56 protein-coding genes, 1 rRNA gene and 1 pseudogene (1 of these 58 cut by a window edge) are annotated in these 55,012 nt (G+C 72.0%); 31 read left to right on the top strand and 27 right to left on the bottom strand.

Annotation, left to right across the window (positions count from 1 at the left end):
* From ACZ3ZD_RS26610 to ACZ3ZD_RS26580, 7 genes are all read right to left on the bottom strand, one after another.
* On the bottom strand, positions 1-163 hold the 5' end (the start) of the coding sequence (locus ACZ3ZD_RS26610; RefSeq protein WP_467402132.1) for a HelD family protein. The gene continues 1,853 nt to the left of window position 1, outside the view; only the first 163 of its 2,016 coding nucleotides appear in the window; the start codon lies at positions 161-163; its stop codon lies beyond the left edge, outside the window.
* A 50-nt stretch (positions 164-213) separates the two neighbouring features.
* Positions 214-828 carry a TetR family transcriptional regulator gene (locus ACZ3ZD_RS26605; RefSeq protein ID WP_467402129.1) on the bottom strand — a complete coding sequence of 205 codons (615 nt, stop codon included), beginning with the start codon at positions 826-828 and terminating at the stop codon, positions 214-216.
* Positions 829-837: 9 nt separating this feature from the next.
* Entirely contained in the window at positions 838-3,078 is a 2,241-nt protein-coding gene (locus ACZ3ZD_RS26600; protein WP_467402126.1) for a phosphotransferase, read from the bottom strand.
* A gap of 191 nt (positions 3,079-3,269) precedes the next feature.
* Positions 3,270-4,031 (bottom strand): HAD family hydrolase, encoded by a 762-nt coding sequence (locus ACZ3ZD_RS26595; protein ID WP_467402124.1) that lies wholly within the window; start codon positions 4,029-4,031, stop codon positions 3,270-3,272.
* Positions 4,031-4,921, bottom strand: coding sequence for a GntR family transcriptional regulator (locus ACZ3ZD_RS26590; protein ID WP_467402122.1), 891 nt, complete (start codon positions 4,919-4,921; stop codon positions 4,031-4,033). Before ACZ3ZD_RS26590 ends, ACZ3ZD_RS26595 begins: the two co-directional genes overlap by 1 nt.
* A gap of 111 nt (positions 4,922-5,032) precedes the next feature.
* Complete coding sequence (locus ACZ3ZD_RS26585; RefSeq protein WP_467402119.1) at positions 5,033-5,947, bottom strand: winged helix-turn-helix domain-containing protein; 915 nt, start codon at positions 5,945-5,947, stop codon at positions 5,033-5,035.
* Positions 5,948-6,382: 435 nt separating this feature from the next.
* Positions 6,383-7,003, bottom strand: coding sequence for an RsiG family protein (locus ACZ3ZD_RS26580; protein WP_467402116.1), 621 nt, complete (start codon positions 7,001-7,003; stop codon positions 6,383-6,385).
* 159 nt (positions 7,004-7,162) lie between these two features.
* Here ACZ3ZD_RS26580 and dtd point away from each other — a divergent pair, with 159 nt between their 5' ends.
* Positions 7,163-7,588: a D-aminoacyl-tRNA deacylase gene (gene dtd / locus ACZ3ZD_RS26575; protein WP_467402113.1), complete on the top strand. Its 426-nt coding sequence runs from the start codon at positions 7,163-7,165 to the stop codon at positions 7,586-7,588.
* Positions 7,589-7,613: 25 nt separating this feature from the next.
* Here dtd and ygfZ read toward each other — a convergent pair whose 3' ends face one another.
* The 3 genes from ygfZ to ACZ3ZD_RS26560 form a co-directional block, all read right to left on the bottom strand.
* Positions 7,614-8,579 (bottom strand): CAF17-like 4Fe-4S cluster assembly/insertion protein YgfZ, encoded by a 966-nt coding sequence (gene ygfZ, locus ACZ3ZD_RS26570; protein WP_467402110.1) that lies wholly within the window; start codon positions 8,577-8,579, stop codon positions 7,614-7,616.
* 9 nt (positions 8,580-8,588) lie between these two features.
* A complete protein-coding gene (locus tag ACZ3ZD_RS26565) occupies positions 8,589-9,026 on the bottom strand; it encodes a Fur family transcriptional regulator (RefSeq protein ID WP_467402106.1) in 438 nt (145 codons plus the stop codon).
* Positions 9,027-9,091: 65 nt separating this feature from the next.
* A complete protein-coding gene (locus ACZ3ZD_RS26560) occupies positions 9,092-9,667 on the bottom strand; it encodes a heme-binding beta-barrel domain-containing protein (protein WP_467402104.1) in 576 nt (191 codons plus the stop codon).
* A gap of 290 nt (positions 9,668-9,957) precedes the next feature.
* Here ACZ3ZD_RS26560 and ACZ3ZD_RS26555 point away from each other — a divergent pair, with 290 nt between their 5' ends.
* On the top strand, positions 9,958-10,320 hold the full coding sequence (locus tag ACZ3ZD_RS26555) for a DsrE family protein (protein WP_467402101.1): 363 nt from the start codon (positions 9,958-9,960) through the stop codon (positions 10,318-10,320).
* Positions 10,321-10,476: 156 nt separating this feature from the next.
* Here the strand turns inward: ACZ3ZD_RS26555 and ACZ3ZD_RS26550 are convergent, their stop codons facing one another.
* Complete coding sequence (locus ACZ3ZD_RS26550) at positions 10,477-10,740, bottom strand: DUF3099 domain-containing protein (RefSeq protein WP_467402099.1); 264 nt, start codon at positions 10,738-10,740, stop codon at positions 10,477-10,479.
* A 132-nt stretch (positions 10,741-10,872) separates the two neighbouring features.
* Here ACZ3ZD_RS26550 and ACZ3ZD_RS26545 point away from each other — a divergent pair, with 132 nt between their 5' ends.
* From ACZ3ZD_RS26545 to ACZ3ZD_RS26530, 4 genes are all read left to right on the top strand, one after another.
* Positions 10,873-11,610, top strand: coding sequence for an LmeA family phospholipid-binding protein (locus tag ACZ3ZD_RS26545; protein ID WP_467402096.1), 738 nt, complete (start codon positions 10,873-10,875; stop codon positions 11,608-11,610).
* A gap of 197 nt (positions 11,611-11,807) precedes the next feature.
* On the top strand, positions 11,808-11,915 hold the full coding sequence (locus ACZ3ZD_RS26540; protein WP_351326910.1) for an Ms5788A family Cys-rich leader peptide: 108 nt from the start codon (positions 11,808-11,810) through the stop codon (positions 11,913-11,915).
* Positions 11,916-12,042: 127 nt separating this feature from the next.
* Positions 12,043-12,888, top strand: a complete 846-nt coding sequence (locus ACZ3ZD_RS26535; protein ID WP_467402093.1) for a sulfurtransferase — start codon at positions 12,043-12,045, stop codon at positions 12,886-12,888.
* A gap of 32 nt (positions 12,889-12,920) precedes the next feature.
* Entirely contained in the window at positions 12,921-13,208 is a 288-nt protein-coding gene (locus tag ACZ3ZD_RS26530) for a DUF1416 domain-containing protein (protein ID WP_004986406.1), read from the top strand.
* Between the two features lie 224 nt (positions 13,209-13,432).
* Here ACZ3ZD_RS26530 and ACZ3ZD_RS26525 read toward each other — a convergent pair whose 3' ends face one another.
* Genes ACZ3ZD_RS26525 through ACZ3ZD_RS26515 form a run of 3 tightly spaced genes read right to left on the bottom strand, consistent with a single transcriptional unit; the run spans position 13,433 to position 15,848 of the window.
* On the bottom strand, positions 13,433-14,704 hold the full coding sequence (locus tag ACZ3ZD_RS26525) for a hypothetical protein (RefSeq protein WP_467402090.1): 1,272 nt from the start codon (positions 14,702-14,704) through the stop codon (positions 13,433-13,435).
* A 3-nt stretch (positions 14,705-14,707) separates the two neighbouring features.
* Positions 14,708-14,962 carry a MoaD/ThiS family protein gene (locus ACZ3ZD_RS26520; protein WP_467402087.1) on the bottom strand — a complete coding sequence of 85 codons (255 nt, stop codon included), beginning with the start codon at positions 14,960-14,962 and terminating at the stop codon, positions 14,708-14,710.
* Between the two features lie 55 nt (positions 14,963-15,017).
* The gene (locus tag ACZ3ZD_RS26515; protein ID WP_467402085.1) at positions 15,018-15,848 is read right to left on the bottom strand and encodes an alpha/beta hydrolase; all 831 of its coding nucleotides are present in this window, start codon (positions 15,846-15,848) and stop codon (positions 15,018-15,020) included.
* A gap of 178 nt (positions 15,849-16,026) precedes the next feature.
* Between ACZ3ZD_RS26515 and ACZ3ZD_RS26510 the strand changes: the two genes are divergently transcribed.
* The 7 genes and pseudogenes from ACZ3ZD_RS26510 to ACZ3ZD_RS26480 form a co-directional block, all read left to right on the top strand.
* Positions 16,027-16,827, top strand: a complete 801-nt coding sequence (locus tag ACZ3ZD_RS26510; RefSeq protein WP_467402082.1) for a winged helix-turn-helix transcriptional regulator — start codon at positions 16,027-16,029, stop codon at positions 16,825-16,827.
* A gap of 106 nt (positions 16,828-16,933) precedes the next feature.
* Positions 16,934-17,956: a LacI family DNA-binding transcriptional regulator gene (locus ACZ3ZD_RS26505; RefSeq protein WP_467402079.1), complete on the top strand. Its 1,023-nt coding sequence runs from the start codon at positions 16,934-16,936 to the stop codon at positions 17,954-17,956.
* Positions 17,957-18,073: 117 nt separating this feature from the next.
* Positions 18,074-19,069 (top strand): S1C family serine protease, encoded by a 996-nt coding sequence (locus ACZ3ZD_RS26500; protein WP_467402077.1) that lies wholly within the window; start codon positions 18,074-18,076, stop codon positions 19,067-19,069.
* Between the two features lie 24 nt (positions 19,070-19,093).
* The gene (locus ACZ3ZD_RS26495; RefSeq protein WP_467402073.1) at positions 19,094-19,315 is read left to right on the top strand and encodes a hypothetical protein; all 222 of its coding nucleotides are present in this window, start codon (positions 19,094-19,096) and stop codon (positions 19,313-19,315) included.
* A 102-nt stretch (positions 19,316-19,417) separates the two neighbouring features.
* Complete coding sequence (locus tag ACZ3ZD_RS26490; protein ID WP_467402071.1) at positions 19,418-20,152, top strand: response regulator transcription factor; 735 nt, start codon at positions 19,418-19,420, stop codon at positions 20,150-20,152.
* Positions 20,149-21,618 carry a HAMP domain-containing sensor histidine kinase gene (locus ACZ3ZD_RS26485; RefSeq protein WP_467402069.1) on the top strand — a complete coding sequence of 490 codons (1,470 nt, stop codon included), beginning with the start codon at positions 20,149-20,151 and terminating at the stop codon, positions 21,616-21,618. Before ACZ3ZD_RS26490 ends, ACZ3ZD_RS26485 begins: the two co-directional genes overlap by 4 nt.
* Positions 21,619-21,808: 190 nt before the next feature.
* Positions 21,809-22,828: pseudogene (locus ACZ3ZD_RS26480) on the top strand (pectinesterase family protein); the annotation flags it as partial.
* 55 nt (positions 22,829-22,883) lie between these two features.
* Here ACZ3ZD_RS26480 and ACZ3ZD_RS26475 read toward each other — a convergent pair.
* Entirely contained in the window at positions 22,884-24,668 is a 1,785-nt protein-coding gene (locus ACZ3ZD_RS26475; protein ID WP_467402065.1) for a bifunctional metallophosphatase/5'-nucleotidase, read from the bottom strand.
* 181 nt (positions 24,669-24,849) lie between these two features.
* On the opposite strand from ACZ3ZD_RS26475, the gene mshD reads away from it, so the two are divergent.
* The 4 genes from mshD to ACZ3ZD_RS26455 all read left to right on the top strand — a co-directional run bounded on the left by mshD (position 24,850) and on the right by ACZ3ZD_RS26455 (position 29,992).
* The gene (gene mshD / locus ACZ3ZD_RS26470) at positions 24,850-25,776 is read left to right on the top strand and encodes a mycothiol synthase (RefSeq protein WP_467402063.1); all 927 of its coding nucleotides are present in this window, start codon (positions 24,850-24,852) and stop codon (positions 25,774-25,776) included.
* 340 nt (positions 25,777-26,116) lie between these two features.
* Positions 26,117-28,489, top strand: coding sequence for an RNA degradosome polyphosphate kinase (locus ACZ3ZD_RS26465; protein ID WP_467402060.1), 2,373 nt, complete (start codon positions 26,117-26,119; stop codon positions 28,487-28,489).
* Entirely contained in the window at positions 28,470-29,561 is a 1,092-nt protein-coding gene (locus ACZ3ZD_RS26460; protein ID WP_467402058.1) for a CHAD domain-containing protein, read from the top strand. Before ACZ3ZD_RS26465 ends, ACZ3ZD_RS26460 begins: the two co-directional genes overlap by 20 nt.
* A 17-nt stretch (positions 29,562-29,578) precedes the next feature.
* Positions 29,579-29,992, top strand: coding sequence for an NUDIX hydrolase (locus ACZ3ZD_RS26455; RefSeq protein ID WP_467402055.1), 414 nt, complete (start codon positions 29,579-29,581; stop codon positions 29,990-29,992).
* A 25-nt stretch (positions 29,993-30,017) separates the two neighbouring features.
* On the opposite strand, the gene ACZ3ZD_RS26450 is transcribed toward ACZ3ZD_RS26455, so the two are convergent.
* Positions 30,018-30,185, bottom strand: a complete 168-nt coding sequence (locus ACZ3ZD_RS26450) for a hypothetical protein (RefSeq protein WP_467402052.1) — start codon at positions 30,183-30,185, stop codon at positions 30,018-30,020.
* A gap of 113 nt (positions 30,186-30,298) precedes the next feature.
* On the opposite strand from ACZ3ZD_RS26450, the gene ACZ3ZD_RS26445 reads away from it, so the two are divergent.
* Entirely contained in the window at positions 30,299-31,159 is an 861-nt protein-coding gene (locus ACZ3ZD_RS26445) for an SCO4651 family lipoprotein (protein ID WP_467402049.1), read from the top strand.
* Positions 31,160-31,276: 117 nt separating this feature from the next.
* Positions 31,277-31,438, top strand: coding sequence for a hypothetical protein (locus tag ACZ3ZD_RS26440; RefSeq protein ID WP_199808307.1), 162 nt, complete (start codon positions 31,277-31,279; stop codon positions 31,436-31,438).
* A gap of 36 nt (positions 31,439-31,474) precedes the next feature.
* On the opposite strand, the gene ACZ3ZD_RS26435 is transcribed toward ACZ3ZD_RS26440, so the two are convergent.
* Positions 31,475-31,780: a metal-sensitive transcriptional regulator gene (locus ACZ3ZD_RS26435; protein ID WP_467402047.1), complete on the bottom strand. Its 306-nt coding sequence runs from the start codon at positions 31,778-31,780 to the stop codon at positions 31,475-31,477.
* Positions 31,781-31,998: 218 nt separating this feature from the next.
* Here ACZ3ZD_RS26435 and ACZ3ZD_RS26430 point away from each other — a divergent pair, with 218 nt between their 5' ends.
* Complete coding sequence (locus ACZ3ZD_RS26430; protein ID WP_397942455.1) at positions 31,999-32,619, top strand: DUF47 domain-containing protein; 621 nt, start codon at positions 31,999-32,001, stop codon at positions 32,617-32,619.
* Positions 32,620-32,626: 7 nt separating this feature from the next.
* A complete protein-coding gene (locus ACZ3ZD_RS26425; protein WP_467402043.1) occupies positions 32,627-33,625 on the top strand; it encodes an inorganic phosphate transporter in 999 nt (332 codons plus the stop codon).
* Between the two features lie 170 nt (positions 33,626-33,795).
* Here the strand turns inward: ACZ3ZD_RS26425 and pstB are convergent, their stop codons facing one another.
* From pstB to pstS, 4 genes are all read right to left on the bottom strand, one after another.
* A complete protein-coding gene (gene pstB, locus ACZ3ZD_RS26420; protein ID WP_467402040.1) occupies positions 33,796-34,572 on the bottom strand; it encodes a phosphate ABC transporter ATP-binding protein PstB in 777 nt (258 codons plus the stop codon).
* A gap of 48 nt (positions 34,573-34,620) precedes the next feature.
* The gene (pstA, locus tag ACZ3ZD_RS26415) at positions 34,621-35,682 is read right to left on the bottom strand and encodes a phosphate ABC transporter permease PstA (RefSeq protein ID WP_467402038.1); all 1,062 of its coding nucleotides are present in this window, start codon (positions 35,680-35,682) and stop codon (positions 34,621-34,623) included.
* On the bottom strand, positions 35,679-36,683 hold the full coding sequence (gene pstC / locus ACZ3ZD_RS26410) for a phosphate ABC transporter permease subunit PstC (RefSeq protein WP_467402035.1): 1,005 nt from the start codon (positions 36,681-36,683) through the stop codon (positions 35,679-35,681). The genes pstA and pstC overlap by 4 nt, the downstream gene beginning before the upstream one ends.
* A 115-nt stretch (positions 36,684-36,798) precedes the next feature.
* A complete protein-coding gene (gene pstS, locus ACZ3ZD_RS26405; protein WP_467402032.1) occupies positions 36,799-37,980 on the bottom strand; it encodes a phosphate ABC transporter substrate-binding protein PstS in 1,182 nt (393 codons plus the stop codon).
* 271 nt (positions 37,981-38,251) lie between these two features.
* On the opposite strand from pstS, the gene ACZ3ZD_RS26400 reads away from it, so the two are divergent.
* Positions 38,252-39,817, top strand: a complete 1,566-nt coding sequence (locus tag ACZ3ZD_RS26400; RefSeq protein ID WP_467402029.1) for an FAD-binding oxidoreductase — start codon at positions 38,252-38,254, stop codon at positions 39,815-39,817.
* 21 nt (positions 39,818-39,838) lie between these two features.
* On the opposite strand, the gene ACZ3ZD_RS26395 is transcribed toward ACZ3ZD_RS26400, so the two are convergent.
* The 4 genes from ACZ3ZD_RS26395 to ACZ3ZD_RS26380 all read right to left on the bottom strand — a co-directional run bounded on the left by ACZ3ZD_RS26395 (position 39,839) and on the right by ACZ3ZD_RS26380 (position 43,770).
* Positions 39,839-40,543 (bottom strand): phosphatase PAP2 family protein, encoded by a 705-nt coding sequence (locus tag ACZ3ZD_RS26395; protein ID WP_467402027.1) that lies wholly within the window; start codon positions 40,541-40,543, stop codon positions 39,839-39,841.
* Between the two features lie 228 nt (positions 40,544-40,771).
* Positions 40,772-41,773, bottom strand: coding sequence for a C40 family peptidase (locus ACZ3ZD_RS26390; RefSeq protein ID WP_467402024.1), 1,002 nt, complete (start codon positions 41,771-41,773; stop codon positions 40,772-40,774).
* Between the two features lie 92 nt (positions 41,774-41,865).
* Positions 41,866-42,624, bottom strand: coding sequence for a trypsin-like serine peptidase (locus tag ACZ3ZD_RS26385; protein WP_467402022.1), 759 nt, complete (start codon positions 42,622-42,624; stop codon positions 41,866-41,868).
* A gap of 228 nt (positions 42,625-42,852) precedes the next feature.
* Complete coding sequence (locus ACZ3ZD_RS26380) at positions 42,853-43,770, bottom strand: oxidoreductase (protein WP_467402019.1); 918 nt, start codon at positions 43,768-43,770, stop codon at positions 42,853-42,855.
* 53 nt (positions 43,771-43,823) lie between these two features.
* On the opposite strand from ACZ3ZD_RS26380, the gene ACZ3ZD_RS26375 reads away from it, so the two are divergent.
* From ACZ3ZD_RS26375 to ACZ3ZD_RS26340, 8 genes are all read left to right on the top strand, one after another.
* On the top strand, positions 43,824-44,429 hold the full coding sequence (locus ACZ3ZD_RS26375) for a TetR/AcrR family transcriptional regulator (RefSeq protein WP_467402017.1): 606 nt from the start codon (positions 43,824-43,826) through the stop codon (positions 44,427-44,429).
* A 428-nt stretch (positions 44,430-44,857) separates the two neighbouring features.
* On the top strand, positions 44,858-46,186 hold the full coding sequence (locus ACZ3ZD_RS26370; RefSeq protein WP_467402015.1) for a S53 family peptidase: 1,329 nt from the start codon (positions 44,858-44,860) through the stop codon (positions 46,184-46,186).
* Positions 46,187-46,488: 302 nt separating this feature from the next.
* Positions 46,489-46,797 carry a hypothetical protein gene (locus ACZ3ZD_RS26365; RefSeq protein ID WP_014673544.1) on the top strand — a complete coding sequence of 103 codons (309 nt, stop codon included), beginning with the start codon at positions 46,489-46,491 and terminating at the stop codon, positions 46,795-46,797.
* A 109-nt stretch (positions 46,798-46,906) separates the two neighbouring features.
* Positions 46,907-47,743, top strand: coding sequence for a DUF8175 domain-containg protein (locus tag ACZ3ZD_RS26360; protein ID WP_467402011.1), 837 nt, complete (start codon positions 46,907-46,909; stop codon positions 47,741-47,743).
* Positions 47,733-49,046: a hypothetical protein gene (locus ACZ3ZD_RS26355; protein WP_467402008.1), complete on the top strand. Its 1,314-nt coding sequence runs from the start codon at positions 47,733-47,735 to the stop codon at positions 49,044-49,046. The genes ACZ3ZD_RS26360 and ACZ3ZD_RS26355 overlap by 11 nt, the downstream gene beginning before the upstream one ends.
* The gene (locus ACZ3ZD_RS26350; RefSeq protein WP_467402006.1) at positions 49,043-50,599 is read left to right on the top strand and encodes an SCO6880 family protein; all 1,557 of its coding nucleotides are present in this window, start codon (positions 49,043-49,045) and stop codon (positions 50,597-50,599) included. The genes ACZ3ZD_RS26355 and ACZ3ZD_RS26350 overlap by 4 nt, the downstream gene beginning before the upstream one ends.
* 12 nt (positions 50,600-50,611) lie before the next feature.
* On the top strand, positions 50,612-52,024 hold the full coding sequence (locus ACZ3ZD_RS26345) for an ATP-binding protein (RefSeq protein ID WP_467402003.1): 1,413 nt from the start codon (positions 50,612-50,614) through the stop codon (positions 52,022-52,024).
* 40 nt (positions 52,025-52,064) lie between these two features.
* Positions 52,065-53,699 carry a type VI secretion protein gene (locus ACZ3ZD_RS26340; RefSeq protein WP_467402001.1) on the top strand — a complete coding sequence of 545 codons (1,635 nt, stop codon included), beginning with the start codon at positions 52,065-52,067 and terminating at the stop codon, positions 53,697-53,699.
* Here ACZ3ZD_RS26340 and ACZ3ZD_RS26335 read toward each other — a convergent pair.
* Entirely contained in the window at positions 53,696-54,262 is a 567-nt protein-coding gene (locus ACZ3ZD_RS26335; protein WP_467401998.1) for a GNAT family N-acetyltransferase, read from the bottom strand. The genes ACZ3ZD_RS26340 and ACZ3ZD_RS26335 overlap by 4 nt on opposite strands.
* 52 nt (positions 54,263-54,314) lie before the next feature.
* Between ACZ3ZD_RS26335 and ACZ3ZD_RS26330 the strand changes: the two genes are divergently transcribed.
* Complete coding sequence (locus tag ACZ3ZD_RS26330) at positions 54,315-54,866, top strand: cysteine hydrolase family protein (RefSeq protein ID WP_467401996.1); 552 nt, start codon at positions 54,315-54,317, stop codon at positions 54,864-54,866.
* Positions 54,867-54,928: 62 nt separating this feature from the next.
* Here ACZ3ZD_RS26330 and rrf read toward each other — a convergent pair.
* A 5S ribosomal RNA gene (rrf, locus tag ACZ3ZD_RS26325) occupies positions 54,929-55,012 on the bottom strand; the annotation flags it as partial.

The raw sequence follows: 55,012 nt of genomic DNA, 5'->3' as shown, positions 1-55,012 counted from the left end.
AGCCGAGGACTTCGGCGTCGGCTCCGGAGGCGGAGACGTCCTCGCCGATGACGACCTGTTCGGCGGCGCCCTCGACCATGGCGGTGAGGGCCGTACGGCAGGTGTCGTGGTAGGCGCGCTCGGCGTGGAGGGCGTCCCTGAGGGCGGAGTCGGGTGACGTCATGGCGTCAGCCTACCGTCGTAACGTTACCGAGTTACATTTTTAACCGAGTCTCATGACGTGCGGCGGAGCTCCGGCAGCCCCTCGGCCAGCCGCCGGAACGCCCGCTCTGCCGCCCCTACCGCGTCCGGCGCAACGGCCTCCAGGGGCTCGCCCGCCGCGATCCGCCGCCAGTTGTCCTGGGCGAGGATCCGCTGGACGGCGATGATCTGCCCGGCGGCCAGCCGCGCGTCGAGCCCGCCGCCGAGCGCCTCGGCGAGCGCCGCCTCCGACCGCTCGACGTGGGCGTACGCGCGCGCCACCAGGGACGGGGTGCCGTAGAGCAGCCGGTGGAAGGAGAGCACCTCGGGGTGGTCGTTCAGGCCGGTGACCGGGTCGCGCCGGTCCAGGCCGGCGAGGAAGTTCCGGCGCAGCGCGTCCACCGGGTCGGCCGTCCCGGCCACCACCCGGGCGGCCTCCGCCTCGTGGTCCGCGATCCGGTGCAGGACCAGGTCCTCCTTGGCCGGGAAGTACCGGAAGAGGGTCGGCTTGGAGATCCCGGCCGCGGCGGCGACCTCCGCCACGGACACCGCGTCGAAGCCGCGCTCCAGGAACAGCCGCACGGCGATGTCCGACACGTCCTGGTACATCCGCTGCTTCTTCCGCTCCCGCAGCCCCATCTCACCCATGGGACGAGCCTACGCAGCCCCTCCCCCGCGCCCGCCCCGCACCGGCGGCCAGGCCGGGACCCGGTGCGGGTGCGGGCCGGCGTGGCGGCGGGCCGACAGGCCCAGGGAGGCGGTCGCCGCGGCCAGGGTCATCGCGTACGACTCCACCGCGCGCCGCACGTTGGGCGCGTCCAGGGCGGCGCCGGTGACCAGGCGGTCGAGGTCGACGTAGGCGGAGCGGACCAGTTCGGTCCAGCGGTAGACCCGCCAGTCCCGCTGCCAGCCCTCGGTGAAGCGCGGGGCCAGCCGGGTCTCCCAGCGGCGGAACATGCGGTCCCGGATCTCCGGGCGGGTCGGGGTGAGGTGCATGTGCCGGACCAGGTCGTACAGCGGGTCGCCGACCAGCGCCATCTCCCAGTCGATCAGCGTGAGCGGCGGGCCGTCGTCGCGGCGCACCAGGTTCCACGGGTTGAGGTCGCCGTGCAGCAGGGCGGGGTCGCGGCGGGTGACCCGGTGCCGGGCGAGGATCTCGCGCAGCCGGGGCGCGTCGGGCAGCCCGAAGAGCCGGGCCAGCTGCTGGGACTCCTTGGGCAGGCCGGCGACCAGCGCCACCAGCTGGTCGCTCAGCCAGTCGTAGAAGCCGGGCGGTCCGCCGAGCGGGTCGAGCGGGGCGTGGTCGACCAGGGTCAGCGCGGCCAACTGGTCGACCAGGCAGTCGGCCTCGTGCGGCCGGAGCCCGTCGACCGGGTGCTCGGGGCGGCGGCCGAGGTCGGCGGCGCCCTCGTAGGTGTGGACGGCGAAGCGGTCCCCGCGGCGGCGCAGGCCGGGGTCGGCCGCGTGGCTCTCCCCCAGCGCCAGCACCCGGGGCGCGGCCACCGGCACCCCCGACCGCTCGATCGCCCGCAGTACGGCGTGCTCGCTGAGGAAGCCGGTCTCGCGCCGCAGGACCACGGCCGTCTCGCGGCGGACCACGACCGGGAACGCGGTGCCGGGCACCCGCAGCACCGTGTTCAGGTGCGCCGCCCCCTTGAACACCCGGCCGGCCGGCGCGGCGCCCTCCAGGAACAGCGCGTCGGCGACGGCGGAGCGGGGGAAGTCGGGGTGCTCGGGGACGCGCCGGTCCGGCCGCCAGCCGATGACCCGTTTGCGCGGGCTGCCCGACGCCCCGCGCCGGAACAGGATCCGCTCGATCTCGTCCGCCTCGGGCACCCGGCCCAGCCGCAGCGGCCCGGCGGCGGCACGCAGGGCGTCACGGACGACGGCCGTGGCCCCCACAAGCCCCTCCCGCCTCTCGGCCCCCTCCAGGCGCCCCCGCCCGAAACACCTCTCCAGCGACCGCGCCGCCCGGATCACGTCCGTGTACAACGCGTGGGCGTGGGCGAAGGCGAGGTAGTGCCGGAGGTCGCGGTGCAGGCCGGCGCAGGTGGCGGGCCGTAGGCGCTGGACGGCCGTGGCCCACGCCTCGACGACCTCGCGCCGCTGGTGTTCGGGGTAGCGCATGCGCACCAGGTGGACGGCGAGGTCGTACAACGGGTCGCCGTACCCGGCCAGTTCCCAGCCGACGCAGTGCGGCGGAGCGGTGCCGACGGCCGGCAGGACCAGGTTGCCGCGGTGCAGGTCGCCGTGGAGCAGCCCGTACGGCCGCCGGGTCATCGCCGGGACCCGGTCGGCGAACCGCACCAGGGCGTCCTCGGGTACGCCGAGGGCGGTGAACAGGCCGCCGTAGCGGAGCGGGCCGGGCCGCCGGAGCCGCTGGTCGGCGAGGTGGGCCAGGGTGCGCAGGAAGCCCTGGGAGTCGGTGTGGTTGCGGGGCCGGTGCGCGGGCAGGGGCGGCAGGGCGCCGCCGCGCACCTGGGCGATGGCGGCGAGCAGCTCCGCCAGGTCCTTCAGCAGGGGCCCGTCGACCGGTTTGCCGGGACCGCAGACGTCGGCGAGGACGGCGCCGTCCACATGGCTGTGGACGGCGTACCCCGGGCCCTCGGCCAGGCACTCCGGCACCTGCGGCAGCACCCTGCGCACCGCCCGCAGGATCTCCGGCTCGCCGGACCAGGTCCGGATCGCCACCGACACCGCGTCCGGGCGGGCCACCCGCACGGTGACCAGGGTGCCGGGCTCCCGGCCCAGCAGCCCGGCCAGCGGTTCGGTGAGCGGCACGACGGGGTCGCGCCGGCGGGAACCCCCGTTCGCCCGGCCCGCGGCGACGGCGCGGGCCACGAACTCCCGGACGACGGCGTCCGTCCGGGCGGCACGGGGAACAGGCGGTGCGCCCACTGGCCGCTCCGGGGTCGATCGCGCGAAAAGGACGGTCGGGAGGCCAGTCGAGCAGCCGCGCGGGTGGTCCGCCACTCGTCTGTGCCGGGCGGGCGCCGGGGCACGGCTCGTCGCCGCTCCCCGCGCACGGGGACGCGCACGCGTCACAGAGGCCCGCGTGCGTCCGAGCGGTGACTCGGACGAGCGGAATGCTAGCCGACCGGACGCCCCCTCCGGAGCAGCCGCAACAGCGGCTCCAGGGACCGTACGACGAGTTCGGCGCCGGCCGCGCGCAGGTGTTTCTCCCTGCCCTCGCCCCGCGCGAAGCCCAGGAAGGGCACCCCGGCCTCCCGGGCCGCCGTCAGGTCCGCGAGGGAGTCGCCGATCATCAGTGCGGCGGCGGGGGCGGCGCCCATGGCGCTCAGGGCCCGGTTGAGGCAGTGCGGGTGCGGCTTGAGGTGGTGCAGCTGCTCGGTACGGCCGTACAGGTGGGGGGCGAAGCAGCCGGCGATGTCACGGGATTCGAGGTAGCTGCGGGCGGCGCGGGGCGAGTTGTTGGTGGTGACGGCCAGGCGGGCGCCGAGGGCGGTCCAGGTGCGGATGACCGGGTCGGCGTAGGCGGTGGGCAGCGCGGAGGCGGCGGCCCGCAGCTCCTCCTGGGTGAGCCGTTCCTCCAGGCCGGCGACGAGGTCGCTGCCCGGCCGCCGACGGCCCACGGCGCGCAGGACGACCTGCGGGTCGAGCGTCTCGCGTTCGGTGTCGGTGAGCAGCCCGTGCAGGCCCTGCCGTTCCAGCCAGGCCACCAGGTCGGCGGCCACCCGCTCGGCCCGGTGCCGGGCGAACAGCCGGCAGATCGGCCCGTCGAAGTCCCACAGCACGAACCGGGCGGATGTGATCAGTTCCCGAAGCTTCTCGTTCTCGTCCGCATCAGGAAACGCATCCGGAATCGCGTCAGAAGTCGCATCAGAAGTCACTAGGAGAGTGTCAGGTCCGTCGTGATGGTTTCCCAGAGGGCGTCGAACCACATCTGCGACTGCTCCACGAACGCCGCGTCCCGCTGCCCGGCCCGCTTCTCGAAGGAGAAGAGCAGGGACTCGGAGCCGAGCGTGTCGTACATCTCCAGCGTCCCGCTCTCGGTGGGCTCCGCGCGACGCGTGACCATGTAGTACGCGTACAGCGCCTCCGCGCCGTTGAGCAGGTACAGCTTGGCCGGAGGGGTGAACGGCAGAGCCCTGAAGGTGACGTGGACGTCGATGTCGTGGGTGCCGCGCAGCGCCTGGAGGTTGTACTGGAGCACCTGCCCCTGGGCGTTGCGCATCGCCAGCCAGCGCTGGTGAACGGCGTCGTCGTCGCTGCCCGCGTCCACCGAGACCGGGAAGGCGAGGTGGATGTCCCGGGACGGCAGCAGGATCCGGACGTCGATCCGCTCGGGCCGCAGCCGGCCGTCGTGGATCAGGCGCAGCGGCTCACCGAGCGCCGGGATCAGGCTCTGCGCGGTCAGGCAGACGGCGTCGATGCGCACGTGCGGCACGGCGAAGGCCCGGGTCAGCCGGGGGGCGAGGGCCACCATGGTGGGCTGCGGCTCCCCGCGCGCGGGGGTCGGCTCGGCGACCCGGGGCGGGCTGCCCTTGCTGACGTTGCTGAGCAGACCGTCCTCCTGGAGCGCCCGCAGGGCCTGGCGCACGGCGCCCCGCTCCACGCCGAACTCCTCGGCCAGCTCGGCCTGGGTGGGCAGCCGCGCGCCGACGCGCAGGACACCGGTCCGGATGCGGTGGCGCAGGGTGTCGGCGATCTGCTGGGGCGTGAGCCGTCCGCTGCCGTTCACGGCCACGGGCTCCGCCACGTTCTCCTGGGTCACGACCAAACGCTACAACCGTGATCCATCTACGGGGAGTTGTCGAGAAGTTGTTTGTACGTGTGAACCAAGTGTGGACAACTCAAGGGAGTTGGTCGATGGGTCCCCACGCCACGCTGTCTAGGGCGTCAGCACCAGGTCCGAACTGATCGTCCCCCACAGCGCGTCGAACCACAGGCGGGACTGCTCCACGAACGCCGCGTCCCGCCGCCCGGCCCGCCCGTCGAAGGCGAACAGCATCGACCGGGTGCCGTCGGCGTCGTACAGCTCCATGTGCTCGTGCCCGATCTCCCGCTCACGGCGGCCCAGCGTGTAGTACGCGAACAGCGCCTCGGAGCCGTTGAGCAGGTACAGCTTCACCGGCGGGGTGAAGGGCAGCGCCCGGAAGGAGACCCGCACGTCGATGCCGTGCGTGGTGCGCAGCGCCAGCAGGTTCTGCTGGAGCACCAGGCCCTGGGCGTTGCGCTGGGCCAGCCAGCGCCGGTGCAGCAGACCGCCGTCGTCGGCGTCCACCGGGGTCGGGAAGGCGAGGTCGATGTCCCGGCTGGGCAACAGCAGCCGGACGTCGATCTTGGCCGGTTCCAGCCGGCCCGCGTGGATCTGCCGCAGCGGCTCGCCGACCGCCAGGGTGAGCGAGACGGAGGTCAGGCAGAGCGCGTCGACGCGCACGTGCGGGGCGGCGAAGGCGGCGGCGACGCGCGGGGCGAGGCCCACCATGGTGGGCTGCGGCGGCGCCGCGGGCCCGGCCGGGGGACGCGCGGACCCCGGTACGGCGGCCACGGTGGCGGGGCTGCCCTTGGAAACGTCGGTGAGCAGGTGCTCCGACTGCAGGATGCGCAAGGCCTGCCGCACCGCGCCGCGTTCGACCCCGAACTCGCGGGCCAGCTGGGCCTGGGTGGGCATGCGCTCGCCCGAGCGCAGCACACCGGACCTGATCCGGCTGCGCAGTACGTCGGCGATCTCGCGGTGGGACGAACGGTGCCGCTGGGGCTTCGTCCGCCCACTGGCGGAGGCGTGCTCCGGGTCCACGAACAAACCCTACAACTTCCCGCCAACTTCGGGCAGTTACTCGGCAGCTGGTTATAAGCCGCATCCCGACGGAGATAAGTACAGTGAAGTTGGCAGCCAACTTGGCCGACATGGTCGAGCTTCCCAGTGGTTGGCCGAACGGGTTCCCTTCCGGAGGGGAGCCGGGAGCCCGGACAGGGGGCGGCCACCGGAGCGCACAGTCACAACTGAACAGCGACATCTGAATACGGACATGGCACAGCCACAACTGAACAGCAGCGAAGCAAGCACGCTACGGATGCACAGCACGCGGAAGGGAACCACCAGGCGCCGCCTCCGAAGAGGCGGCGCTCTTTCGCGTGCCCGGGCCCGCGCCCCCACGCGTCACGTCAGCAGGTCGCCCCCCTGCGTCACGTCAGCAGGTCGCCCCCCTGCGTCACGTCAGCAGGTCGCCCCCCTGCGTCACGTCAGCAGGTCGTCCACCTGCGCCTCGCCCTCCCGGTACCGGCGCGCGATCTCCCCGCTGCAGTCGTCGGCCGTCCGCTGCAGGCGCTGGCGGCAGCGCGAGACCTGCTGCTCGTAGCGCACCAGCCGGCCCATGGCGGCGTTCAGTTCCAGGTCCGTACGGGCCGAGAGGTCGGACAGCTCCACCTCGCCGAGCATCTCGGCGGCCAGCCGCCGGTACTCCTCGTTGTGCGGGGTGCCGAGCGTGACGTGGCGGGCCGAGGAACGCTGCCGGGCCGGCGGGTCCTTCAGGATCTCCGGGAGCAGGTCGACGACGGAGCCGTCCGCCGGCGCCGGCACGGACGCCCGGCCGCGCCGGCCCAGCTCCGCGCGCAGGATGTCGATCCGCCCCTGGAGCAGCCGCCGCACATAGCTGAGGTCCGCCTCGTCCCGCTGGGCGTCGCGGCGCAGCACGCGCAGCTCGGGCAGGCTCATCCGGCCCAGTTCGTGCTCGGCGGGCTCGGTGGGCTCGATAGGTTCGGCGGGCGGCGCCGGGTCCGGGAAGTCGTCGGCGCGCTGGGCGGGCGGCCGGTACGTCCCCTGGGTCCCCACCCGCCCGCTGGTACTCGGTGTGCTCATCTGCTGGTGACCGTCCCCTCGACCGGCGTGTGCAAGCATCGTGCCACCCCAACCGGCCGCAATGTGACCGAGTGCCCCCGAACGGCCGTAGATCGGAGACAACAGATCCATAGTGGACCTGCTGCGGGGCGGTGCGGGGCACCGGGCATGATGGTCCGCATGCGTGCGGTGGTGCAGAGAGTGGACGGCGCGAGCGTCGTCGTGGACGGCGAGACGGTGGGCGCGATCGAGGGCGAGGGCCTGTGCGTCCTGGTCGGAGTCACCCACGAGGACACCAAGGAGAAGGCGGCCCAGCTCGCCCGCAAGCTGTGGACGATCCGCATGCTGCACGACGAGAAGTCGTGCAGCGACATCGCGGCCCCGCTCCTGGTGATCAGCCAGTTCACCCTTTACGGCGACGCCCGCAAGGGCCGCCGCCCCACGTGGAACGCGGCGGCCCCCGGCGACATCGCCGAACCCCTGGTCGAGGAGGTCGTGGCCCGGCTGCGCGCCCTGGGGGCGACGGTGGCGACGGGCCGCTTCGGCGCGCACATGAGGGTGTCGCTGACGAACGACGGCCCGTTCACCGTGCTGCTGGAGATCTGAAGGCTCCCGGCCGCGGGGCCGACGGCTACGGCTCCACCACGGTCTCCTGGGCCGCCGCCGTCTCCCCGGCCAGGAGCCGCGCGTCGACCGGGACGTTCCGCTTCACCAGGGCCAGGGCGACCGGGCCCAGCTCGTGGTGGCGTACCGACGTCGTCACGAAGCCGATCCTGCGGCCCTCGGGCCCCTCGTCGGCGAGCCGGATGTCGGTGCCCGGCACCGGCAGGTGCACCTCGCTGCCGTCCAGATGCAGGAAGACCAGCCGGCGCGGCGGCTTGCCCAGGTTCTGCACCCGGGCCACGGTCTCCTGTCCCCGGTAGCAGCCCTTCTGGAGGTGTACGGCCGTGCCGATCCAGCCCAGCTCGTGCGGGATGGTGCGGTGGTCGGTCTCGAAGCCGAGCCGGGGCCGGTGCTGTTCGACGCGCAGCGCCTCGTAGGCGAGGAGCCCGGCGGCGGGCCCGTGCCCGGCGGCGAACTCCTCCAGCCGCTCGCGCGGCAGGAACAGGTCACGGCCGTACGCCGTCTCGCGTACGACGGCCCCGTCCGGGACGTCGGCGATGGAGCCGGCGGGCAGGTGCACCACGGCGACGTCACCGGTGCGGTCGGCGACCTCGACCCGGTAGAAGAACTTCATCGACTCCAGGTACGCGATCAGCGCGTCCTGGGTGCCGGGCTCCACGTGTGCCCAGACGGTCGTACCGTCGTCCACCAGGTACAGCGCGTGCTCGATGTGTCCGTGCGCGGAGAGGATCAGGGCCTCGGTGGCCTCGCCCGGGGGCAGTTCGCTGACGTGCTGGGTGAGCAGGAGATGCAGCCAGCTCAGCCGGTCGTCACCGGTGACGGTGAGGACACCGCGGTGGGACAGGTCGACGAAACCGGTGCCGTCGGCGAGGGCGCGCTGCTCGCGGAACAGGTCGCCGTAGTGGGCGGCGACGCCTTCGTCCACACCCTCGGCGGGGACGGCGCCGGGCAGGGACAGCAGGGGGCTCTTCATACCGTAAGCCTACGACGTGGTAGTTGGCCCCTTCGGCGAACAGTCCCCGCACCGGCCGAAGATCGCGAAATGCTTCATGTCGGTGTCGAAGCCGAACTGCCGGCGCAGCTTGGCCGTGAACTCCGCGGCCACCTCGACGTCCGCCTCGATCACGTTCTCGCAGTCCCGGCACACCAGGTGCAGATGGTGGTGGCGGTCGGCGAGGTGGTAGGTCGGGGCGCCGTGCCCGAGGTGGGCGTGGCTGACCAGGCCCAGCTCCTCCAGCAGCTCCAGCGTCCGGTAGACGGTGGAGATGTTGACCCCCGACGCCGTCTTCCTCACTTCCACGAGGATGTCGTCGGGGGTCGCGTGCTCAAGGGTGTCGACGGCTTCGAGGACAAGCTGCCGCTGCGGCGTCAGCCGGTAGCCGCGCTGCCTGAGGTCGCTCTTCCAGTCGGTGCTCACCACACCGGAAAGTCTAGGGCCACCGGGCGTCGAACCCATGGGGAGAACGGGCGAGGACGGGTGCGGACCTACTTGAAGAAGGCGATCCCGTCGTCCGGCATGTCGTCCGGCAGGGCCTTCGCCCAGCGCTCGACGTCCTCCGGGGTGACGACCTTCTTCAGCTGGGCCGACATGTAGGGGCGCAGCGCGACCTCGGGGGTCTGCTTCTCGCCGACCCACATCAGGTCGCTCTTGACGTAGCCGTACAGCCGCTTGCCGCCGCTGTAGGGCCGCGCGCCCGGGATGCGGGCCACGGCGTCCGTCACCAGGTCGATCTGCGGCTTCTGGTCGGCCATCTCGCCGTACCAGATCTCGATGACGCCGTCGTCGCGGGTCAGCGTCACCTCGACCTTGCGGTCGGCGTGGATCCGCCAGAAGCCGGACTCCGACTCCAGGGGGCGGACCTTGTTGCCGTCCTTGTCCAGCACCCAGGTGCGGGAGTGGTACTCCAGGAAGTCCCGGCCGTCGTGGGTGAAGCTGACCTCCTGCCCGAAGTTGCACTTCTCCGCGCCAGGGAAGTCGTGCACGCCCGCGCCGGCCCAGTTGCCGAGCAGAAAGGCGAGCGGGACGAGGTCCTTGTGGAGGTCGGACGGGATCTCGATCATGAGCGACAGCTTTCCTGAGGGGTGGGTCAGCGCTGGCCCTGGTACAGCTTCTTCACGGTCAGGTACGCGAAGGCGAGCACGCCGACGCAGACCAGGACCAGCAGGGTTTCGAAGAAGATCTCCACGGGTGCTCCTTGAGCGAGGGTGAGCGAACGACAGAGCCGCAGCCCAGCTTACGCGGCCGGGACCGGCCACTCCTGACGAGGTCCGCTCGGTTGAGCAGCTGCCCGTTGCCGCACTGTTTCATGTCATGTGCATGGAGTTGTGGGCCGGCGGATTACGATGCGGGCATGGCGAAGAAGCTCGTGATCAAGGTGACGGCCGGGGCGGACGCCCCCGAGCGGTGTTCGCAGGCGTTCACGGTGGCCGCGGTCGCCGTGGCCAGCGGGGTCGAGGTCTCGCTGTGGCTGACCGGGGAGTCGTCCTGGTTCGCGCTGCCGGGGCGGGCCGCCGAGTTCGAGCTGCCGCACGCCGCGCCGATGCCCGGCCTCATCGAGTCCGTCCTGGCCGGCGGGCGCATCACGCTGTGCACCCAGTGCGCCGCCCGCCGGGAGATCACGGAGAAGGACGTCATCGAGGGCGTACGGATCGCGGGCGCGCAGGTCTTCGTACAGGAGGCGATGGCGGACGGGGCGCAGGCCCTCGTCTACTGAGCCGGGCCGCTCCCGGTCGGTGACGAGGGGGCTCGAACAGCCCTTCCGCCTTGCCCGGCGCGGGGGAGTCGACGCCCGGACGGAGTACGGCGGGGGGTCCATGGCTCCGTCGCAACCGACCCGCCCCCTCCCCAGCCGTGACCGGACACCGTCGTCCTACGGCCGCGGGCGTTTCCTGCCGTCCAGCTCGTCCCACCACTCGTCGGACTTCGGGTCGCCGGAGGGGTCGTCCCACCAGCGGTCCTCCGGGCCCCGGCGGTTGGCGATCATCGCGGCGACCGGCGGGATGACCATGGCCACCACGCACATGCCGACGGCCGCCGGCACGGACCACAGGCGCACGACTCCCCACGCCAGGACGAAGAGTCCGATGCAGGTCCCCATCATGGTGAAGTAGACGTGCCGACGCCGGGCGTACATGAGTCCAGGGTAGAACGGCGGCCCCTGTCACAAGTGATCCACAGATCCGTACCGGCCGGCCCCGCCGGGGTTACCGTGGCGTATCCGTAACCGACTTCCGAACACCGTCGCCGACCCGGGGGAACCAACCACATGCGCGCCCTGCGAATACTCCTGATCATCGTCGTGATCCTGGGCGGCCTCTTCGTGATCGCGGACCGGGTCGCCGTGCACTTCGCCGAGGGCGAGGCCGCGGACAAGCTGAAGGCCAACGAGAACCTGGCCTCGACCCCCGACGTCAACATCAAGGGCTTCCCGTTCCTCACCCAGGTCGCGGGCGGCTCGCTGGACGACGTCGAGGTGAGCATCAAGGACTACCAGGCGGCCACCGGCAAGGCCGGCCGGACGATCCGGATCGACGACCTGAAGGCCGACATGAAGGGCGTCGCCTTCTCCGGCGACTACAGCTCCGCCACCGCGGCGACCGCGACCGGCACGGCGCGGGTCTCCTACGCCGAGCTGCTGAAGACGGCCGGATCCGAGCCGACCGAGGTGGCCCCCGGCGTCACCGCCCGGATCGTCGGCCTCTCCGACGGCGGCAACGGGAAGATCAAGGTCGCGGTGGAGGGCACCGTCTCGTCCCTCGGACTGAAGCAGACCGTGTCCGTGCTCAGCTCGGTGAGCGTGGTGAACAACAAGGTCGAGGTGCACGCGGACTCGCTGCCCAAGCTGGGCGCCGCCGCGATCGCCGAGGACCGCATCCGCAGCATCACCGACTTCGACCAGGCCATCGACCAGCTGCCGGGCGGCATCAAGCTGGACAGGGTGCAGGCCGCGAAGGACGGCGTGGACATCAGCGTGAAGGGTTCGGACGTCAGGCTGGCGGGGTAGGAGCACGACCGACGGGCACCGATCGTCCGACTGGCGAGACGATCACGTCCGTACCGTAGATGCAAGGACCGGAGCGAGCGCCCGGAGGCCGTCACCAGGCCTCCGGGCGCTCTGTTCGTTCCGCCATTCGGACGATCGCGTCTCGCCATATGACACACCGGTGACATGTCCGCCCGTACGTCCCTACGATCGACCGCATGCGGTACTCGACGAGCGTCCTCCGACCGCGAGGACAGGCGGATCTCACGAAGCGGCGGGCAGTGGACCTGTGCCGCGTTGCCGCCATGCTCTGTCGCCCCTTCTGAGCGGAAGCCCCGACTCCCGCGTCTCTCCCCGCCCTGCTGCCAGGGCATCCGTGCGCCGCTCGGGTCCCGAGCGCGCGCCCCTGTCTACTCGCACGCCCCGCCGTAACTGCCCCGGAGGAGAAACAGCATGAGCCGCAGCGACGTCCTGGTCGACGCCGACTGGCTCCAGGAGCACCTGGACGACCCGACCATCGCCATCGTCGAGGTGGACGAGGACACGTCCGCCTACGAGAAGAACCACATCCGGAACGCGATCCGCATCGACTGGACCAAGGACCTCCAGGACCCGGTCCGCCGGGACTTCGTCGACCAGGAGGGCTTCGAGAAGCTCCTGTCGGAGAAGGGCATCGCCAACGACCACACGGTGATCCTCTACGGCGGCAACAACAACTGGTTCGCGTCGTACGCCTACTGGTACTTCAAGCTGTACGGCCACGAGAGCGTCAAGCTCCTCGACGGCGGCCGCAAGAAGTGGGAGCTGGACGCCCGCGAGCTGGTCGCCGGCGACGAGGTGCCGGAGCGCCCGAAGACCGACTACACGGCCAAGCCGCAGGACACCTCGATCCGTGCCTTCCGCGACGACGTCGTCAAGGCCATCGGCTCGCAGAACCTGGTCGACGTCCGCTCCCCCGACGAGTTCTCCGGCAAGCTGCTCGCCCCGGCCCACCTGCCGCAGGAGCAGTCCCAGCGCCCGGGCCACGTGCCCTCCGCGCGGAACATCCCGTGGTCGAAGAACGCCAACGACGACGGCACCTTCAAGTCGGATGACGAGCTGAAGGAGCTGTACGCCGAGGAGAACGTCGACCTCGCCAAGGACACGATCGCCTACTGCCGCATCGGTGAGCGCTCGGCCCTGACCTGGTTCGTGCTGCACGAGCTGCTCGGCGTGGAGAACGTCAGGAACTACGACGGCTCCTGGACCGAGTACGGCTCCCTCGTCGGCGTGCCGATCGAGCTCGGCGCCAACAAGTAAGTCCCGACCGACCCTTCCTGGAGGAGTTGCACATGTGCGGAGCGAAGGCCGGTGGCCCCGACGCCTCGACGATCAAGCCCGGTGAGACCACGATCCAGGGCCAGGTGACCCGCGACGGCGAGCCGGTGACGGGCTACGTCCGTCTGCTCGACTCGACCGGCGAGTTCACCGCGGAGGTCCCCACCTCCGCGACCGGCCAGTTCCGCTTCTACGCGGCCGAGGGCACGTGGACGGTACGCGCGCTGGTCCCCGGCGGTACCGCCGACCGCACGGTCGTCGCGCAGCAGGGCGGCCTGGCCGAGGTCGCCATCGCGGTCTGAGCGAGGCCTCGACGCGGGCCCGCCGACGCGGGTTCTGCGACGCGGGCTCCGTGACGGCTGAGGGCCGCATCCCCTGGGTTGGACGCCAGTGGGGGTGCGGCCCTTCGGCTTGCCCCGCGCGGGCCCCTTCGGCACCGCGTCCGTACGGCCGCCGGGGCGATCGCCGCGAGCGGCGAAGCCACGCGGAGAACGGCGACGGGTCCCCGCGGTGGTCGGCGGACCGCTCAGCCCAGTGCCCGCCCCAACACCCACACCACCGGTGCCGCCGCCGACAGGGGGAGTGCCACGCCCGCCGTGAAGTGGACGAAGCGGGAGGGGTAGTCGTAAGCGGCGACCCGGTGGCCGATCAGGGCGCAGGCGCCCGCCGCGGCGCCGAGCAGGGCGCCCTGGGTGCCGAAGTCGGTCACGTTGCCCGCCGCGATGCCCGCGCCCGCCGCCGCCAGCAGGGCGACGACGACCGAGGCCGGGGTGGGCAGGGGCAGGGCGCGGGCCAGGACGGCGACCGCCACCGCTGCCGCGCCCACCGAGACGGCGTGCGGGCCGGCGGCCAGGTAGCCCGTGGCCAGGACCGCGAGCGCCGCCGAGGTGACCGTGGCCATCAGGCCGTACATCCGCTCGTCCGGCGAGGCGTGGGAGCGCAGTTGCAGGACGAGGGAGAGCAGGACCCACAGGCCGAGCGGGCCGAGGATGGCGACCAGGGCGTGGTCGCGGCCGGCCGCGAGGACCGCCACGTCGGCCGTCAGCGCGCCCGCGAAGGCCAGCGCGATGCCCTGCCGGGCGGGCCACATGCCGTTCAGCCGGAACCAGCCCGCGGCCGTCACCGCCTGGAGCAGCACCAGCGGGACGACGAGGGCGTACGAGGCGAGGGGGGCCGTCACGGCCAGCAGCAGGCCCAGGACGGCCGTGAGCAGCGCCGGCTGCATGCCGGGCTCGATGATCGGGGAACGGCCCTCCAGGCGAGCCCGCTGGGCGTCGGTGACACGCGCGTTGCCGGCGAGGGTGGCGGGGCCGTAGGAGGGGCCGCCCTCGCCGCCCTCCCCGTCCTCCACCGGTTCGGCGGCGGGGGTGGGAACGGCAGCGGGGGTGGCAGCGGGCGCGGGGGCCGGCGGGTGCGGTTCCGCGTAGGGGGCCGCCGCGTACTGCCGGTACGGCTCCTCGTACGACTGGTGCGGCTGCTGCTGCGGCTGCTCGTACTGCGGGTACGGCTGCTGATGCGGCTGCTCGTACGGCTGGTTCGGCCGCTGGTGCGGCTGCTCGTACGACTGGTTCGGCCGCTCGTAGCGCTGGTACAGCGGGTATCCCTGCTGCTGCCCCGGCAGGTACGGCGGCTCCGCCCGCACCGGTGCGTGCGTCTGCGTCTCCCAGGTCTGGCCCTGCCACTGCTGGGTCGGCTCCGGGTCGTGGCCGGGCTGCCCGGGGTGCGGGTCCTGGGCGGGCCACTGCTGCTGGTAGGGGTCGTAGCCCTCGTAGGGGCCGCCCTGGTAGTGGTCGGTCATCGCTCACCCTCCTGCGAACGGCGGGAGCACCTCGACCGTGCCGCCCTCGGCCAGCCGTACCGTCTCATGTGCGCGGGTCCCGACCGGATCGCCGTCGACGAGGAACGAGCAGCGCAGGAGCACGCGCGTCAGCTCACCCGGATGCAGCGCGCGCACGGCGGCCAGCGCGTCGGCCAGCGTGTCCGCCTCGTGCGGCTCCTCGGCGACCCCGGCCGCGGCCTTGGCGGCGGCCCAGTAGCGCACCGTGACCTTGGGCATCTCGATCCTCAATCGACGGCAGACAACAAAAACGTCAAAGACAGTGTGAGGCAGGCTAGCCCGCCGCCGACACCGCCCACCGACCGATCCGGGCCATCAGGGCGTCGTCGGCCGCGTGCTCGGCGTGCCCCATGCCCGGTTCGACCCAGAGTTCCGCGTGGCCGCCGGCCGCCTCGGCGAGCATCCGGGGGTGGTCGAGCGGGAAGTAGCCGTCGCGGTCGCCGTGCACGACGAGCAGCGGCGTCGGGGCGATCCGGGGGACGGCCTGCACCGGGGAGAGCGGGACGGGGTCCCAGTCGCGGTGGTGGATGCGGGTGCGCAGGCCGTAGCGGCCGACCAGGCGGCCCTCGGGGCGGGTGACCAGCCAGTGCAGCCGGCGCATGGGGGCCGTGCCCCGGTAGTACCAGCGGGCGGGCGCGCTGACCGAGACGACGGCGTCCGTGCCGCCGTGGAGCGCCGCGTGCCGCAGGACCACCGAACCGCCCATGGAGAAGCCGACGGTGACCACGCGCGGGTGCCCGAGGCGGCGGGCCCATGCGACGGCGGCGGCCAGGTCCAGCACCTCCTTGTCGCCGACCGTGGAGCGGCCGCCGGAGCGTCCGTGGCCGCGGAAGGAGAAGGTGACGACCGCGCCCCGGCCGCGCAGGACGGCCGCCACCCGGCGCACGTGCGGGCGGTCCACGTCCCCGGTGAAGCCGTGCGCGACCACGAACACCAGGTCGGGAGCAGCGCGTGTGTCGTATACGGCGGGCCCGGGATCGTATACGGAATCGATCGCGATTCCGTCGGCTGTGCGCAGGAACGTCCGCATAGGACCCCGTCTGGCCGTCTCGTCATGCGGACGAACGGTGGAACGTGCCGCATGACCCGCCGAACCGTTGCTCATGTGGGCTATTCTGCTGGGCAGAGGACTCGGGCAGCGTAGCCCCCGGGTCCTTTTGTGCTTTCGGAAGCGTTGTATACGAAGCGGGAAGCCTCTGGTGACCGCGGTGTACGGGCCTTCGGGATCGCAGGGCAGTACCCGTCCGCACAGTCCTCGCAGGGACCGAGGAGGAACCAGACGTATGAGTTCTCTGCTGCTCCTGACCAACGCCCTCCAGCCGTCGACGGAGGTGCTCCCGGCACTCGGCCTGCTCCTGCACAACGTGCGGGTGGCCCCGGCGGAGGGGCCCGCCCTGGTCGACACGCCGGGCGCCGACGTCATCCTCATCGACGGCCGTCGCGACCTGCCGCAGGTCCGCAGCCTGTGCCAGCTGCTGCGCTCCACCGGCCCCGGCTGTCCGCTGCTCCTCGTCGTCACCGAGGGCGGCCTCGCCGCCGTCACCGCCGACTGGGGCGTGGACGACGTCCTGCTGGACACCGCCGGCCCCGCGGAGGTCGAGGCGCGGCTGCGGCTCGCCATGGGCCGCCAGCAGATCGTCAACGACGACTCGCCGATGGAGATCCGCAACGGCGACCTCTCCGTGGACGAGGCGACGTACAGCGCGAAGCTCAAGGGACGGGTCCTGGACCTGACCTTCAAGGAGTTCGAGCTGCTCAAATACCTCGCCCAGCACCCGGGCCGGGTCTTCACCCGCGCCCAGCTGCTCCAGGAGGTGTGGGGGTACGACTACTTCGGCGGCACCCGCACGGTCGACGTGCACGTACGACGGCTGCGCGCCAAGCTCGGCCCGGAGCACGAGTCGCTGATCGGCACCGTCCGGAACGTCGGTTATCGATTCGTGACGCCCGAGAAGCCCGACCGCTCCGCCGAGAAGGCCGACCGCTCCGCCGAGGCGGCCGGTGCCACGGCGGGCCGGGCAAAGCCGGAGGATGCGGACGCGACCGCCGTCCTGGACGGTGTCGAGGTGCACGCCGAGGCGTGACCGGCCCGGCCGACGCGCAGGCGGCGCCCGGACAAGGCGTCGTCCGCGCGCGGCCGCCATGTGATACGCCCTGCCCGGAGCGGATCAATCCGCGTAGACTCCGCGCGTGGCGAAGGTGACTCGGGATGACGTGGCACGGCTGGCTGGAACCTCCACCGCCGTCGTCAGTTATGTCATCAACAACGGACCCCGGCCGGTCGCCCCGGCCACGCGCGAGCGTGTCCTCGCGGCGATCAAGGAGCTGGGGTACCGGCCCGACCGGGTCGCCCAGGCGATGGCCTCCCGGCGCACCGACCTCATAGGCCTCATCATCCCCGACGCCCGGCAGCCCTTCTTCGGCGAGATGGCGCACGCGGTCGAACAGGCCGCCTCCGAGCGCGGGAAGATGGTCCTGGTCGGCAACACCGACTACATCGGCGAGCGCGAGGTCCACTATCTGCGCGCCTTCCTCGGCATGCGCGTCTCGGGCCTGATCCTCGTCTCCCACGCCCTGAACGACCTCGCCGCCGCCGAGATCGACGCCTGGGACGCCCGGGTGGTGCTGCTGCACGAGCGTCCGGAGGCCATCGACGACGTCGCCGTGGTGACGGACGACCTCGGCGGCGCCCAGCTCGCCGTGCGCCACCTGCTGGAGCACGGCCACGCGTACGTGGCCTGTCTGGGCGGTACGGCCGAGACTCCGGCCGTCGGCGACCCGGTCTCCGACCACGTCGAGGGCTGGAGGCGGGCCATGGCCGAGGCGGGCCTGTCCACCGAGGGCCGGCTGTTCGAGGCGCCGTACAACCGGTACGACGCCTACCGCGTGGCCCTGGAGGTGCTGTCCGGCCCCAGCCGGCCGCCCGCGATCTTCTGCTCCACCGACGACCAGGCCATCGGCGTGCTGCGGGCCGCGCGCGAGCTGCGCATCGACGTGCCCGGGCAGCTCGCGGTGGCCGGGTTCGACGACATCAAGGAGGCCGCGCTCGCCGACCCGCCGCTGACCACGGTCGCCTCCGACCGCTCGGCGATGGCCCGGGCGGCGGTCGACCTGGTGCTGGACGACGGGCTGCGGGTCGCCGGGTCCCGGCGCGAGCGGCTGAAGACGTTCCCGTCCCGGCTGGTGGTGCGCACCAGCTGCGGCTGCACCTGACCCGCCGGCCCGAGGCGCGCCCCGGCGGGCGCGCCTTTATATCGGGCAAACGAGGTTCTGCCGGGCTTCTCAGGGAGCACTCAGGAAGCTCTCATGGTCGCGGGGGACTCTCTACTCATGACCGAGAGCCAGGGCACCTACGAGCAGCCGTACTCCTCCTCCGCCCCCGTGCACCCCGAGTGGCCGCCCCCGCCGCCGTACCGGCCGGTCACCGAGCCCGCTCCGCACGAGCCGCACCGCAAGAAGCGGACCCGGGGCCCGGTGGGCCTGCTCGCGGCGGTCGCGATCGTCGCGGCGGCGGTCGGCGGCGGCACCGCCTACGCCTTCCAGGAGCTGACCGGCAAGGGCACGGTCGCCACCGCCGGCAGCAGCACCACCGTGGTGCCGTCGAGCAAGCGGGGCGACGTCGCGGCCATCGCCGCCGCCGTCAGCCCCAGCGTGGTCGAGATCAACGCGACCCTCTCGGACGGCTCCTCCACCGGCTCCGGCGTGATCATCACGTCGGGCGGCGAGATCGTCACCAACAACCACGTCGTCTCCGGCGCCTCCGCCATCAAGGTGCGCACCAGCGACGGCAAGAGCTACACCGCCGACGTCGTCGGCACCGACAGCTCCAAGGACCTGGCGCTGATCAGGCTGCGGGGCGCCTCCGGCCTGAAGCCGGCCGCGCTCGGCGACTCCAGCGGTGTGCAGGTCGGGGACACGGTCGTCGCGATCGGCTCCCCGGAGGGCCTGACCGGCACGGTCACCAGCGGCATCGTCTCCGCCCTCGACCGGGACGTCACCGTCTCCACCGACGAGAACCAGGGCCAGGGCCAGGGCGGCGGCGGACAGTGGCCGTTCCAGTTCGGCGGCCGCGAGTTCAACGGCGACACCGGCTCGTCCACCACCACCTACAAGGCCATCCAGACCGACGCGTCCCTCAACCCCGGCAACTCCGGCGGCGCGCTGATCGACGCCGGCGGTCATGTCATCGGCATCAACTCCGCGATGTACGCCGGGTCACAGGCCTCCTCGTCCTCGGACGCGGGCAGCATCGGCCTCGGCTTCGCGATCCCCGTCGACACCGTCAAGTCCGACCTCGCCAAACTGCGGGCGGGCTCCGGAAGTTAGCAGTACGAGTGCAAGGAGCAGGTCATGATCAAGCACGTTCCCCACCGGTTCGCCGAACGTGGTCCGGCCGGCCTCACCCTGGCCCTGTCCATCGTGTCCGAACTGCACGTACCCGTTCCCGCCCCCCGCGTCCCCGAGGTGGCGACCGTGACGCCGGTGCCCCAGCTGATGGGCCTGCGCACCTCCGCCGCCCGCCCGCACCGCCGCAAGGTCCCGCTGCGGCGCCTGACCACGGTCGCCGCCTGAACACGGCCGACGCCGGCCGGCGGACGTGTCCCCGGCCCCCGGGCATGGGAGGCTGAGGGACACCGACCACCCCGTCCACCGCACCCCGAGGAACCGCCAGCGATGAGTCCCACCGAAGGCGACCGCGACCCCCAGCGCATCCTGATCGTCGACGACGAGCCGGCCGTACGCGAGGCCCTCCAGCGCAGCCTCGCCTTCGAGGGGTACGACACCGAGGTCGCCGTCGACGGCGCGGACGCCCTGGAGAAGGCCACGGCCTACCAGCCCGACCTGGTCGTGCTGGACATCCAGATGCCGCGCATGGACGGCCTGACGGCGGCCCGCCGCATCCGCGGTGCGGGCAGCACCACCCCGATACTGATGCTCACCGCCCGCGACACGGTCGGCGACCGGGTCACCGGCCTGGACGCGGGAGCGGACGACTACCTCGTCAAGCCCTTCGAACTGGACGAGCTGTTCGCCCGCATCCGGGCCCTGCTGCGCCGCAGTTCGTACGCGGTGGCGGTGTCCGCCGAGGCCCAGGACGACGAGGCGCTCACCTTCGGGGACCTGCGCATGGACCTGGCGACCCGGGAGGTCACGCGGGGCGGGCGGCCGGTCGAGCTGACCCGCACCGAGTTCACCCTGCTGGAGATGTTCATGGCCCACCCGCGCCAGGTGCTCACCCGCGAGCAGATCCTGAAGGCCGTGTGGGGCTTCGACTTCGAGCCGTCCTCCAACTCGCTCGACGTGTACGTGATGTACCTGCGCCGCAAGACCGAGGCCGGCGGGGAGCCGCGCCTGGTGCACACCGTGCGCGGGGTGGGCTACGTCCTGCGGCAGGGCGGCGCCGAGTGAACCCGCTGACCCGCCGGTACCGGGCGCTGCCGCTGCGGGCACGGCTGGCCATGCTGGTGGCCGCGGCGGTGGCGTTCGCGGTGGCGGCGGTCTCGGTGACGTGCTGGTTCATCGTGGAGCGCAAGCTGTACGACCAGCTCGACCAGGACCTCCAGAAGTCCCTGCGGAACAGCACGCAGGCGGACCAGTTGCAGTTCACCCTGGACCACTGCACGGACACACCGCCGGCGAACGGCTTCTTCCGCGACCGGTACTCGCAGTTGGTCACGGAGGACGGCAAGGTCTGCCTCTTCGGTGGCGCCTCCGGGAAGATCCGGGTGTTCCAGGCCGACAGGTCGGAGATCAAGGAGCTCGCCCCGAACACGCTGTACTTCCGCAACGGGACGGACGACGAGGGCAACGTGCTGCGGGTGCTCACCAAGCCCATCGGTCCCACGGCGACCGTGACGGGCGGGCGGGGGCCCAATGTCGGCGTGCTCGTCGCGCTCCCGCTGAGGACCACCCAGAAGACCCTCAACGACCTCGCCCTGATCCTGCTCCTGGTGTCCGCCGTCGGGGTGGTCGGCGCGGGGGCCGCGGGCCTCGCGGTCGCCCGGGCCGGGCTGCGGCCCGTGGACAAGCTGACCGAGGCCGTGGAGCACGTGGCCCGCACCGAGGACCTGGCCGTCCGCATCCCGGTCGAGGACTTCAGCGAGGACGAGGTGGCGCGGCTGTCGCGGTCGTTCAACTCGATGACCGCGTCGCTGGCCAGCTCCCGTGACCTCCAGCAGCAGCTGATCGCGGACGCCGGCCATGAACTGCGTACGCCGCTGACCTCGCTGCGGACGAACATCGAACTACTCACCCGCAGCGAGGAGACCGGTCGGCCGATCCCGGCGGAGGACCGCAAGGCGCTGCTGTCCTCGGTGAAGGCGCAGATGACCGAGCTGGCCGCGCTGATCGGCGACCTCCAGGAGCTGTCCCGCTCGGAGGGGGAGCGCGGTGAGCGGGTCCAGGTGATCTCCCTGCAGGACACCGTCGAGGCGGCCCTGCGGCGGGCGCGGCTGCGCGGTCCGGAGCTGTCGATCACCGCGGACCTGGAGCCGTGGTTCGTCCGGGCGGAGCCGTCCGCGCTGGAGCGGGCGGTCGTCAACATCCTCGACAACGCGGTGAAGTTCAGCCCCGACGGCGGCACGGTCGAGGTGCGGCTGAGCGACGGTGTGCTGACGGTACGCGACCACGGGCCCGGCATCGCCGAGGACGAACTCCCGCACGTCTTCGACCGCTTCTGGCGCTCCCCCAGCGCCCGCGCCCTGCCGGGCTCCGGCCTCGGCCTCTCCATCGTGGCCCGCACGATCCAGCAGGCCGGCGGCACGGTGGAACTCACCCGCGCGACGGACACCGGCACGGTGGCGACGGTCCGCCTCCCAGGAGCCCCGACACCCCCGCCGGAAACCCCGGGACCGACGGAACCGACGTCCGGCTGAGGCGGGCGGGGGCGGCAACCTTTCCTCTGTTCGTGGCGACCTGCGGGCGTACCTCTTCCGCAGACCGACTGGAGTTGCCATGAATGGCCTTGTTCCGCGTGGTTCCCGTGCCCGGCATCGCAGGAGGCGGGCCGTGTTCGCGGTGGGGTTGCCGCTGGTGCTGGTCGCCGGTGGCGGCCTCGGGTACGGCCTGCTCGGGCCCGGTGCCCAGTCGCGGGCCTCGGCCGCCACCGCCGTACCGGCCCGGGCCGCGGCCACCCTCACCGTCGCCAAGGACGGCTCCGGCCAGTACACGACCGTGCAGGCCGCCGTGAACGCCGTACCCGCGGACAACCCCTCCCGGGTCGTCATCGCCGTGAAGCCCGGCACGTACCGGGAGACGGTGAAGGTCCCGGCGAACAAGCCGCACGTCACCCTCCAGGGCACCGGCTCCAGCCGCAGGGACACGGTGATCGTCTACGACAACGCGGCCGGCACGAAGAAGCCCGACGGTTCGGGCACCTACGGCACCGGCGGCAGCGCCACCGTCGCCGTGGAGGCCGACGACTTCCAGGCCCGCAACCTGAGCATCTCCAACGACTTCGACGAGGGCGCCCACCGGGACATCGCCGCCCAGCAGGCGGTGGCCCTGCGCACGGCCGCCGACAGGGTGTTCCTCGACGGGATCATCGTCAGCGGCGACCAGGACACGCTGCTCCTGGACACCGCCGCCAAGGAGCGGCTCGGCCGGGTCTACATGACCGGCTCCTACGTCACCGGGAACGTCGACTTCGTCTTCGGGCGGGCCACCGCCGTCCTCGACAAGTCGGTCATCACCCTGAAGAAGCGCTGGGACGGCAGCTCCGCCGGCTTCGTCACGGCCCCCAGCACCGCGGCCGGCCGCAAGGGCATCCTGATCGCCAACTCGTCGGTGACCGGCGCCGTCTCCGACCGCAGCTTCTTCCTGGGCCGGCCCTGGCACGCCGGCGGCGACGCCACCCTCGACCCGCAGACCACCGTCCGCAACACCAGCCTGAGCGCCGCGATCAAGCCGGCCCCCTGGACCGACATGAGCGGCTTCTCCTGGAAGGACGACCGGTTCGCCGAGTACCGGAACACCGGCGCGGGCGCCGGTGCCGCGAGCACCGACCGCCCCCAGCTGACCGACGCCCAGGCCGCGGACCAGGAGGTCGCCGACTGGCTGGGCGGCTGGAAGCCCACCGCCTCCTGAGGCGCTCCCCGGGTACGACCCGCCGGCCACGCCGTACCCGGGGCCCCTTCGCGCGCTACCGCACGACCGTGATCCGGTCGGTCTTCGGCGGCGCGATCGGCGACGCGGCCGACGAGTGCGCCGTCAGGTACCTCTCCAGGGCGGTCAGGTCGTCCGTGCCGACCAGGTCGCCCGTGCCCTGGCCGAGGGTCGGGAAGCCGTCCCCGCCGCCCGCGAGGAAGCTGTTGGTGGCGACCCGGTAGGTGGCCGCGAGGTCGATCGGGGCGCCGTTCAGGCGGATCGAGTCGGTGACCACGCGGTCCGCGCCGGACCTGGTGAGGTCCAGCGTGTAGGTGAGCCCGGCGGACGGCTGGAGGATCTTCGGGGCCGCCGCGTTGGCGCCGCTCACCTGCTCCCTGAGCACCTGCACCAGCTGCGCGCCGGTGAAGTCCTGGAGGTTCACGGTGTTGGCGAACGGCTGCACCGTGAAGCCCTCGGCGTAGGTGACCACGCCGTCGCCCTCGGCGCCCTGGGCCGCGTAGGTGAGGCCCGCGCGGACCCCGCCGGGGTTCATCAGGGCCAGGCTGGTCCGCGGATCGAGTTCGCGGCCGTAGGCGAGCTGCGCGTCGGCGATGAGGTCGCCCATCGGGGACTCGGTGCCGGTGTTGCCGATGTCGGCGGAGATGTAGCCGATGGCGCGGTCGCCGATCGGGGCGGCCAGGGTGTGCCAGCGCGCGATCAGGTCGGTCATGTCCGGCGCCCTGGGGACGTCCCGGGTGACCACGTGGTTCGCGGACCTCACCGCCGTGCGCGCGATGTCGCCGGTGCGGCGGTCGTACGTCAGCGTGGTGTCGGTGTACAGGCGGCCGAAGGACGCGGCCGAGGTGACCATGCGGGGGCGGCCCGAGGGGTCGGGGACCGTGCAGACGTACGCCTGGTGGGTGTGGCCGGTGACCAGGGCGTCCACCGCCGGGGTCACGTTCCTGGCGATGTCCACGATCGGGCCGGAGATGCCGCTGCCGGCGCCCGGGGAGTCGCAGTCGTAGTTGTAGGAGCCGGAGGCCGGGTAGCCGCCCTCGTGGATCAGGGCCACGATCGACTGCACGCCCTGGCGCTGGAGCACCTTGGCGTACTTGTTGATGGTCTCGGCCTCGCCCTTGAAGCTCAGGCCCTTGACGCCGTCGGCGGAGACGATGTCCGGGGTGCCCTTGAGCGTGACCCCGATGAAGCCGATCCGGACGTCCTTCTTCCTCCAGATCCAGTACGGCTTCAGGATCGGCCTGCCGGTCCTGTCGTCCAGGACGTTCGCGGCCAGGTACGGGAAGTCGGCGCCCTTGAACCTCTTGCCGGTGTAGCAGCCGTCCGTCGGGTGGCAGCCGCCGTTCTGCAGGCGGCCCAGTTCCCTCGCGCCCTCGTCGAACTCGTGGTTGCCGACCGAGGTGACGTCCAGGTCCAGCTTGTTCAGCGCCTCGATGGTGGGCTCGTCGTGGAACAGGCCGGACAGCAGCGGGGAGGCGCCGACCATGTCGCCCGCGGCGGCGGTGATCGAGTACGGGTGGCCCTCGCGGGCCCGGCGCAGATGGGTGGCGAGGTACTCGGCCCCGCCCGCGTCGATCGTCTTCGTCGTGCCGCCCGGCTGGAGTTCGGTGACCCGGCCGGAGGAGCCGGACGGGGGCTCCAGGTTGCCGTGCAGGTCGTTGAAGGAGAGCAGCTGGACGTCCTGGTAGCGGCCCGGCCGGTGGTGGGCCTCGTGCGCGCCCGCCGGGAGCGCGGCGGTCAGCGCGGCGGCGGTGGCGAGAACGGCCACGCTCGCGAGGAGGGCGTGGGTACGACGTCTGGTGCGCCGGGGCGCGGCTGGCATGGGACCCTCCTGTGGGTCGGCTGTGCTGGCTCGGCGCAGCCTAGGGTCAACGCGCGTAGCGCGACAGGGGGTTCGGGGTCACATCCTGGTTTCCCTCCGCCGGCCCTCCGGTGTTCCCGCGCCGGTCGCCGGGGGCCGGTGTGCCGGGACTTCGCCCCGGCCGCCCCGTACTCTCGTACGCATGAGCAGCGACGACACCGTACGGGGCTTTCCGGCCCGTTCCATCGAGACCACCTCGGCGCTCACCCCGGACCGGGCCGAGGCCGTCCTGAGCCTGATCGGCGAGGCCGCCGGGGTCGACGGGCAGCAGCCGGTGTCCGAGCAGGGCCGGCTGCAGCTGCGCGGCGGGGCCCGCGAGGGCGTCTCGCACCTGCTGCTGTCCGTCGACGGCGAACTCGTGGGCTACGCCCAGCTGGAGGACACCGACCCGGTGGAGGCGCCCGCCGCCGAGCTGGTCGTGCACCCCGGGCACCGTGGGCACGGGCACGGGCGGGCGCTCGGCGCGGCCCTGCTCGCCGCCTCCGGCAAGCGGCTGCGGGTGTGGGCGCACGGCGGGCACCCGGCCGCCCGGCACCTCGCCCAGGTGCTCGGTCTCACCCTCTTCCGCGAACTGCGCCAGATGCGGCGCTCGTTGGCCGACCTGGAGCTGCCCGAGCCGGTGCTGCCGGAGGGTGTGACGGTACGTACGTTCGTGCCCGGCAAGGACGACGCGGCCTGGCTCGCGGTGAACGCCGCCGCCTTCGCCCACCACCCCGAGCAGGGCTCGCTGACCCAGCGCGACCTGGACGACCGCAAGGCCGAGCCGTGGTTCGACCCGGCCGGGTTCTTCCTCGCCGAGCGGCGCGGGGAACTGATCGGCTTCCACTGGACCAAGGTGCACGCCGAGGAGGGGCTCGGCGAGGTGTACGTCCTCGGGGTGCGCCCGGGCGAGCAGGGCGGCGGCCTCGGCAAGGCGCTCACCACGGTCGGCCTGCGCCACCTGGCCGCCCAGCAGCTGCCGGCCGCGATGCTGTACGTCGACGCCGACAACACGGCGGCGGTGTCGGTCTACGCGCGCCTGGGCTTCACCGTCCACGAGACGGACCTGATGTACCGCACCGAAACCTGACATCCGCGCCCGCGCCGCCCTCCTGGCCCCGCGGCTGGCTCCGCGCGAGCCGTGGCGGCCGCTGCGGGGCCCGCTGACCGGATTCCGGCCGCCGCACCTGGCCGCCACCGGCATGGTCCCGCCGTCACCGCGGCCGCCACCGCCGCGGCGTACCCGGGCCTGCGCCGCCGCGCCCGCCGAGGGCCCGCACCCGCGCCGGTCCGGTACGTCCCGCCACGGGCGCGCGGACGTACCGGACCGGCGTCTTTCCGGCCGGGAGACCCCGTGGGGCCGCTCCCCGCTATCCCGCACGTCATGTCGCCGTAACCATTGATTCAGCCGGGCTTGCGACGCTCGGCCAATGAAGCCCGCCGTGCCAGAGCCTTCGCCGCCCCCCGAGGGGCCCGCGGGGAACGGGGCCGTGACGCTCCCGCCCGCACGATCCGACGCGCCTGTGTCGCCCGTCGCGCGGAAGAATGGGTTCATGAGGCAGCGAGACACCCAGGCAGATGTCCAGGCAGACGTCCAGCACCCCCAGCCCTCCGTGGGCTCCCTCGCCGCGCACCGCCAGCGCGCCGTGGCCGCCGCCGTATCCGACCTGGAACCCGACATCGACGCGGATCTCGACGCGTACGAGGAGGCCCAGGCCGACGGCGCCCCCTTGCCCCAGGGCCGCTTCCTCGACCGGGAACGCAGCTGGCTGGCCTTCAACGAGCGCGTCCTGGAACTCGCCGAGGACCCCGACACACCGCTGCTGGAGCGCGCGAACTTCCTCGCGATCTTCGCCAGCAACCTGGACGAGTTCTTCATGGTCCGCGTCGCCGGCCTGAAGCGCCGCATCGCCACCGGCGTGGCCACCCGCTCCGCCTCCGGGCTCCAGCCGCGCGAGGTGCTGGAGATGATCTGGGCCCGCTCCCGCGAGCTGATGGCCCGGCACGCCGCCTGCTACCACGAGGACGTCGCCCCCGCCCTCGCCGACGAGGGCATCCACCTGGTCCGGTGGTCGGAGCTGACCGACAAGGAGCAGGCCCGCCTCTTCACCCTGTTCCGGCACCAGATCTTCCCGGTCCTCACCCCGCTGGCCGTCGACCCCGCGCACCCCTTCCCGTACATCTCCGGCCTGTCCCTGAACCTGGCCGTCGTCGTACGGAACCCGGTCAGCGGCCACAAGCACTTCGCGCGCGTGAAGGTGCCGCCGCTGCTGACCCGCTTCCTGGAGGCCTCCCCGGGCCGCTACGTCCCCATCGAGGACGTCATCGCGGCCCCCAACCACCTCGAAGAGCTGTTCCCGGGCATGGAGATCCTGGAGCACCACGCCTTCCGGATCACCCGCAACGAGGACCTCGAGGTCGAGGAGGACGACGCCGAGAACCTCCTCCAGGCCCTGGAGAAGGAGCTCATGCGGCGCCGCTTCGGCCCGCCCGTGCGCCTGGAGGTCGAGGAGTCCATCGACCGCGAGGTGCTGGACCTGCTGGTCCGCGAGCTGAAGATCTCCGAGGCCGAGGTCTACCCGCTGCCCGGCCCGCTCGACCTCACCGGCCTCTTCCGCATCCACGGCCTCGACCGGCCGGAGCTGAAGTACCCGAAGTTCGTCGCCGGCACCCACCGCGACCTCGCCGAGGTCGAGTCGGCCTCCCCGCCCGACATCTTCGCGGCCCTGCGCGCCCGGGACGTCCTCCTGCACCACCCGTACGACAGCTTCTCCACCTCCGTGCAGGCCTTCCTGGAGCAGGCGGCGGCCGACCCGGACGTCCTCGCCATCAAGCAGACCCTGTACCGCACCTCCGGCGACTCCCCCATAGTCGACGCGCTCATCGACGCCGCCGAGTCCGGCAAGCAGGTCCTCGTCCTGGTCGAGATCAAGGCCCGCTTCGACGAGCACGCCAACATCAAGTGGGCGCGCAAGCTGGAGGAGTCCGGCTGTCACGTCGTCTACGGCCTGGTCGGCCTGAAGACGCACTGCAAGCTGTCCCTGGTGGTCCGCCAGGAGGGCGAGACCCTGCGCCGCTACAGCCACGTCGGCACCGGCAACTACCACCCGAAGACGGCCCGGCTGTACGAGGACCTCGGCCTGCTCACCGCCGACCCGCAGGTCGGCGCGGACCTCTCCGACCTGTTCAACCGGCTGTCCGGCTACTCGCGCCGCGAGACCTACCGCCGCCTGCTGGTCGCCCCCAAGTCCCTGCGCGACGGCCTGGTCGCGCGGATCGACAAGGAGATCCAGCACCACCGCGCGGGCCGCCCGGCCTTCGTCCGCATCAAGGTCAACTCGATGGTGGACGAGGCGGTCGTCGACGCGCTCTACCGGGCCTCCCAGGCGGGCGTGCCCGTCGACATCTGGGTGCGCGGCATCTGCGCCGTCCGCCCCGGGGTCGCGGGCCTGTCGGAGAACATCCGGGTCCGCTCCATACTCGGCCGCTTCCTCGAACACTCCCGGGTCTTCGCCTTCGGCAACGGCGGCGAACCCGAGGTGTGGATCGGCAGCGCCGACATGATGCACCGCAACCTCGACCGCCGGATCGAGGCCCTGGTCCGGGTCGTCGACCCCGGGCACCGCGCGGCCCTCAACCGGCTGCTGGACACCGGCATGTCCGACAGCACCGCGTCCTGGCACCTCGGGCCGGACGGCGAGTGGACACGGCACGCGACCGACACGGACGGCCAGCCCCTGCGCAACGTCCAGGAGATGCTCATAGACGCCCGGAGGCGCCGGCGTGGCACAGCAACACCTTGACCCGACGGACCCCACGGCCCGGGCGGTGACCGGTGACGCCCTCGCGGGCTATCTGCGCGCCCAGGCCACGGAGTTCCTCCGCGCGCTGCGCCTGCACCGGGAGGGCGGCGCGGAGGGGCCCGTCGACGCGGCCCGGGCGCTGCGCCGCTCCGCCCGCCGCATCAGCGGCAGCCTGCACACCTTCCGCCCCCTGCTCGACCCCGACTGGTCCGAGGAGATCCGCCCGGAGCTGGCCTGGCTTTCGGGCACGCTGGGACTGGAGCACGCGTACGAGGCGCGGCTGGAACGGCTGCTGCTGGCGCTGCACCGGCTGTCGGGCGTGGCGGTCTTCCCGGAACAGGCGGTCGTGGCCGCGGGCCGCCGTGCCGCCAGCGCGGCGCCCGTCCCGGGGAAGGCGGCACCGGGCCCCGGCGGTGGCCCGGCCGGGGCGACGGTGACGACGGAACGGGGCACCCTCACGGTGGGCGCGGCGAAGGCGGGCGCCCTGCTGGAGCGCCAGCTCACCCTGGCCCGGACGCGCGCCCACTCCACGGCCCTCCAGGCCCTCGGCTCCGCCCGCTTCCACGCCGTGGCCGACAAGGTCGCCGTACTCGCCAGCGAGGTCGCGCTGACGCCCGCCGCCCCCTCGACCGAGCTGCGCCCGCTGGCCGCCGCGGCCGAGGAACGGCTCACGGACGCCGTCGCCGCGCTCCCCCTGGTCACCGCCGGCCACCCCTACAACGCGGAGGCGCTCGTCCACGGCCTGTCCCCGGACCCGGCCCCGCACCCCCAGGACGGCCCCTGGCACCAGGTCCGGCTGCTGCTGCGGCTGCACCGGTACGCCCGCGAGGTGCTGCTCGGCGCCCACGCCCCGGCGGACGTCCGGCTGCTGACGGCGGGCCAGGCGCTGAACCGGCACCGGGACGCCTCGGAGGCGGCCGCGGCGGCGGCGCAGGCGGCCCGCACGCCCCGGATCACCCCGGCGACGGCCTACGCGCTCGGCGTGCTCCACGCCGACCAGCGGCACGAGGTGGAGGCGGCCCGGTTCGCCTTCCAGCAGGCGTGGCAGAAGCAGACCGTCAACGCTCCCTGAACCCGTGAGGAGGCGCTGTGGACGACACCGTGGTCCAGGCGGCCGGCTGTGTGCTGTGGCGCCGTTCGCCGGTCTCCGGCGACCTGGAGATCTGTCTGGTGCACCGGCCCAAGTACGACGACTGGTCCCACCCCAAGGGCAAGCTCGAACGGGGTGAGGACCCGGTCGCCGGCGCCCTGCGCGAGGTCGCGGAGGAGACCGGCTACACCGCCGACCCGGGCCCCGAGCTGCCCACCGTCCACTACTCGACGGGCGGCCGCCCGAAACGGGTGCGCTACTGGTCGGCGGAGGCGGTTTCCGGCCACTTCACTCCCAACCACGAGGTCGACCGCGTCCTGTGGCTCCCGCCATCCGACGCCCGGTCCCACCTCACCCAGCCCGCGGACGCCGACCTGGTACCGGCCCTGCTCCAGGCCCTGGGACACCGGTAACGCCTGCCGGGTCCGGCTGGTCCGGCTACCCGTCGCCCTCCCGGTGCCGGTCCGCGTCCGTGCGGGCCTGGCTGCGGGCCCGGCGGGCGGGGCCCTGCCAGCCGCAGGTGCAGCGGGCCACGCAGAAGCGGCCCCGTTCACTCGTCGTCGTGAGGTGTTCCCGCCCGTCCTCCGGCTTCGCGGTGAGTGCCACACGGACAACGTTACCCAGCCCGCCCCGCGGCGCGTGACGGCGCCCACCACCCGTCGTTAACCGGACAACAGGGGGGCCGTGACGGAGCACACCGGCTTGGGGGTAGGCAGGCGATGGATCGGCGGCAGCGCAGGTGCACGGGCAGGACGGTCGTCGCGGTGGGCATCCTCCTCGGCCTCGGGGCGGGCGCCACGGGCTGTTCCGGCAGCGGGGCCGCCGCCGAGGACGTCAAGGGCGTGGGAGACCCCGTCACCACCCTGCACCGGGCCGCCGACGCGCTGCGCGAGGCGGGCAGCTCCAAGGCCACCACCTCGATGGAGATGGCCACCGGCGGCACCCGGGTCACCATCCGCGGCAAGGGGGTCTACGACTACCGGCACCGCCTCGGCCGGCTCACCGTGCTGCTCCCCGAGGACCCCACCGGCGCCGCCGAACACCGGCCCATCACCGAACTCCTCGCCCCGGGCGCCCTGTTCATGAAGAACCGGGGTGCGGGCGTGCCCGCCGACAAGTGGGTGCGGGTGGAGACGGCGACGCTGTCCGACGGCAACCTGGTCACCGGCGGCGCGACCGACCCGTACGCGGCGGCCGAGGTGCTGCGCGGCACCCGGCACGCCGTCTACGTCGGCCGGACCGAGGTCGCCGGCACGGCGGTACGGCACTACCGGGGCACCGCCGACCTCGCCCGCGCGGCCCGGTACGCCGCCGCCGGCGACGGCGCGGCCCTGGCCGCGGCGGCGAAAGGGTTCGCCACGGCCGAGGTCCCGTTCGACGTCTACCTGGACGACCAGGGCCGCATCCGCAAGCTGCGGCAGCGCTTCAGCTTCGTCAACGGCCGCGAGAAGACCTCCGTGGCGGTCGCCTCGACGCTGCTGCTGTACGCCTTCGGCGCCCCGGCCGACGTACGGCTGCCGCCCGCCGCGGACATCTACGCGGGGCGGATCGCCGAGGAGGACAGCGGCGGCGGGGCCTGAAACCGGCCAGTCACTAGTCCGGGACGCCACCCCGTAAGTAGCCCGTCCGTGCCATGCGCGGTGTGTAGGGCGCTGCCTACTCTAGGGAGCGGTGACGGCAGAGAAGAGGTGAGGCGGGTGGCTCCGGTCGGCGGCACGGCGGTTCAGGACCACGTGGCCCTCGCCGAGATCGAGCTGTGCGGGGAGCTGATCATCGCGGCCTCGGCCGCCGAGGACCGGCTCAGCCTGGAGAGCATCGACGCGGTACTGCGCGTGGCCGAAGAGCGAAATCCGGACTGAGCGCCGGCACCGGGCACCGAGGGGGGCGGGGACGGCTCAGCTGCGCAGCAGCCGGCCGATGGCCTTCGTGGCCTCCTCCACCTTCGCGTCGATCTCGTCGCCGCCCCTGAGGGCCGCGTCCGCGACGCAGTGCCGCAGGTGCTCCTCCAGCAGTTGCAGCGCGAAGGACTGCAGGGCCTTGGTGGAGGCGGAGACCTGCGTGAGTATGTCGATGCAGTACGTGTCCTCCTCCACCATCCGCTGCAGGCCGCGGATCTGCCCCTCGATCCGGCGCAGCCGCTTGAGGTGCTCGTCCTTCTGCTTGTGGTAGCCGTGCGTGGCGCCGGCCTCGGTCGTCGTCATCGCGGGCCTCCGTCTGGGGACGAGCTACGGGCACAGAACGGGATACATACCCCTGGAGGGTATATCGTACCGAATTTTCCGGGGTAGAGGCCCCTTCGCCCGCCCCCGTGCCGACCACTGTGCCCGATGGGCGACACTGGGATGCGGCCCGATAGCCGTGGCCGGATGATGCGCCTAGCATCAGCCTGACCGAAACCGAAGCACCCCGAGGACCCCACGTGCGCTTTCGTCTGACCCCCAGGGAGACGAGCTTCTACGACATGTTCGCCGCGTCCGCGGACAACATCGTCACCGGCTCGAAACTCCTGATGGAACTGCTCGGGGCGGACTCCTCCGCCCGGGCCGAGATCGCAGAGCGTATGCGGGCCGCGGAACACGCAGGTGACGACGCCACGCACGCGATCTTCCACCAGCTGAACTCCTCGTTCATCACGCCGTTCGACCGCGAGGACATCTACACCCTCGCCGGCTCCCTGGACGACATCATGGACTTCATGGAGGAGGCCGTCGACCTGGTCGTCCTCTACAACGTCGAGGAGCTGCCGAAGGGCGTCGAGCAGCAGATCGAGGTCCTGGCCCGGGCGGCCGAGCTGACCGCGGAGGCCATGCCGAACCTGCGCACCATGGCCAACCTGACCGAGTACTGGATCGAGGTCAACCGGCTGGAGAACCAGGCCGACCAGATCCACCGCAAGCTGCTCGCCCACCTCTTCAACGGCAAGTACGACGCGATCGAGGTGCTGAAGCTCAAGCAGATCGTGGACGTCCTGGAAGAGGCGGCCGACGCTTTCGAGCACGTGGCGAACACGGTGGAGACCATCGCCGTCAAGGAGTCCTGAGGCGTCGATGGACACCTTCGCCCTGATCGCGACCATCGCGGTCGCGCTCTTCTTCACGTACACGAACGGTTTCCACGACTCGGCGAACGCGATCGCGACGTCGGTGTCGACGCGGGCGCTGACCCCGCGGGCGGCCCTCGCCATGGCCGCCGTGATGAACCTCGCCGGTGCCTTCCTGGGCTCCGGCGTCGCCAAGACGGTCAGCGAGGGCCTCATCGAGACGCCCAAGGGCTCGACCGGCATGGGGATCCTGTTCGCGGCCCTGGTGGGCGCGATCGTCTGGAACCTGGTCACCTGGTACTTCGGCCTGCCGTCCTCCTCCTCGCACGCCCTGTTCGGCGGCATGGTGGGCGCGGCGCTGGCGGGCGGTACGAACGTGATCTGGCACGGGGTCGTCGACAAGGTCGTCATCCCGATGTTCGTCTCGCCGGTGGTGGGCCTGATCGTCGGCTACCTGGTCATGACGGCGATCCTGTGGCTGTTCCGCCGGTCCAACCCGCACAAGGCCAAGCGCGGCTTCCGGATCGCCCAGACCGTCTCCGCGGCCGGCATGGCGCTGGGCCACGGCCTCCAGGACGCCCAGAAGACGATGGGTGTCGTGGTGCTGGCCCTGGTCATCTCCGGCCACGAGACGTTCGGCGACCCGATCCCGGTCTGGGTCAAGATCGTCTGCGCGGTGATGCTGTCCCTGGGCACCTACGCCGGCGGCTGGCGGATCATGCGCACCCTGGGCCGCAAGATCATCGAGCTGGACCCGCCGCAGGGATTCGCGGCGGAGGCGACCGGCGCGTCGATCATGTTCACCACGGCGTTCCTCTTCAAGGCGCCCATCTCCACGACCCACGTCATCACCTCGGCGATCATGGGCGTCGGCGCCACCAAGCGCGTCAACGCCGTCCGCTGGGGCGTGGCCAAGAACATCGTCATGGGCTGGTTCATCACCATGCCGGCGGCGGCCCTGGTGGCCGCCGCGGCCTTCGGAGTGGTCAAGCTGGTGGCGCTGTAGCCGCCGGCGGCCGCCGGTAGACGTCGTCGTACGGCCGCCCCTGTGGGCGTCGTACGGCCTTCTCCGGGCCGTGGCCGAACGCAGTGGGCCCGCCCCCGGGGGAAGCCGGGGGCGGGCCCTTTGCGTCCTCGCGGTGGCACCGCCATGCAGCACCGCGAGGGGACCGGGAATCAGCCGAAGCGGCCGGAGATGTAGTCCTCGGTGGCCTGGACCGACGGGTTGGAGAAGATCCGCTCGGTGTCGTCGATCTCGATCAGCCGGCCGGGCTGTCCCACCGCGGCCAGGTTGAAGAACGCCGTACGGTCCGAGACGCGCGCCGCCTGCTGCATGTTGTGCGTCACGATGACGATCGTGAACCGCTCCTTCAGCTCACCGATCAGGTCCTCGATGGCGAGGGTGGAGATCGGGTCCAGGGCGGAGCACGGCTCGTCCATCAGCAGCACGTTCGGCTCGACGGCGATCGCCCGGGCGATGCACAGCCGCTGCTGCTGACCGCCGGACAGCCCGGAGCCCGGCTTGCTCAGGCGGTCCTTGACCTCGTTCCAGAGGTTCGCGCCCCTGAGGGACTTCTCCACGATGTCGTCCAGCTCGCTCCTGCGGTGGCTGCCGTTCAGCCGCAGCCCCGCCGCCACGTTCTCGAAGATCGACATCGTGGGGAACGGGTTCGGACGCTGGAAGACCATGCCCACCTCGCGGCGGACGGACACCGGGTCGACCCCGGTGCCGTACAGGTCCTCGTCGTCCAGCATCACCTTTCCCTCGACGCGGCCACCGGGCGTGACCTCGTGCATGCGGTTCAGGGTGCGCAGGAACGTCGACTTGCCGCAGCCGGAGGGGCCGATGAACGCCGTCACCGACCGCGGTTCGACGGTCATCGAGATGTCCTCGATCGCCTTGTGGGAGCCGTAGTAGGCGGTGAGTCCGCTTACGTCGATGCGCTTGGCCATGTCTGCTTCACTTCCAGGGTTTCGGGCTCGGTCGCTGGGTGGCCGCGCTCAGCGACCGGTGCCCGGGGCCTTCCAGCGGGCGATCCCGCGGGCCACCAGGTTGAGGATCATCACGAAGGCGATCAGCGTCAGGGACGCCGCCCACGCGCGGTCGTACGCCGCTCCGGAGCCCGCGCTGTTGGCGAACTGCTGGTAGATGTACAGCGGCAGCGACGCCTGCGCGCCCTCGAAGGGGTCGTTGTTGATGAACGGGTTGCCGAACACCAGCAGCAGCACCGGCGCGGTCTCACCGGCGATCCGGGCGACCGACAGCATGACGCCGGTGGTGATTCCGCCGATGGAGGTCGGCAGGACCACCTTGAGGATGGTCCGCCACTTGGGCACGCCCAGCGCCAGGGACGCCTCGCGCAGCTCGTTGGGGACGAGCTTGAGCATCTCCTCGGTGGAGCGGACGACGACCGGCATCATCAGGATGGCCAGGGCCAGCGAACCGGCGAACCCGGAGTACCCCGTCTTCAGGATCAGCATCAGGCTGAGGATGAACAGACCCGCGACGATCGACGGGATGCCCGTCATGACGTCGACGAAGAAGGTGACGGCCTTGGCGAGCCGGCCCCGGCCGTACTCGACCAGGTAGATCGCGGTGAGCACGCCGATCGGGGCGCCGACGAGGGTGGCGAGGCCGACCTGCTCCAGGCTGCCGATGATGGCGTGGTAGATGCCGCCGCCGGGCTCGGAGTCGGCGACGACGCCCATCGAGTGCGTCAGGAAGTAGACGTCGAGGACCTTCACACCGCGCGCGACGGTCACCCAGATCAGGGAGACCAGCGGCACCACGGCGAGCACGAAGGCCACCCAGACCAGGCTGGTGGCGACACGGTCCTTGGCCTGGCGGCGGCCCTCGACGCGCGCGGCGACGCCGTAGGTGCCGAGGACGAAGAGGACGGCGGCGATCAGACCCCACTGGATCGAGCTGTCCAGCCCCGCGGCCAGGCTGATCCCGACGCCCAGGGCGACGGAGCCCGCGGCGACGGCCCACGGCGTCCACCGGGGCAGGCTGGCGGCGCGCAGCGTGCTGGGCCGCTTGGCGGTGACGGCTGCGGTGCTCATGCGTTGGCCCCCGAGTACTCCGCGCGGCGGGCGATGATCAGCCGGGCCGCGCCGTTGACCAGCAGGGTGATGACGAAGAGGACGAGACCGGAGGCGATCAGCGCGTCCCGGCCGAACTCGTCCGCCTCGCTGAACTTGCTGGCGATGTTCTGGGCGAAGGTGCCGCCGCCCGGGTTGAGCAGGCTGGCCTGGATGTCGAAGGACGGCGAGAGCACGGTGGCCACGGCCATCGTCTCGCCGAGCGCGCGGCCGAGGCCGAGCATGGAGGCGGAGATCACGCCGGAGCGGCCGAAGGGCAGTACGGCCATCCGGACGACCTCCCAGCGGGTGGCGCCGAGGGCCAGCGCGGCCTCCTCGTGCATCCGCGGGACCTGGCGGAAGACCTCACGGCTCACGTTGGTGATGATCGGCAGGATCATGATCGCGAGCAGGATGCCGACAGTGAGCATCGAGCGCGGCGCGCCCTGGTCCCAGGAGAGGACGCCGGTCCAGCCGAAGAAGTCGTCGAGCCAGCCGTACAGGCCGTTCATGTGCGGGACGAGGACGAGGGCGCCCCACAGGCCGTAGACGATGGACGGTACGGCGGCGAGCAGGTCGATCACGTAGGCGACCGGGCCGGACATGCGGCGCGGGGCGTAGTGCGTGATGAACAGCGCGATGGCGACCGCGACCGGGACCGCGATGACCATGGCGATGACCGAGGAGACGATCGTGCCGAAGACCAGCACCGCGATGCCGAACCTCGGCTCCAGGATGTTGGTGTTCCACTCGAAGGTGGTCAGGAAGTCGCCGTGGTCCTTGCTGATCGCGAGGGAGGCACGGTAGGTGAGGAAGACCGCGATCGCGGCCATGATCACCAGCAGCAGGATGCCGGAGCCGCGGGACAGGCCGAGGAAGATGCGGTCACCGGGGCGGGTGGCGCCACGGGCCGCGCGCTTCTGCTCGGCGGCCGGGCGGGAGGCGGCGGGCGGGGGTACGTCGGTTGTCGTCGATATGTCCATCGGGTTCTCCGGTCTGCGGAACCGCGCCCCCGAGGGAGGCGCCGGCTCGTGGCGGCGGTGCACCGGACGGTGCGGCCCGGCCCTGTCGGGTACCGGGCCGCACTCTCGGATCAGGTCAGCTCAGGCCCTCGATGGTGGTGCGGACCTTCGCGATGATCTCGTCGGGAACCGGCGCATAGCCGATGCCCGGGAGGATCTTCTGGCCGTCCTCGCCGGCGATGTAGCGCAGGAAGGCCTTGGTGGCGGGCAGGGTGTCGGACTTGTTGCCCTTGTCGCAGACGATCTCGTAGGTGACCAGGGTGATCGGGTAGGCGCCCTCGGCCTTGGTCTTGTAGTCGAGCTTCAGCGAGAGGTCCTTGCCGGTGCCGACGACCTGCGCGGCGGCGATGTCGGCGGTGGCGCTCTCGGAGCTGGGCGCGACCGGCTTGCTGGCGCCGGTGTTCAGGGAGACGGCCTTGATGCCGTCCTTGACGTAGGACAGCTCGAAGTAGCCGATGGCGCCGGCGGTCTGCTTCACCTGCTGGGCCACGCCCGCGGACTGCGGGGCGGACTGGCCGCCCTTGGCCTGCCAGGCCTTGCCGCCGGAGTACTTCCAGTTGTCCGGGGTGGTGGCGATCAGGTACTTGGTGAAGTTGTCCGTGGTGCCGGACTCGTCCGAGCGGTGGAACGCCTGGATCTTCAGGTCGGGCAGCTTCGCGCCCTTGTTGAGGGCGGCGATCGCCGGGTCGTTCCACTTCGTGATCTTGCTGTCGAAGATCTTGGCGATGGTCGGGGCGTCCAGCACCAGGTTGTCGACGCCCGGGACGTTGTAGCCGAGGGCGATCGGGCCGCCGACCATCGGCAGGTCGATGCCCTGGCCGCCCTTGCAGACGCTCTTGGAGGCGGTGACCTCTTCGGGCTTCAGCGGCGAGTCGGAGCCGGCGAAGGCGACCTGGCCCTGCGTGAACGCGGTGACACCGGCGCCGGAACCGCCGCCCTTGTAGTTGATCTGCACACCGCAGGCCTGGGAGAAGTTCTTCACCCAGGCGTCGATCGCGTTCTTCTGCGCGGAGGAGCCGTCTGCGAGCAGCTGACCCTTGGCGTTGTCGCACTTGACCGAGCCGGCGGCGGCCGACGTCGACGGGTTGCCCGAACCGCTGCCGTTGCCGTTGTCGTCGGAGCCGCACGCCGTCAGGGCCAGGGCGCCGGAGACGGCGACAGCACCGAGTGAGAGGGCGCGCAGCCGGTTCTTGCGCTGAAGCTTCACTTTCGGGAGTTCCTTCCAGGAGCCGCCGCTGTCGGCGGCGCGCGAGGTCATAGAGGTGCTCCGCGCGCCGTCATGGCCGCACCCAGCACCCGGTAAGGCCGAAATTAGGCAGAACAGGTGAAGCCGCCGATGGCCGGAAGTGAACGAGGAGTGAACCCCTGCCGTCAGCCCGGTGAGGTCACGGAATGCTCACGGGGAGGGCACGTGCAGATGCCGTCGGCCGGCTTGTGCGCCCGCGTGTGCGCCGTTCATCATCCGGCCGGGGAACCCCGTGCCGCGGTGCGTCGTCTCGTTCCACGACGGCCGAGGAAAGGCGACGGACATGGAACGGCGTACGTTCATCTCGGGTGGCACGGCCGCCCTCGCGACGACGGCACTGGCCGCGTGCGGTGCGGGGGGCTCGTCCGCCCCCGCCGCGGCGCCCACCGGTTCGCCGCGCGCCTCCACGCTCACGGGGCTGCGGACCACCAGCGCGAGCGCCGCCGCGAACTGGGCGGCACTCGCCCGCGACCTGGACGGCACCCTGGTCCGGCCCGGCGACGCGTCCTGGAAGACCGCCCACCAGCTGTACAACACGCGCTACGACGGTCTGAAACCGGCCGCGGTGGCCTATGTGTCGCACACCGCCGACATCCGCACGACCCTGGCCTACGCCCGCGCCCACCACCTGAGGGTGTCGATCCGCAACGGCGGCCACTCCTACGGCGGCTACTCCTCCGGCGACAACCGGCTGATCGTCGACGTGTCCCGGCTGAACCGGATCCGGGCCGGCGGCGGTCAGGCCGTCGTCGGTGCCGGCGCCAAGCTGATCGACGTCTACCGCGCGCTGGCCGCGAAGGGCGTGACCATACCGGCGGGCTCCTGCCCCACCGTCGGCGTCTCCGGCCTGGTGCTCGGCGGCGGCCACGGCGTCGCCTCCCGCGCCTACGGCCTGACCTGCGACAGCCTCACCCAGGCCACCCTGATCACGGCGGACGGCACCCAGGTCACCGCCGACGCCACCCACCACTCCGACCTGTTCTGGGCGCTGCGCGGCGCCGGGAACGGCAACTTCGGCGTCGTCACCGAGCTGCACTTCCGGACCCATGCGGCGCCCCAGGCCGTCACCGCCTACCTGACCTGGCCCTGGTCCAAGGCCGCCAAGGTGCTCAAGGCCTGGCAGGAGTGGGGTCCGGGCCAGCCCGACGAGATCTGGTCCTCCCTGCACCTGGAGTGCTCCCCGGGCCGCACCCCGTCCGTCTCCGTGGCCTGCTTCTCCCTGGGCACCTACGGCGAACTGCAGAACGCCGTGGACCGCCTGGCCCACCTGGCCGGCGCGAACGCCACCTCCGTCTCCCTGCGCCGCCGGGGCTACGAGGAGGCCATGGAGATCTACGCCGGCTGCTCCTCCTTCTCCGCCGACGCCCAGTGCCACCTGCCCGGCTCCACCCCGGGCCGCTCCCCGCAGGGTCGGCTGGGCCGGGAGACGTACGCGGCCCGCTCCGACTTCTTCGACCGCTCGCTGTCCGCGGCCGGCATCCAGACCGTGCTGCGGCAGATCGCCTCGGTACGCGGGGGCGGGGGCAGCATCGCGTTCACCGCGCTCGGCGGCGCGGTCAACCGGGTCCCGCCGACCGCCACGGCCTTCGTCCACCGCCGCTCGCGGATGCTGGCCCAGTACATCGCCTCCTGGGGCGCGGGGTCCGCCGGCACCACGGCCCAGTCCTGGCTGGCGTCCGCGCACGACGCGATGAAGCCGTACGCCTCGGGCGCCGCCTACCAGAACTACGCCGACCCCACGCTGAAGGACTGGAAGAAGGCGTACTACGGCGACGCGGCGGCCCGGCTGGCCACGGTGAAGAAGGCGTACGACCCGCAGCGGTTCTTCTCCTACGCGCAGGGGCTGTAGGCGCTGCGGCCCTTCGGCCGGTCAGGCCGCCAGGTCGCGTTCCTCGGACTCCACCGGCGTGCGCGTGCTGGGCAGCAGCGCGCCCTCGCGCGCCCCGTCCCGCGCCCGCCCCCGCACGATCCACCCCGCCCGCGGTGAGCGCTCCACGGCCCGCATCAGCGGGGTGAGCAGGGCCGTGGCCGCCGGGGACAGCAGCAGGACGACCGCGGTGCCCAGCGCGAAGCCGCCGATGACGTCCGTCGGGTAGTGCACGCCCATGAAGACCCGGCAGAAGCCCTCCAGCAGGGCCAGGCCGATGCCGGCCAGGCCGAAGCGGCGGTGGGCGACGAAGAGGCCCACGCCGAGCGCCATCGTGATCGTCGCGTGGTCGCTGACGAAGGAGAAGTCGGTCTTGCCGGCGACCAGGACGTCGAGGCCCTGGTGGTCCACGAAGGGGCGGGGGCGCTCCACGAAACCGCGTATCGGCACGTTCACGAGGACGGCGAGGCCGGCCGCGAGCGGCGCCCACACCAGCGCGGCCACCGAGGGCGCCGCGTCCTCCCCGCCCCGGCGCCGCACCGACCACCAGCACCACAGGACCAGCAGGACCATGGCGAGCAGCAGGCCGTACTCACCGACGAACTCCATGACCCGGTCGAACCAGTGCGGTGCGCCCTTGGCCAGGCCGTTGATGTCGTAGAGCAGGTCGACGTCGGGGTTCGATCCGGATTCGGCGAGTACAGCCATGGTGCTGCGGCCCCTTCGTCGTCTTCCCGGACGCACCTCGTGTGCGTCGCGCCTGCCCCCCGTGGTCGTAGATCCGCTTCCGCTGCACTGCCGTACTGACGTCCGCTCGGCTACGTCAACAGGAACGCACAGCCACCTTCCATACGTTCCACTCTCCACTGAATGATCACGCAGACGTTATCGAAGAGAGACTCATCACCGCAGCTCAGGGGGTTGGTTAACACCCTGTCACACACTCGTGGGGAGCGCTTTTGCGCCATCCTCGGTCACCCGGGTCGCGCCGAAGTAGTCGGGGGTGTCGATCGGGTCGAACCGGATCACGGCACCCGTGCGCGGGGCGTCGATCATGTACCCCCCGCCGACGTAGATCCCGACGTGCCGGATGGCCCGGGAGTCGGTCAGGTCGTCCGAGAAGAACACCAGGTCACCGGGGAGCAGCTGGTCCCGCGAGGGGTGCGGCCCGGCGTTGTACTGGTCGTTGGCCACCCGCGGCAGGGTGATCCCGACCTTCTCGTACGCCGCCTTGGTCAGGCCCGAGCAGTCGAACCGGCCGCCCTGCGCGGCGGTGCCGTCACCACCCCACAGGTACGGCGTGCCGAGCCGGCTCTGCGCGAAGGCGATGGCGCCGGCGGCCTGCCGGGTGGGGTCGATCCGGGTGACCGGCGCGGCGAAGCTCTTCGCCAGGCTGCGGATCCGCTGGACGTAGTTGCGCGTCTCGCTGATCGCCGGCACCCCGCGGGCCCGGATGACGCGGTAGGCGCCCGAGTTGTAGGCGGCGAGCATGTTGTCCGAGACGTTGCCCGGCACGTCCTTCACGTACGCGGCGAGTTCGCAGTCGTACGAGGCCGCCGACGGGATCGCGTCCTGCGGGTCCCAGATGTCCCGCTTGCCGTCGCCGTTGCCGTCGATGCCGTGCGTCGCCCACGTGCTGGGGATGAACTGGGCGATGCCGCGCGCGTCGGCCGGGCTGACGACGGTCGGGTTCCAGCCGCTCTCCTGGTAGAGCTGGGCGGCGAGCAGCGCGGGGCTGAGCGCCGGGCACAGATTGCCCCACTTCTGCACCAGCGAGGTGTAGGCGGCCGGCACGGCCCCCTTCGCCAGCCCGCGGCCGCCCGCGGCCACCCCGCCGAGCAGGTTCCCCGCCACGAGGTAGACACCGACGACGAGCAGCATGACGAAGCCCATGCCGAGCCCGACGGCCGCACCACCGATCACCCATACCTTCCGCACGGTTCAACTTTCCCCCATGCGGACGCCGTTCGAGGCCATTCCGCCGTGAAGTGGCGCCATTTCGCAGTGGGACGGGCCGGGGTGACGCCTCCTCAGCCGGTTCCGGGGCCGGTCGCCGCGTCCCGGTACAGCTCCGCCGCCTCGCCGCCCAGCACCACGCTGTAGGAGGTGTCGGCCGTGGCACCGCCCTGCTCGTGGCCGCCGAGGACGCCGACGATCTGCGCGTCGCCGTTGATCCACGGACTGCCGCTGGTGCCGCCGGTGAAGTCGGGGCAGTCGATGCGCTGTTGGGTGGGGCTGTGCTCGGTCGGCTTGTTGGTGCAGCTGATGGGGGTCTCGCGGGAGTCGGGATAGCCGGTGACGGTGACCGCGGTGGCGCCGGTGGCCACCCCGGCCTTGAACCGGTTGGCCCCGACCACGTCCTCCAGCCGTTTGCCGTCGAGGCCGGCGACGGTGGCGAAGGCGACGTCGCTGTCCTCGTCCTGCCCCTTGGCCCAGCCGTCCGGCAGGAACCGCCGCGTCACCCGCCACACCCCGTACGGCGCCTGTCCGTCCCGGTAGCCCGGCACGAACACCAGGTCGCCGCCGGAGCCGTCCAGGCAGTGCGCCGCGGTGACGATCAGGTCGCCGTGCGGGCTGTGCGCCACGGACGCGGTGCAGAAGTGCCCGCCGGACAGCCGGTTCGCGCGGTCCGCGCCGAACAGCGCGCCCACCCGCGCGCTGTGCCGGCTCACGGCGGCGTCCGCGGTGACCCCGAGCGGGCCCGGCCCGTCGTCCGCGGCAGCCACGGAGGCCGAGGTCAGCGCGAGCACCACCACTGAGGTGATCGAGATGCGTGAGATGCGCTTCATCAGGTCACACTCTTGCCCAGGAAGGTGAGAAACCTGCTGCGACTTCTCTGAGATTTTCCTGTGAACCTCCGGCGCACCGCCAATTGAGCGTCGAAAACCCGTGCGAGAGCCGGTCGGGTCCGGCCGTCGGATCCGTCACCGAGCGCCTGCCCGCCGTCCTTCCCCGGCGGCCCCGCCGACGTCGGCCGCAACCCGCCGGTCACTCCCCCGGGACGCCGGAGGCGGGCGTCACCGCACCGTCGCCGGCAGCGGCCACCGCACGTCCGTCAGCTCCTCCGACAGCGTCCACAGCCGCCGGGCCGCCTCCGGGTCGCTCGCGGCGGCGCTGCGGCCGACCAGGGTCGGGGCGCCGCGCAACTCGGCGGGGCCGTCGGGGCCGACGTAGGCCGCGCCGGGCAGGTCCTGCGTCGCCGCGTAGAGGGTGGGCAGGGCGCCGGCCGTCTCGTCCTGGGCGACGATCCTGGTGCCGACCGCCATGACCGCCCTGGTCACGGGGTTCGCGGTGTGGTTGAGCAGGTTGGTGGCCGACCAGCCGGGATGGGCCGCCAGGGCCCGTACCCCGGACCCGGCCTCGGTCAGGCGCCGCTGGAGTTCCAGGGTGAACAGCAGGTTCGCCAGCTTGGACTGGGCGTAGGCGCGCATCGGGGTGTACCTCCCGCGCAGGTTCACGTCCTCGAAGTGGATCCCGCCGCCGCCCCAGCGGTGCGCGCCGGACGACACGGTCACCACCCGGTCGGTCACCCGCGGCAGCAGCAGGTTCGTGAGCGCGAAGTGCCCGAGGTGGTTGGTGCCGAACTGCATCTCGAAGCCCTGCCGGGTGCGCTGCTCCGGCAGCATCATCACGCCCGCGTTGTTGATCAGCAGGTCCAGCGGGCGGTCCCAGCCGGCGGCGAACTCGCGCACCGAGTCGAGGTCGGCGAGGTCCAGCCGGCGCACCTCGGTGCTCCCGCTCACCCGCGCCGCCGCGGCGCCGCCCCGGGCGAGGTCCCGTACCGCGAACACCACGTGCGCCCCGGCACCGGCCAGCGCCCTGGCGGCGGCGAACCCGATGCCGCTGTTGGCGCCGGTGATCAGGGCCGTACGGCCGGTCAGATCGGGGAGGCGGGTCGCGTTCCACTTGCCGCGCTTGTCGGTCGTAGCAGTCATGCCCTCAATGTAGACAGCGCCAACAATGATGTCAATGACAACATCGGGATACGATGGCCCGTATGCCCGCGAGCCGCCCCTACCACCACGGAGACCTGCGCGCCGCCCTGCTCAGGAGCGCCGAGCGCACGCTGCGCGAGAAGGGGACCGGCGCGCTCTCGCTGCGCGAACTCGCCCGGGACCTCGGCGTCAGCCACGCCGCCCCGGGCCGGCACTTCAAGGACAAGCAGGCCCTGCTCGACGCCCTGGCCCTGGACGGGTACGACCGCCTCAACCAGGCCCTGGCCACCGCAGCCGACCGCCCGGAGGCGTCCCTCGAACAGCGGATGACGGCCCTCGCCCGCGCCTACCTGGGCTTCTCCGTCGAGAACCCCGAACTGCTGGAACTGATGTTCGCGCGCAAGCACGACCCCGACGGGACGGCCGAGCTCGCGGCGGCCGTCGACCGCTCCCTCGGCATCTTCACCCGGCTGGTCGCGGACGCCCAGGAGCGCGGCGAGATCGTCCAGGGCGACCCCGAGCGCCTCACCATGGTCGCCGCGGCGAGCATGCACGGCCTGGCCGCCCTGATCGCCGGCTGCGCCCTCGACGCGACGGAGGCCCTGGCCGGCCTGGAGGACCACGTCCACCTCCTGCTGCACGGCCTGCGCCCCCGCTGACCTGCACGCCCGACCGCCGGTGTCCACGCCGATGCGGGCGTCCTCCGCGTCGCACCCCCCGGCGCTCCCCCCGACCCCGCACGCCCACCCGTCGGCGCCCCCGCTGACCTGCACGCCCGACCGTCGACGCCCAGCCCATGCCGCACCCCCGGCGCCCGTACCGGTCCGCACGCCCCCTGCGGCCTCCCCGCGCTGCTTTGCGCTCCCTGTGCGCCGGGTCAAGTGGCGCCCAGCGCCAGGCCATCCCCCCGCCATCGTCGGGTAAGCCCACAACCCGCTTCGGTAACGCGGAAGTCAGGCCTCCCCAAAGCCTCTTGTTGTCGCGTACTCAACAAGTCATCGTCATCGCGGGCCGCCGCCCCCGCCGGTCACCCCGGCGGACCCCCACACCCGCAGGCCTCTGTCCACCACTCCCAGGAGGCTCCACCTTGCGTACGACCCCACGTACGACGGACTCCCAGCTCTCCCCCGCCAGATGGCGCCGCATCGGCTCGGCAGCCGCGGCCACCACCGCACTCCTCATCGCCGGCCTGGGCACCGCGACCCACGCGACCGCCGCCACCCCCACCAAGACCGACCCCACGAAGGTCACCTGGGCCGCCACCCCCTGCGCCGTCCCCAAGCACAAGGGCGATCTGGCCTGCCACTCCTTCCGCGTCACCGGCGGCGTCACCGCCTTCGAGAAGGCCCAGGCGCAGCGCACCGGCAAGGCCGCCCGCACCACCCCCAAGGCCGCTGCCGCCGGCCCCACCGGCTACGGCCCCTCCGACCTCCAGAGCGCCTACGGCCTCACCTCCGCCGCCGGCAACGGCTCCGGCGAGACCATCGCCATCGTCGACGCCTACGACGACCCCAACGCCGCGGCCGACCTGGCCAAGTACCGCTCCTACTACGGCCTGCCCGCCTGCACCACCTCGAACGGCTGCTTCAAGAAGGTCGGCCAGACCGGCTCCACCACCTCGCTGCCCACCGCCGACAGCGGCTGGGCCGAGGAGGAGTCCCTCGACCTGGACATGGCCTCCGCCGTCTGCCCCCAGTGCAACATCCTGCTGGTCGAGGCCAAGTCCGCGAGCATGACCAACCTGGGCACCGCGGTGAACGAGGCCGTCAAGCTCGGCGCCCGCTTCGTCTCCAACAGCTACGGCGGCTCCGAGTCCTCCTCCGACAGCACGTACGACTCCTCGTACTTCAACCACCCCGGCGTCGCCGTCACCGTCTCCGCCGGCGACGAGGGCTACGGTGCCGAGTACCCGGCCGCCTCCAAGTACGTCACCGCGGTCGGCGGCACGGCCCTGAAGACCTCCTCCACCAGCCGAGGCTGGACCGAGAGCGTCTGGAACACCTCCAGCACCGAGGGCACCGGCTCCGGCTGCTCCGCCTACGACGCCAAGCCCAGCTGGCAGACCGACACCGGCTGCGCCAAGCGCACCGTCGCGGACGTCTCCGCCGTGGCCGACCCGGCGACCGGCGTCTCCGTCTACGACTCCTACGGCGTCACCGCCGGCTGGTACACCTTCGGCGGCACCAGCGCCTCCGCCCCGATCATCGCCGGCGTCTACGCCCTGGCCGGCACCCCGTCCAGCGGCAGCTACCCGGCCGAGTTCCCGTACCAGGCGGCCGGCACCTCCGCCCTGAACGACGTCACCAGCGGCAGCAACGGCAGCTGCTCCACCAGCTACCTCTGCACCGCCCGGTCCGGCTACGACGGCCCGACCGGCTGGGGCACCCCCGAGGGCACGGACGCCTTCACCGGCTGAGGCACTCACGGGGGACCGCCGGCCGGCCGAGGGGAGCGTGGGGCCCCCTCGGCCGGCCGCGCGCACGACAGCACACACACGGGAAGACGGGCCACGGCCCGTCTTCCCGTCGTCGCGTGAGAACATCGACTTGCGTGACCTGCCGTGATACACAGAGTGACCGTACGGGCTATTCGTACGAAACACGCCAGTCAATGACGTCAAGTCGACATACGTTGGCGGCGTTGTCGGCGACAATGAGGCCTGACCTCTGCACACCGCAGGGGCACTCGCGGAACTACCCACCAGGGGCGGTGACTTACATGCTCTTTGCGGCCGACAAGGGAGACATCAACACCATCATCGGCGGGATCGCTCCGGACTGGGGCCCCTTCGGCAGCCTGGGCAACGAGGCCAAGGTGATGATCGAGGTGGTCATGGCCGTGGCCATCCTCCTGTGCCTCGGCATCGCGGTGTGGGGCGCGGCGAAGCAGCGCATCGGCGCCACGGCCCTCCGGGACACCTTCAGCGCGGAACAGGGCAAGGGCCTCATCATCGCCGGCCTCACCGGGGTGTTCATCATCGGCTCCCTCGGCACGCTGTTCACCATCGTGTACGGCATGGCGGTATAGCCCCCGGTTGAGGTTGCGTTTCCCTGATGTCGAGTCACCACACCGCGCCCGCGCGGGAACCAGCACGGCTACCGTCGTACGTCTACGAGGGTGAGGGAGCGCAGACGGCATGAGTCCCGGAGACGAACAGGCCTACCCCGACTACCCCGAGACGGGCCACACCCGAACCCGCCTCCCCGACCCCGACCCCTACGGCGGCGCCCCCCGCCGCCCCCACCGCACCTCCTCCCGCAGCCTGGTCACGGTGGTAGGCGTAGTAGTCCTCCTCATCGCCGCAATCGCCTTCGCGAACAGAGGGGACGACGCGACGGGAACCAACACGAACACGACGTCCAAGGGCTCCCAGCCGAGGGCGGCGTCGACCGCAGCCAGTGGGGCCAAGCCGGTCGACACGAAGACCGGGAACATCCCGAGCGGGTTCGCACACACGGAACAGGGAGCGCAGAGCGCGGCGGCGAACTACGCGGTGGCCCTGGGCTCAGCCGAGATGTTCACCACCGCGTGGCGTCACCAGATCGTCGATACGGTCTATTCCCCGGATGTGGCAGCTGCGAAGCAGCCGGCCATGGACAGCGCCTACTCCAACGAGAAATTCCTCGCCAACATCGGCCTGGCCAAGGACGGCAGCGCCCCGTCGGGACAGACGTTCGTCTCCCGCGTCATCCCCGTGGGCACCAAGGTCACCGCATCAGGTGCCAACGCGACAACGGTCGAGGTCTGGTACACCTCGCTGTTCGGGCTCTCCGGTGAAGCCTCCAAGAACCCGGTGACCGAGAGCTGGTACACCACGACGTACGAGCTGAAGTGGGTCAACGGCGACTGGAAGATCAGCGACTTCCAGCAGAAGGACGGTCCGGTCCCCGTGGGCCGTGACCAGACGGCCTCCACCGCCGACGACATGACGAAGGCCGTCGAGGAATACGGAGGGTTCACGTATGCGCGCTAACCACCGCATCCTCAGGATCACGGCTGTCCTCGGAGCCGCGCAGGCGGCCACGGTACTGCTGGCGACCAACGCGTTCGCCGAGCCCACTCCGTCCCCCACAAAGAGCAACGACGCCTGTGAACTGATCCGCGGCGCCGCCAAACAGTTCTGTGAGAAGGACAGCGGCGCCGGTGGGTCCTCCGGCGGCACCCCCGCCAACCCCCTCACCGACACCCTCGACCCGCTCTCCTCCCTGGCCAAGGGATGCGCGGACGCGGCGTCGTGGACCATCGGCAAGCTGAGTGCCGCCGTGAAGGAAACCGCCAACGTCGACTTCACCAATCAGGCGTTCCTCAAGCAGTACGCCGTCGTCTTCGCCGCCTCCACCATCCTCACCCTCCTCCTGTGGCTGCTGGCCGTGGCCAAGCGTGCCGTCCGCGGCGTCCCCCTCACCACCGCCATCTCCGAGGCCGTCGGCTTCCTCTGGCTCACCGTCCTGGCCTCCGCCTTCACCCCCCTCATCCTGTACACCGTCGTATCGGCGACGGACGGCGTCACGGACGTCCTCGCGAAGGCCACCGGCGACCAGGCCGACACCTTCTTCGGCACCTTCTCCGGCGCCCTGAAGAAGGGCAGCGACATCGGCGGCGGCCCCATCATGCTGATCGTCGTGTCCCTGGTCAGCATCCTCGCCGCCGGCATCCTCTGGCTGGAACTGGTCATCCGCGCCGCCCTGCTCTACGTGGGCGCCCTCCTCGGCACCGTCGTCTACGCCGGCCTGGTCGACAAGAACCTGTGGGGCCACGTCCGCCGCTGGGCCGGCATCATGATCGCCGTCATCCTCGTGAAACCGGTCATCGTCATCGTGCTCGGCCTCGCCGGCGCCCTCTCCGGCTCGGGCGGCCCCGACGCCTTCTCCGCCGTTGTCTCCGGCCTCGCCATCATCCTGCTCGCCATCTTCGCCAGCGCGATGATCTACCGTTTCGTCCCCGGCTTCGGTGACGAGATCGCCGGCTCCCGCAGCAACCGCATCATGCAGGGCGCCGAGAGCAAGGCCGCCGCCGTCATCAGCTCCCCCGCCACCCTCGTGGCCCAGGGCATCAAGACCCACAGCACCCGCGCCGACAACAACGGGGGCAGCGGCGGCAGTGCCCCCCGCCCGGCCAACCCCGCCACCGGCGGCGTCGCCGCCCACAGCAGCCGTACCCCGACCGGCGGCGGAGCCGTCCCCTCCGCCGCGCCCGCGCCCCGCGCGGCCAGCCCGGTCAACACCCCGCACGCCAGCAACGCCCGCAACAACCGCACAGGAGGTGAAGGGCGTTGACGACCGAGTCCCACCTGTCCCATCCGGTCACGCCCCGCCGTACGTATCTGATCGGCCGCGCCCGGCCGAACGCGATCATCGGCCGGAACCGCGAGTCCGGCGAGATCGCCCTGATCGTCGTCGGCGCCTTCATCGGCATGATGTGCGGCCTCCTCGTCCCGGTCCTGGCCCTGCGGATCGTGCTGCTCACCGGCTTCCCGCTGCTCGCGCTCGCCGCGGTCTACGTGCCGTACAAGCGCCGCACCTTCTACAAGTGGTTCGAGATCAACCGCTCCTACAAACGCACCGTCAAACGCGGTGCCGCCTACCGCTCCACCGCCATGGAGGCCGGCACCAGCCTCGACGGCCGCGAGATCGAGGTCGGCCCACCACCCGGCATCGGCCGCATCACCTGGCTCGCCGCACCCTTCGGGCCCGACGAGATCGCCGTACTCCTGCACGCCGACCGCAAGACCGTCACCGCCGCCATCGAGATCGAGGGCCCCGGCGTCGGCCTGCGCGACTCCGAGGACCAGGAGGCCCTGGTCGACCGCTTCGGCACCCTGCTCAAGCACGTCGCCAACGGGGACGGCTTCGTCACCCGGCTGCAGATGCTCGCCCGGACCCTGCCCGCCGACCCGGACGCCCACGCCAAGGACGTCGCCCAGCGCGGCGACACCCGCGCCCCCGGCTGGCTCCAGCAGTCCTACGACCAGCTGCAGTCCATGGTGTCCACCAGCAGCGAGCAGCACCGCGCCTACCTCGTCGCCTGCATGCACTACGGCCGCGAACTCGCCGCCGAGGCCCACGCCATGGCCCGCGCCGCCCGCGCCCGCGGCGGCAAGGTCGACCGGGACGCCGGGCTCGCCGTCGTCATGGCCCGCGAACTCACCGACATCTGCTCGCGCCTCCAGGAGGCCGACATCCGGGTCCGGCAGCCGCTCGGTCAGGGGCGGCTGGCCTCCCTCATCCACTCCATGTACGACCCCGACCACCCCATCGACCACATCCAGGCCATGACCCAGCGCAACGCCTGGCCGGCCGAACTGGACGCCGTGGAGCCCACCTACCTCCAGGCCAAGACCCGGGAGTCCGCGACCCGCGCGCCCTGGTGCCACGCGACCGCCTGGGTGAAGGAGTGGCCGATGACACCCGTCGGCGTCAACTTCCTCGCCCCCCTCCTCGTGCACACCCCGGACGTCATCCGCACGGTCGCCGTGACCATGGACCTCGAACCCACCGAGGTCGCCATCGAACGCATGCTGACCGAGAAGACCAACGACGAGGCGGAGGCGTCCCGCGCCGCCAAGATGAACCGGACCGTCGACCCCCGGGACATCGCCGCCCACAACCGCCTCGACCAGCGCGGCGAGGACCTCGCCAGCGGCGCCGCCGGCGTCAACCTGGTCGGCTACATCACCGTCTCCTCCCGCTCCCCGGAGGCCCTCGCCCGCGACAAGCGGACGATAAGGGCCTCCGCCGGCAAGTCGTACCTCAAGCTGGAGTGGTGCGACCGGGAGCACCACCGCGCCTTCGTGAACACACTTCCCTTCGCCACCGGCATCCGAAGGTAGGGGCTGTCGCCGATGCGGGATCCGCTGTCCGTCCTCACCGAGGCCTTCACCTCCTTCCTCTTCGGGAAGGTGGAGACGACCCGGCTGCCGGTGCGCACCTCCACGGGCCAGGCCCAGGCCGTCTACCTGCCCACGGCCGCGCCCGGCCTCGGTGACTCCGGTGTCATCATCGGCCGCGAGGTCTACTCCGGGAAGGGCTACATCTACGACCCGTTCCAGCTGTACGGCCAGCAGCTGCCTGCCCCGCACTGGCTCGTCCTCGGCGAGTCCGGCAACGGCAAGTCGGCGCTGGAGAAGACGTACGTCCTACGGCAGCTGCGCTTCAAGGACCGCCAGGTGGTCGTCCTGGACGCGCAGGGCGAGGACGGGGTCGGCGAATGGAACCTCATCGCCCAGGAGCTGGGGATAACCCCCATCCGGCTCGACCCCACGGCCGCCCTGAACCACGGGATCCGGCTCAACCCGCTGGACCCGGCCATCACCACCACCGGCCAGCTGGCACTCCTGCGCACCATCATCGAGGTGGCGATGGGCCACGGCCTGGACGAGCGCTCCGGCTTCGCCCTCAAGGTCGCGCACTCCTACGTCAACGAGACGATCGTCGACCGCCAGCCGGTCCTCACCGACATCGTGGAGCAGCTACGGCACCCCGAGCCGGAGTCGGCCGAGGCGATGAACGTCGCCATAGACGACGTGCGCGCCTGGGGCCTCGACGTCGCCCTGGTCCTGGACCGCCTGGTCGACGGCGACCTGCGCGGCATGTTCGACGGCCCGACCACGGTCGGCATCGACCTCGACGCGCCCCTCATCGTCTTCGACCTGTCCCACATCGACCGCAACTCCATCGCCATGCCGATCCTCATGGCGATCGTCGGCGTGTGGCTGGAGCACACCTGGATCCGCCCCGACCGCAAGAAGCGCATCTTCCTGGTCGAGGAGGCCTGGCACATCATCAACAGCCCGTTCGTGGCCCAGCTGTTCCAGCGGCTGCTGAAGTTCGGGCGCCGGCTCGGCCTGTCCTTCGTCGCGGTCGTCCACCACCTGTCCGACGTGGTCGACGGCGCCGCCGCGAAGGAGGCGGCGGCCATCCTGAAGATGGCGTCCACCAGGACGATCTACGCCCAGAAGGCCGACGAGGCCAGAGCGACCGGCCGCGTTCTGGGCCTGCCGCGCTGGGCGGTGGAGATCATCCCGACCCTCACCCCCGGCATCGCGGTCTGGGACGTCAACGGCAACGTCCAGGTGGTCAAGCACCTCATCACGGAGACGGAACGCCCCCTGGTCTTCACCGACCGCGCGATGACCGAGTCCTCCGCCGACCTCGCGGCCGACGACGCCCTGCGCGCCGCCGAGCTGGAGGCCGAGCAGCGGGCCGCTGCCTTCGTGGAACAGCACGTGGGCGACTCCGAGTCGACGGTGGCGTAGGGCGCGGGGGCGTGGGGCGCGGGCACAGGAGGAGTGCAGGGTGAGACCGGACGACCGCCGTGACAGTCGTCGGGAGGGCCAGGGCGGCATCCCCGACGGCCTGCTGATCGGCATACTCGCGTTCCTCCTCGGCATGACCGTGCTGGTGTGGACGGCCACGGGCCTGGCCGCGTGGTTCACCCACGGGACCTGGCCCACCGGCGTCACCTTCACCCGCACCCCGTCGGCCATGCGGCACCTCATCGGCCGCCCGCACGACGTCGCCGGCGCCTGGCCGGCCACCCCACCGGCCCGACTGTCCGGCTGGGGCCTGTTCTGGGGACTGTTCATCGGCCAGCTGATGCTCCTCTTCGTCCTCACCATGTTCGTCCTGGGCACGGTGGCCCGCTGGCGCGCGGGCAAGGCACGCCGGGCCGGGACGAGGGAAGGGGAGCGGGAGGGGAAGACGGCGGGCGCCGCACCGGCCGAGCTGGTGGGCTCGGGACCGGCGGGGCAAGTGGCCGCCGCGCCGGCGGAGACAGTGGGCGCAGGGCCGGCGGAGGCGGCGAGTGTCACGTGGGCGGTCCCGAACCCCCCGCCCACACTCCCCGTGGCCCCCGCCCCTCACCACGAGGTCCCGGCCCCTCAGCACGAGGTCCCGGCCCCTCACCACGAGGTCCCGGCGCCGCGCAGCGCACCCGAGCCACCACGACCGCCTCACCGGCCCGCGGACGCGCAACAGGCGGTCGGCAAGGCACAGCCGGTGGTCGGCTGGGCCAGACTCCTCATCGCCCCGAGGGAAAGCCGTCAGACGGCCGCCGTCCAGGCGGTACGGGACGCGGAGGGCCCCGTCCTCCTGGTCACCTCCAACCCCACCCTGTGGACGGAGACGAAGGACACCCGCGCCAAACTCGGCCCCACCCTCCTCTACGACCCCGCACACCTCTGCGACACCCCGGCCCGCCTGCACTGGTCCCCCACCACCGGCTGCGAGGACAAGCAGACGGCCCTGCACAGGGCGACAGCCCTGCTCGCCCCCGTACAGCCCACCGCCAGGATCGACCAGGCGGTGGCGGACACCGCGACCACCCTGCTCCGCAGCTACCTGCACGCCGCCGCCCTGGACGGCCGCACCATCCGCCACGTCCATCGCTGGTCCCAGGGCACCCAGGTGCAGGACGCCGTCCGCACCCTGCGTACCCACCCGAAGGCGGCCCCCGGCGCGGCGGGCGAACTGGAGGCGGCGCTCACCGCACACCCCGAACGCCGTGACATCGCCCAGGAGCTGACCAGCAGGGCCCTGTCGGCCCTGTCCACGGTCAACGTCCGGGAGGCCTGCACCCCGAACCGAACTGATGCGCTGACGCTGGATTCCTTCGTCCACGAAGGGGGCACGCTCTATGTGGTCGGTGCATCAATCGAGGACCCGCGGAGCAGGCCGGGCGCCATGCCGCTCCTGACGGCCCTCGTCTCCAGCGTGGTCGAGCGCGGCCGGCACATGGCCGAACGGTCATCCTCCGGTCGCCTCGACCCACCACTCACCCTGGTCCTGGACGACATCGCGGCCGTGGCCCCGTTCCCCCAGCTGCCGGACCTGCTCGCCACCGGGACCGACCGGGGCCTGCCGACCCTCGCCCTGCTCCGCTCCCGCGAACAGGCCCGCTCCCGCTGGCCGCACCAGGACCTCCCGGTCTAGGCCGGCGGGTCCAGCACGAACTCCAGCTCCTTCGCGGCCTCGTTCTTCGTGAACGACACGATCCGGCCGCTAGGCCCGAAGCCGATCTTCCGGTACGCCGCCTGCGCCCGCGTGTTCTCCTCGTGGACGAACAGCCGCACCCGCTCGGCCCGCTGCTCCCACGCCCAGGCCACTGCGGCCCCGAACAGCGCCTCGACCAGTCCGGTCCCCCGGTGCTCGGGCCGGACGAACACCCCGACCACGTGCCCCTGCCGCTGCTCGACCGGGTATCCGGCCCAGTCCTCGGTCCCGGCCTCCTCCACGAGTACGGTGACCGAGCCGGCCCAGCTCCCGTCGGGCGCCTCGGCGACGAACTGCCGGGCCGTCGCAGAGCCCTCACCCGATCCGACGGCTCTGTCCTGCCAGAAGGCGTCGGACCTGGCCGCTGCGTCCTCGTAGTCCTCCAGGAAGGCGAGCGGCGCGGCCGGATCCAGCAGGGCCTCAAGTCGCAGCTGCTTCACGCGGGGCCAGTCGTCGGGTCGTATGGCGCGGATGACGTAGTCACCGCTGGTCAGGGAACGCATGGGGTCACGGTAGTGCCGAGCGCTGTCAGCGGCACCCCATATTGTGGGCGCCATGACAAACCTGCCAGAACGACCGAACACCGCCCTACTCGTGATCGACGTGCAGAAGGGCGTGATGGCGCCCAGCTCGCCGAACCGCGACGACGTCATCGCCAACATCGACGCCTTGGTCGGCAGGGCTCGCGCAGCGGATGTCCCCGTGATCTGGGTGCAGCACGAGGACGAGGAACTGGTGCACGGCACCGAGGACTGGGAGTACGTCCCTGAGCTGAAGCGACTCGACACCGAACCACTCGTCGCCAAGAGCTATCGGGACTCCTTCGAGGACACCGCTCTGGAGACGGTACTGGCCGACCGCGGGGTGGGCCGGCTCGTCGTCACCGGCGCCCAGAGCGACTTCTGCGTCCGCTCGACCCTGCACGGCGCCCTGGTGCGCGGCTACGACGCCACGCTGGTGGCCGACGCCCACACGACGGAGGACCTCACCGAGTACGGCGCTCCGGCCCCGGAACAGGTGATCGCCCACACGAACCTCTACTGGAACGGCCAGCATGCACCTGGTCGACGGGGCGGAACGGTGAACACGTCAGACGTGGTCTTCTGAGAACACTGCCCCTGAACGCAGAAAACCCCCGCACCGGAGTGCGGGGGTTTCCTTCAAGAATTGTTCGGCGGTGTCCTACTCTCCCACAGGGTCCCCCCTGCAGTACCATCGGCGCTGTGAGGCTTAGCTTCCGGGTTCGGAATGTA

The organism is Streptomyces sp. NPDC023481 (genome assembly GCF_055560195.1).
Note: the sequence above shows the minus strand (reverse complement) of the source record. Positions and strands in the feature narration are given on the sequence as shown.

Excerpts from the sequence above, each read along its gene's own strand:
- ACZ3ZD_RS26605 (WP_467402129.1), bottom strand. The coding sequence starts at position 828 with ATGGGTGAGATGGGGCTGCGGGAGCGGAAGAAGCAGCGGATGTACCAG.
- ACZ3ZD_RS26580 (WP_467402116.1), bottom strand. The coding sequence starts at position 7,003 with ATGAGCACACCGAGTACCAGCGGGCGGGTGGGGACCCAGGGGACGTAC.
- dtd (WP_467402113.1), top strand. The coding sequence starts at position 7,163 with ATGCGTGCGGTGGTGCAGAGAGTGGACGGCGCGAGCGTCGTCGTGGAC.
- ygfZ (WP_467402110.1), bottom strand. The coding sequence starts at position 8,579 with ATGAAGAGCCCCCTGCTGTCCCTGCCCGGCGCCGTCCCCGCCGAGGGT.
- ACZ3ZD_RS26560 (WP_467402104.1), bottom strand. The coding sequence starts at position 9,667 with ATGATCGAGATCCCGTCCGACCTCCACAAGGACCTCGTCCCGCTCGCC.
- ACZ3ZD_RS26555 (WP_467402101.1), top strand. The coding sequence starts at position 9,958 with ATGGCGAAGAAGCTCGTGATCAAGGTGACGGCCGGGGCGGACGCCCCC.
- ACZ3ZD_RS26550 (WP_467402099.1), bottom strand. The coding sequence starts at position 10,740 with ATGTACGCCCGGCGTCGGCACGTCTACTTCACCATGATGGGGACCTGC.
- ACZ3ZD_RS26545 (WP_467402096.1), top strand. The coding sequence starts at position 10,873 with ATGCGCGCCCTGCGAATACTCCTGATCATCGTCGTGATCCTGGGCGGC.
- ACZ3ZD_RS26540 (WP_351326910.1), top strand. The coding sequence starts at position 11,808 with ATGCGGTACTCGACGAGCGTCCTCCGACCGCGAGGACAGGCGGATCTC.
- ACZ3ZD_RS26535 (WP_467402093.1), top strand. The coding sequence starts at position 12,043 with ATGAGCCGCAGCGACGTCCTGGTCGACGCCGACTGGCTCCAGGAGCAC.
- ACZ3ZD_RS26530 (WP_004986406.1), top strand. The coding sequence starts at position 12,921 with ATGTGCGGAGCGAAGGCCGGTGGCCCCGACGCCTCGACGATCAAGCCC.
- ACZ3ZD_RS26525 (WP_467402090.1), bottom strand. The coding sequence starts at position 14,704 with ATGACCGACCACTACCAGGGCGGCCCCTACGAGGGCTACGACCCCTAC.
- ACZ3ZD_RS26520 (WP_467402087.1), bottom strand. The coding sequence starts at position 14,962 with ATGCCCAAGGTCACGGTGCGCTACTGGGCCGCCGCCAAGGCCGCGGCC.
- ACZ3ZD_RS26515 (WP_467402085.1), bottom strand. The coding sequence starts at position 15,848 with ATGAGCAACGGTTCGGCGGGTCATGCGGCACGTTCCACCGTTCGTCCG.
- ACZ3ZD_RS26510 (WP_467402082.1), top strand. The coding sequence starts at position 16,027 with ATGAGTTCTCTGCTGCTCCTGACCAACGCCCTCCAGCCGTCGACGGAG.
- ACZ3ZD_RS26500 (WP_467402077.1), top strand. The coding sequence starts at position 18,074 with ATGACCGAGAGCCAGGGCACCTACGAGCAGCCGTACTCCTCCTCCGCC.
- ACZ3ZD_RS26495 (WP_467402073.1), top strand. The coding sequence starts at position 19,094 with ATGATCAAGCACGTTCCCCACCGGTTCGCCGAACGTGGTCCGGCCGGC.
- ACZ3ZD_RS26490 (WP_467402071.1), top strand. The coding sequence starts at position 19,418 with ATGAGTCCCACCGAAGGCGACCGCGACCCCCAGCGCATCCTGATCGTC.
- ACZ3ZD_RS26475 (WP_467402065.1), bottom strand. The coding sequence starts at position 24,668 with ATGCCAGCCGCGCCCCGGCGCACCAGACGTCGTACCCACGCCCTCCTC.
- mshD (WP_467402063.1), top strand. The coding sequence starts at position 24,850 with ATGAGCAGCGACGACACCGTACGGGGCTTTCCGGCCCGTTCCATCGAG.
- ACZ3ZD_RS26465 (WP_467402060.1), top strand. The coding sequence starts at position 26,117 with ATGAAGCCCGCCGTGCCAGAGCCTTCGCCGCCCCCCGAGGGGCCCGCG.
- ACZ3ZD_RS26445 (WP_467402049.1), top strand. The coding sequence starts at position 30,299 with ATGGATCGGCGGCAGCGCAGGTGCACGGGCAGGACGGTCGTCGCGGTG.
- ACZ3ZD_RS26435 (WP_467402047.1), bottom strand. The coding sequence starts at position 31,780 with ATGACGACGACCGAGGCCGGCGCCACGCACGGCTACCACAAGCAGAAG.
- ACZ3ZD_RS26425 (WP_467402043.1), top strand. The coding sequence starts at position 32,627 with ATGGACACCTTCGCCCTGATCGCGACCATCGCGGTCGCGCTCTTCTTC.
- pstB (WP_467402040.1), bottom strand. The coding sequence starts at position 34,572 with ATGGCCAAGCGCATCGACGTAAGCGGACTCACCGCCTACTACGGCTCC.
- pstA (WP_467402038.1), bottom strand. The coding sequence starts at position 35,682 with ATGAGCACCGCAGCCGTCACCGCCAAGCGGCCCAGCACGCTGCGCGCC.
- pstC (WP_467402035.1), bottom strand. The coding sequence starts at position 36,683 with ATGGACATATCGACGACAACCGACGTACCCCCGCCCGCCGCCTCCCGC.
- pstS (WP_467402032.1), bottom strand. The coding sequence starts at position 37,980 with ATGACCTCGCGCGCCGCCGACAGCGGCGGCTCCTGGAAGGAACTCCCG.
- ACZ3ZD_RS26400 (WP_467402029.1), top strand. The coding sequence starts at position 38,252 with ATGGAACGGCGTACGTTCATCTCGGGTGGCACGGCCGCCCTCGCGACG.
- ACZ3ZD_RS26395 (WP_467402027.1), bottom strand. The coding sequence starts at position 40,543 with ATGGCTGTACTCGCCGAATCCGGATCGAACCCCGACGTCGACCTGCTC.
- ACZ3ZD_RS26385 (WP_467402022.1), bottom strand. The coding sequence starts at position 42,624 with ATGAAGCGCATCTCACGCATCTCGATCACCTCAGTGGTGGTGCTCGCG.
- ACZ3ZD_RS26380 (WP_467402019.1), bottom strand. The coding sequence starts at position 43,770 with ATGACTGCTACGACCGACAAGCGCGGCAAGTGGAACGCGACCCGCCTC.
- ACZ3ZD_RS26375 (WP_467402017.1), top strand. The coding sequence starts at position 43,824 with ATGGCCCGTATGCCCGCGAGCCGCCCCTACCACCACGGAGACCTGCGC.
- ACZ3ZD_RS26365 (WP_014673544.1), top strand. The coding sequence starts at position 46,489 with ATGCTCTTTGCGGCCGACAAGGGAGACATCAACACCATCATCGGCGGG.
- ACZ3ZD_RS26360 (WP_467402011.1), top strand. The coding sequence starts at position 46,907 with ATGAGTCCCGGAGACGAACAGGCCTACCCCGACTACCCCGAGACGGGC.
- ACZ3ZD_RS26355 (WP_467402008.1), top strand. The coding sequence starts at position 47,733 with ATGCGCGCTAACCACCGCATCCTCAGGATCACGGCTGTCCTCGGAGCC.
- ACZ3ZD_RS26345 (WP_467402003.1), top strand. The coding sequence starts at position 50,612 with ATGCGGGATCCGCTGTCCGTCCTCACCGAGGCCTTCACCTCCTTCCTC.
- ACZ3ZD_RS26335 (WP_467401998.1), bottom strand. The coding sequence starts at position 54,262 with ATGCGTTCCCTGACCAGCGGTGACTACGTCATCCGCGCCATACGACCC.
- ACZ3ZD_RS26330 (WP_467401996.1), top strand. The coding sequence starts at position 54,315 with ATGACAAACCTGCCAGAACGACCGAACACCGCCCTACTCGTGATCGAC.